This is a genomic window from Pseudomonas syringae pv. coryli str. NCPPB 4273 (assembly GCF_000972175.1).
In the GTDB taxonomy this organism is placed as follows: domain Bacteria; phylum Pseudomonadota; class Gammaproteobacteria; order Pseudomonadales; family Pseudomonadaceae; genus Aquipseudomonas; species Aquipseudomonas syringae.
In genome coordinates this window covers 1-57257 of sequence record NZ_AWQP01000003.1, presented here as the reverse complement: position 1 = coordinate 57257, position 57257 = coordinate 1, and the positions used below count along the sequence as shown (strand labels likewise).

Annotated in this window: 61 protein-coding genes and 4 tRNA genes (1 of these 65 running past the window's edge); 10 read left to right on the top strand and 55 right to left on the bottom strand. The window is 55.7% G+C overall.

Annotated elements, in window-relative coordinates; translation table 11 throughout:
• Together P406_RS01545 and P406_RS01540 are read right to left on the bottom strand one after the other, a co-directional pair.
• Positions 1–1677 carry the 5' portion of a putative bifunctional diguanylate cyclase/phosphodiesterase gene (locus tag P406_RS01545; RefSeq protein WP_046235113.1) on the bottom strand. Its footprint begins 1242 nt before the window's first position, so only the first 1677 of its 2919 coding nucleotides appear in the window; it begins with the start codon at positions 1675–1677; the stop codon falls past the left edge of the window.
• Between the two features lie 31 nt (positions 1678–1708).
• Complete coding sequence (locus P406_RS01540; RefSeq protein ID WP_046235112.1) at positions 1709–2530, bottom strand: phosphate/phosphite/phosphonate ABC transporter substrate-binding protein; 822 nt, start codon at positions 2528–2530, stop codon at positions 1709–1711.
• 313 nt (positions 2531–2843) lie between these two features.
• Between P406_RS01540 and P406_RS01535 the strand changes: the two genes are divergently transcribed.
• Positions 2844–3731, top strand: a complete 888-nt coding sequence (locus tag P406_RS01535) for a serine hydrolase domain-containing protein (RefSeq protein WP_046235111.1) — start codon at positions 2844–2846, stop codon at positions 3729–3731.
• 73 nt (positions 3732–3804) lie between these two features.
• Here P406_RS01535 and P406_RS01530 read toward each other — a convergent pair whose 3' ends face one another.
• The gene (locus P406_RS01530) at positions 3805–4935 is read right to left on the bottom strand and encodes an ROK family transcriptional regulator (RefSeq protein WP_004412128.1); all 1131 of its coding nucleotides are present in this window, start codon (positions 4933–4935) and stop codon (positions 3805–3807) included.
• Between the two features lie 165 nt (positions 4936–5100).
• Between P406_RS01530 and P406_RS01525 the strand changes: the two genes are divergently transcribed.
• The 7 genes from P406_RS01525 to P406_RS01495 are packed head-to-tail and all read left to right on the top strand — an operon-like array spanning position 5101 to position 11926.
• Positions 5101–6423 carry an extracellular solute-binding protein gene (locus tag P406_RS01525; RefSeq protein WP_046235110.1) on the top strand — a complete coding sequence of 441 codons (1323 nt, stop codon included), beginning with the start codon at positions 5101–5103 and terminating at the stop codon, positions 6421–6423.
• Complete coding sequence (locus tag P406_RS01520) at positions 6420–7313, top strand: carbohydrate ABC transporter permease (RefSeq protein WP_003419592.1); 894 nt, start codon at positions 6420–6422, stop codon at positions 7311–7313. Before P406_RS01525 ends, P406_RS01520 begins: the two co-directional genes overlap by 4 nt.
• A complete protein-coding gene (locus tag P406_RS01515) occupies positions 7310–8203 on the top strand; it encodes an ABC transporter permease subunit (protein ID WP_046235109.1) in 894 nt (297 codons plus the stop codon). The genes P406_RS01520 and P406_RS01515 overlap by 4 nt, the downstream gene beginning before the upstream one ends.
• Positions 8200–9306, top strand: coding sequence for an ABC transporter ATP-binding protein (locus tag P406_RS01510; RefSeq protein WP_046235108.1), 1107 nt, complete (start codon positions 8200–8202; stop codon positions 9304–9306). Before P406_RS01515 ends, P406_RS01510 begins: the two co-directional genes overlap by 4 nt.
• A gap of 6 nt (positions 9307–9312) precedes the next feature.
• On the top strand, positions 9313–10074 hold the full coding sequence (locus P406_RS01505; protein ID WP_046235107.1) for a glycerophosphoryl diester phosphodiesterase: 762 nt from the start codon (positions 9313–9315) through the stop codon (positions 10072–10074).
• Positions 10071–10814: an inositol monophosphatase family protein gene (locus P406_RS01500; RefSeq protein WP_046235106.1), complete on the top strand. Its 744-nt coding sequence runs from the start codon at positions 10071–10073 to the stop codon at positions 10812–10814. The genes P406_RS01505 and P406_RS01500 overlap by 4 nt, the downstream gene beginning before the upstream one ends.
• Positions 10814–11926 carry an endo-1,4-beta-xylanase gene (locus P406_RS01495; protein WP_046235105.1) on the top strand — a complete coding sequence of 371 codons (1113 nt, stop codon included), beginning with the start codon at positions 10814–10816 and terminating at the stop codon, positions 11924–11926. Before P406_RS01500 ends, P406_RS01495 begins: the two co-directional genes overlap by 1 nt.
• Before the next feature lie 761 nt (positions 11927–12687).
• On the opposite strand, the gene P406_RS26740 is transcribed toward P406_RS01495, so the two are convergent.
• On the bottom strand, positions 12688–15654 hold the full coding sequence (locus P406_RS26740) for an NACHT domain-containing protein (protein ID WP_235810277.1): 2967 nt from the start codon (positions 15652–15654) through the stop codon (positions 12688–12690).
• A 44-nt stretch (positions 15655–15698) separates the two neighbouring features.
• On the bottom strand, positions 15699–16820 hold the full coding sequence (locus tag P406_RS29635) for a hypothetical protein (protein ID WP_046235104.1): 1122 nt from the start codon (positions 16818–16820) through the stop codon (positions 15699–15701).
• Between the two features lie 141 nt (positions 16821–16961).
• Between P406_RS29635 and P406_RS01475 the strand changes: the two genes are divergently transcribed.
• Positions 16962–18121, top strand: a protein-coding gene (locus P406_RS01475) for an IS3 family transposase (RefSeq protein ID WP_156174817.1) whose coding sequence is annotated in 2 segments (ribosomal slippage) — positions 16962–17217 and positions 17217–18121 — 1161 coding nt in all. Because the reading frame shifts where the segments join, the coding sequence is not laid out codon by codon here.
• A 170-nt stretch (positions 18122–18291) separates the two neighbouring features.
• Here P406_RS01475 and P406_RS01470 read toward each other — a convergent pair.
• A complete protein-coding gene (locus P406_RS01470; protein ID WP_003426596.1) occupies positions 18292–18861 on the bottom strand; it encodes a single-stranded DNA-binding protein in 570 nt (189 codons plus the stop codon).
• A 9-nt stretch (positions 18862–18870) separates the two neighbouring features.
• A complete protein-coding gene (locus P406_RS01465) occupies positions 18871–20265 on the bottom strand; it encodes an MFS transporter (protein WP_003419605.1) in 1395 nt (464 codons plus the stop codon).
• A gap of 129 nt (positions 20266–20394) precedes the next feature.
• Here P406_RS01465 and uvrA point away from each other — a divergent pair, with 129 nt between their 5' ends.
• Positions 20395–23229 carry an excinuclease ABC subunit UvrA gene (gene uvrA / locus P406_RS01460; protein ID WP_003317094.1) on the top strand — a complete coding sequence of 945 codons (2835 nt, stop codon included), beginning with the start codon at positions 20395–20397 and terminating at the stop codon, positions 23227–23229.
• Between the two features lie 94 nt (positions 23230–23323).
• Here the strand turns inward: uvrA and bfr are convergent, their stop codons facing one another.
• The 48 genes from bfr to birA form a co-directional block, all read right to left on the bottom strand.
• On the bottom strand, positions 23324–23788 hold the full coding sequence (gene bfr, locus P406_RS01455) for a bacterioferritin (protein ID WP_003317095.1): 465 nt from the start codon (positions 23786–23788) through the stop codon (positions 23324–23326).
• Positions 23789–24051: 263 nt separating this feature from the next.
• The gene (gene rplQ, locus P406_RS01450; RefSeq protein WP_003317096.1) at positions 24052–24438 is read right to left on the bottom strand and encodes a 50S ribosomal protein L17; all 387 of its coding nucleotides are present in this window, start codon (positions 24436–24438) and stop codon (positions 24052–24054) included.
• 41 nt (positions 24439–24479) lie between these two features.
• Positions 24480–25481: a DNA-directed RNA polymerase subunit alpha gene (locus P406_RS01445; protein WP_002555464.1), complete on the bottom strand. Its 1002-nt coding sequence runs from the start codon at positions 25479–25481 to the stop codon at positions 24480–24482.
• A 22-nt stretch (positions 25482–25503) separates the two neighbouring features.
• Positions 25504–26124 (bottom strand): 30S ribosomal protein S4, encoded by a 621-nt coding sequence (gene rpsD, locus P406_RS01440; protein WP_002555465.1) that lies wholly within the window; start codon positions 26122–26124, stop codon positions 25504–25506.
• A gap of 18 nt (positions 26125–26142) precedes the next feature.
• Entirely contained in the window at positions 26143–26532 is a 390-nt protein-coding gene (gene rpsK / locus P406_RS01435) for a 30S ribosomal protein S11 (RefSeq protein ID WP_002555466.1), read from the bottom strand.
• A gap of 30 nt (positions 26533–26562) precedes the next feature.
• Complete coding sequence (rpsM, locus tag P406_RS01430) at positions 26563–26919, bottom strand: 30S ribosomal protein S13 (RefSeq protein ID WP_002555467.1); 357 nt, start codon at positions 26917–26919, stop codon at positions 26563–26565.
• Positions 26920–27049: 130 nt separating this feature from the next.
• Entirely contained in the window at positions 27050–27166 is a 117-nt protein-coding gene (gene rpmJ, locus P406_RS26990) for a 50S ribosomal protein L36 (RefSeq protein WP_002555468.1), read from the bottom strand.
• Positions 27167–27194: 28 nt separating this feature from the next.
• Positions 27195–28529 (bottom strand): preprotein translocase subunit SecY, encoded by a 1335-nt coding sequence (secY, locus tag P406_RS01425; protein WP_002555469.1) that lies wholly within the window; start codon positions 28527–28529, stop codon positions 27195–27197.
• Positions 28530–28964, bottom strand: coding sequence for a 50S ribosomal protein L15 (gene rplO / locus P406_RS01420; protein WP_002555470.1), 435 nt, complete (start codon positions 28962–28964; stop codon positions 28530–28532).
• 3 nt (positions 28965–28967) lie between these two features.
• On the bottom strand, positions 28968–29144 hold the full coding sequence (gene rpmD / locus P406_RS01415; protein WP_002555471.1) for a 50S ribosomal protein L30: 177 nt from the start codon (positions 29142–29144) through the stop codon (positions 28968–28970).
• A 2-nt stretch (positions 29145–29146) separates the two neighbouring features.
• Complete coding sequence (gene rpsE / locus P406_RS01410) at positions 29147–29647, bottom strand: 30S ribosomal protein S5 (RefSeq protein WP_003317099.1); 501 nt, start codon at positions 29645–29647, stop codon at positions 29147–29149.
• Between the two features lie 3 nt (positions 29648–29650).
• Positions 29651–30001, bottom strand: a complete 351-nt coding sequence (gene rplR / locus P406_RS01405; protein WP_002555473.1) for a 50S ribosomal protein L18 — start codon at positions 29999–30001, stop codon at positions 29651–29653.
• A gap of 10 nt (positions 30002–30011) precedes the next feature.
• On the bottom strand, positions 30012–30545 hold the full coding sequence (gene rplF, locus P406_RS01400; RefSeq protein ID WP_002555474.1) for a 50S ribosomal protein L6: 534 nt from the start codon (positions 30543–30545) through the stop codon (positions 30012–30014).
• A 12-nt stretch (positions 30546–30557) separates the two neighbouring features.
• The gene (rpsH, locus tag P406_RS01395; RefSeq protein ID WP_002555475.1) at positions 30558–30950 is read right to left on the bottom strand and encodes a 30S ribosomal protein S8; all 393 of its coding nucleotides are present in this window, start codon (positions 30948–30950) and stop codon (positions 30558–30560) included.
• Positions 30951–31164: 214 nt separating this feature from the next.
• Positions 31165–31470, bottom strand: a complete 306-nt coding sequence (rpsN, locus tag P406_RS01390) for a 30S ribosomal protein S14 (protein ID WP_002555476.1) — start codon at positions 31468–31470, stop codon at positions 31165–31167.
• A gap of 13 nt (positions 31471–31483) precedes the next feature.
• A complete protein-coding gene (gene rplE, locus P406_RS01385) occupies positions 31484–32023 on the bottom strand; it encodes a 50S ribosomal protein L5 (RefSeq protein ID WP_002555477.1) in 540 nt (179 codons plus the stop codon).
• A 20-nt stretch (positions 32024–32043) separates the two neighbouring features.
• Positions 32044–32358, bottom strand: coding sequence for a 50S ribosomal protein L24 (gene rplX, locus P406_RS01380; RefSeq protein ID WP_003317102.1), 315 nt, complete (start codon positions 32356–32358; stop codon positions 32044–32046).
• Between the two features lie 11 nt (positions 32359–32369).
• Positions 32370–32738 carry a 50S ribosomal protein L14 gene (rplN, locus tag P406_RS01375; protein WP_002555479.1) on the bottom strand — a complete coding sequence of 123 codons (369 nt, stop codon included), beginning with the start codon at positions 32736–32738 and terminating at the stop codon, positions 32370–32372.
• Positions 32739–32761: 23 nt separating this feature from the next.
• Positions 32762–33028, bottom strand: coding sequence for a 30S ribosomal protein S17 (rpsQ, locus tag P406_RS01370; protein ID WP_002555480.1), 267 nt, complete (start codon positions 33026–33028; stop codon positions 32762–32764).
• A gap of 2 nt (positions 33029–33030) precedes the next feature.
• Positions 33031–33222: a 50S ribosomal protein L29 gene (gene rpmC / locus P406_RS01365; protein WP_002555481.1), complete on the bottom strand. Its 192-nt coding sequence runs from the start codon at positions 33220–33222 to the stop codon at positions 33031–33033.
• Positions 33222–33635 (bottom strand): 50S ribosomal protein L16, encoded by a 414-nt coding sequence (gene rplP, locus P406_RS01360; protein WP_002555482.1) that lies wholly within the window; start codon positions 33633–33635, stop codon positions 33222–33224. The genes rpmC and rplP overlap by 1 nt, the downstream gene beginning before the upstream one ends.
• Before the next feature lie 12 nt (positions 33636–33647).
• The gene (gene rpsC / locus P406_RS01355) at positions 33648–34334 is read right to left on the bottom strand and encodes a 30S ribosomal protein S3 (RefSeq protein WP_003176422.1); all 687 of its coding nucleotides are present in this window, start codon (positions 34332–34334) and stop codon (positions 33648–33650) included.
• A gap of 13 nt (positions 34335–34347) precedes the next feature.
• On the bottom strand, positions 34348–34680 hold the full coding sequence (rplV, locus tag P406_RS01350) for a 50S ribosomal protein L22 (RefSeq protein ID WP_002555485.1): 333 nt from the start codon (positions 34678–34680) through the stop codon (positions 34348–34350).
• 13 nt (positions 34681–34693) lie between these two features.
• On the bottom strand, positions 34694–34969 hold the full coding sequence (gene rpsS, locus P406_RS01345) for a 30S ribosomal protein S19 (protein ID WP_002555486.1): 276 nt from the start codon (positions 34967–34969) through the stop codon (positions 34694–34696).
• A gap of 16 nt (positions 34970–34985) precedes the next feature.
• Positions 34986–35810: a 50S ribosomal protein L2 gene (rplB, locus tag P406_RS01340; protein ID WP_003317104.1), complete on the bottom strand. Its 825-nt coding sequence runs from the start codon at positions 35808–35810 to the stop codon at positions 34986–34988.
• Between the two features lie 14 nt (positions 35811–35824).
• Positions 35825–36124 (bottom strand): 50S ribosomal protein L23, encoded by a 300-nt coding sequence (gene rplW, locus P406_RS01335; protein WP_002555488.1) that lies wholly within the window; start codon positions 36122–36124, stop codon positions 35825–35827.
• The gene (rplD, locus tag P406_RS01330) at positions 36121–36723 is read right to left on the bottom strand and encodes a 50S ribosomal protein L4 (protein WP_002555489.1); all 603 of its coding nucleotides are present in this window, start codon (positions 36721–36723) and stop codon (positions 36121–36123) included. Before rplD ends, rplW begins: the two co-directional genes overlap by 4 nt.
• Positions 36724–36735: 12 nt before the next feature.
• Positions 36736–37371: a 50S ribosomal protein L3 gene (rplC, locus tag P406_RS01325; RefSeq protein ID WP_002555490.1), complete on the bottom strand. Its 636-nt coding sequence runs from the start codon at positions 37369–37371 to the stop codon at positions 36736–36738.
• Between the two features lie 81 nt (positions 37372–37452).
• Positions 37453–37764, bottom strand: coding sequence for a 30S ribosomal protein S10 (gene rpsJ, locus P406_RS01320; RefSeq protein ID WP_002555491.1), 312 nt, complete (start codon positions 37762–37764; stop codon positions 37453–37455).
• 141 nt (positions 37765–37905) lie between these two features.
• Complete coding sequence (gene tuf, locus P406_RS01315) at positions 37906–39099, bottom strand: elongation factor Tu (RefSeq protein ID WP_003344210.1); 1194 nt, start codon at positions 39097–39099, stop codon at positions 37906–37908.
• A gap of 31 nt (positions 39100–39130) precedes the next feature.
• Positions 39131–41236, bottom strand: coding sequence for an elongation factor G (gene fusA / locus P406_RS01310; RefSeq protein WP_003317109.1), 2106 nt, complete (start codon positions 41234–41236; stop codon positions 39131–39133).
• A 30-nt stretch (positions 41237–41266) separates the two neighbouring features.
• A complete protein-coding gene (rpsG, locus tag P406_RS01305) occupies positions 41267–41737 on the bottom strand; it encodes a 30S ribosomal protein S7 (protein ID WP_002555493.1) in 471 nt (156 codons plus the stop codon).
• 122 nt (positions 41738–41859) lie between these two features.
• Positions 41860–42231: a 30S ribosomal protein S12 gene (gene rpsL / locus P406_RS01300; protein WP_002555494.1), complete on the bottom strand. Its 372-nt coding sequence runs from the start codon at positions 42229–42231 to the stop codon at positions 41860–41862.
• A gap of 199 nt (positions 42232–42430) precedes the next feature.
• Entirely contained in the window at positions 42431–46630 is a 4200-nt protein-coding gene (gene rpoC, locus P406_RS01295) for a DNA-directed RNA polymerase subunit beta' (protein WP_003391781.1), read from the bottom strand.
• A gap of 64 nt (positions 46631–46694) precedes the next feature.
• Positions 46695–50768: a DNA-directed RNA polymerase subunit beta gene (gene rpoB, locus P406_RS01290; RefSeq protein ID WP_003317110.1), complete on the bottom strand. Its 4074-nt coding sequence runs from the start codon at positions 50766–50768 to the stop codon at positions 46695–46697.
• Between the two features lie 221 nt (positions 50769–50989).
• A complete protein-coding gene (gene rplL, locus P406_RS01285; protein ID WP_003317111.1) occupies positions 50990–51355 on the bottom strand; it encodes a 50S ribosomal protein L7/L12 in 366 nt (121 codons plus the stop codon).
• A gap of 79 nt (positions 51356–51434) precedes the next feature.
• The gene (gene rplJ, locus P406_RS01280) at positions 51435–51935 is read right to left on the bottom strand and encodes a 50S ribosomal protein L10 (RefSeq protein ID WP_002555498.1); all 501 of its coding nucleotides are present in this window, start codon (positions 51933–51935) and stop codon (positions 51435–51437) included.
• A gap of 202 nt (positions 51936–52137) precedes the next feature.
• Positions 52138–52833: a 50S ribosomal protein L1 gene (gene rplA, locus P406_RS01275; protein ID WP_003317112.1), complete on the bottom strand. Its 696-nt coding sequence runs from the start codon at positions 52831–52833 to the stop codon at positions 52138–52140.
• Positions 52833–53264, bottom strand: coding sequence for a 50S ribosomal protein L11 (rplK, locus tag P406_RS01270; RefSeq protein ID WP_002555500.1), 432 nt, complete (start codon positions 53262–53264; stop codon positions 52833–52835). Before rplK ends, rplA begins: the two co-directional genes overlap by 1 nt.
• Positions 53265–53382: 118 nt before the next feature.
• Positions 53383–53916 carry a transcription termination/antitermination protein NusG gene (gene nusG, locus P406_RS01265; protein ID WP_003317113.1) on the bottom strand — a complete coding sequence of 178 codons (534 nt, stop codon included), beginning with the start codon at positions 53914–53916 and terminating at the stop codon, positions 53383–53385.
• 9 nt (positions 53917–53925) lie between these two features.
• Positions 53926–54294 (bottom strand): preprotein translocase subunit SecE, encoded by a 369-nt coding sequence (gene secE / locus P406_RS01260; protein WP_002555502.1) that lies wholly within the window; start codon positions 54292–54294, stop codon positions 53926–53928.
• A 46-nt stretch (positions 54295–54340) separates the two neighbouring features.
• Positions 54341–54416 (bottom strand) — tRNA-Trp (locus tag P406_RS01255).
• Between the two features lie 165 nt (positions 54417–54581).
• Positions 54582–54657 (bottom strand) — tRNA-Thr (locus tag P406_RS01250).
• A gap of 26 nt (positions 54658–54683) precedes the next feature.
• Positions 54684–54757: transfer RNA gene (locus P406_RS01245), tRNA-Gly, on the bottom strand.
• 24 nt (positions 54758–54781) lie between these two features.
• A tRNA-Tyr gene (locus P406_RS01240) sits at positions 54782–54866 on the bottom strand.
• Positions 54867–55008: 142 nt separating this feature from the next.
• Complete coding sequence (locus P406_RS01235) at positions 55009–55437, bottom strand: hypothetical protein (protein WP_046235101.1); 429 nt, start codon at positions 55435–55437, stop codon at positions 55009–55011.
• A 7-nt stretch (positions 55438–55444) separates the two neighbouring features.
• A complete protein-coding gene (locus P406_RS01230; protein ID WP_003419632.1) occupies positions 55445–56194 on the bottom strand; it encodes a pantothenate kinase in 750 nt (249 codons plus the stop codon).
• A complete protein-coding gene (gene birA, locus P406_RS01225) occupies positions 56184–57143 on the bottom strand; it encodes a bifunctional biotin--[acetyl-CoA-carboxylase] ligase/biotin operon repressor BirA (protein ID WP_046235100.1) in 960 nt (319 codons plus the stop codon). Before birA ends, P406_RS01230 begins: the two co-directional genes overlap by 11 nt.
• Positions 57144–57257 lie beyond the last annotated feature (114 nt).

The window sequence follows — 57257 nt, the reverse complement described above, 5'->3', positions numbered from 1 at the left end:
CGTGGTCCGACTGATTATCTCGCGCAGATAATTGCTGAGAAACCAGCGATTAGGCAGACGGGTAAGCGAATCATTTTCGGCCAGGTAGGTTAGCTTGTTCTTTGCGTCATACCTTTCGAGCGCGGCTGCCAAGAGGTTGGCAAGTGTCTGAAGGTAGCTGACATCTTCACGCGTAAAGCGGTAATCCCTGCTGGCATACACCCCAAGAACGCCCTTGAAGACTTCTCTGCAAGAGATATCAACCTCCAGGCCGCTCCTGATACTGCACGCCTCCACTGCTTCATCAGGAAGCAGCGTGTACCTGTTATCAGGCGCATCAGCATTAATGACAAACCCGGCGGAAGAAGCAGTGCCGTTCAAAAAATCATTGTGATAACCACTGCGGATTTCAACGTCGGTGAAGCCAACCTCTGCGGTGAGGATGAGCTCATGACTCACTCGATCAACGACCCGTAAAGCGGCCTTGCGCAATTTCAGTCCTTGCGCCGCAGTCAGTGCTGCCAGTTCACCCAGAGCACTGACGTTTTCTTCCGTCAACGCCTGCTGACCAAACAAGGCGATCAGGTTTTGCCTTCTGGAGTTATCCAGAATCGCCACCTCAAACTCTTTTCGATCGGTGATATCGATATCGATGCAGATATATTTTTCAACGCCGCCCAGGTCATCGAGAATAGGTATGACAGTGCGTCGATGCCATGCAACCTTGCCGGTACGACCTGAGAGCCTGACCTCACCGTTCCACACCTCATTTTCAGGTGCCCATTGCCAAGGTTCATTGGCTGAAGACATGCCGGTCCAGACTTCATCGATCGTCAACTCTAAAAGCTCGGCTCGCGAGTGCTGTGAGCTTGTTACGAATCGTTCGTTAACGTAGGTAATACGTCCAGAGGCCGACACTTCGCAAACGATCGACACCTCATCCAGGGCATTTTTATGCTGCACCAAGGTGTTCATCAACGATTCGATACGCAGGCCAAAGTGATTGCGCATACTCGCGGCGGTACGGTTTACCGCTTTTATAGCCTCCTGTATTTCCATGGGAGCATCAGCGACCAACATCGCTTCTGCTGCCACTGCGCCTGAAGCGATTTCTGCCTCATAAGAGTGGAGCTTGCCCAGGTGGGCAAGCGAACGCTTGATCATGAACCCCATCAACATCAAACTTATCAGCAGGAAAAATACTGCAAAGAGTGTCGCCTGGATCACCAGACTGTAGAGCTCAGCAGCAATTCTCTCGGCATTAAAAGACAGACGCATCACGCCATAATCTTTCCCGCCAATAGTGATCGGACGATTGACATCGAATAATCGTGCAGCGACTTCAGACTCTATCCACGCAGGCGCTCTTCCAAGCGGCGCACTGGCGGCCTCAAGGCGAATGACGCCACCCGACAGATCAATAAACATGGCCGACTTGAACGGCGAGCGAGCCAGGGTTTTTTCGAGGGTTCTTTTGATGGTGTCGTAATCGCCGATGACGACACTCTCCTCTACCGCTTGCGCGGCAACCTCGATCAGCATGTTAGCGGTGTCTTGAATCTCTTCAATATGCTGAAGCAGCTGATTTTTATAAAACAGGCCCAGGCCCGTCGTCAAAAAAGTCAGAATCAGAACAGATAACATCGCCAGTATTCGCGACGTCAGTGATTTGGGCAGCAGGCTTTTAAAGAAATTCATTAACAGCCTCTCCAGCTAAAGTTGAAATTATTTACTTGAGGTTTGCTGGCAAACTATTATAAAAATCACGATAGGACGCATAATCCGCTTCCGCCGCAGGAATGAAGGTAATCGGTGCCGGTGCATGGACCAGCTCGGTCGCCTCACGAAGAACCCTTCTACCGTCGGGATCGTTTTGCATATTAAAAAATGCGTTGGCGACCGCATCACGTTCTTTTTTGGAAACCCGAGGGGATGCCATGAGGGCCAAATCGTTGAACGAGGCCGAACTCCACAGGACGCGGAACGACTTCCCTTCTCTCTCCGTGTAGCCGCTTACCAGCTGTGAGTTGGCCCCCATCGCTTGTGCCTTGCCGCTAAGGAGTTGGCTGAAAGCACCGTCCATGTTTCCTGCGAACACAGTAGACGTATTGATCTTGTTCTTGACCAATTCCGAACTTGTCACTTTATAAGCAATGAACGCTTCCGGTCCCGGATACACGACTTCCTTGCCCTCCAGCTCCGAAAGGCTTTGAATTGGCGAGTCGGCAGGCACCACGATTTGCCCCTCAAGCGCAGGCGCGTCACGGCGACCAAACACCTTCCAGCCCATCTTGTCGCGTTCCGGACTAAAAAGATGATTGGTAAAAGCGAAATCAACTTCTTGTGCGAGCACATAACTCGTTGTATCAGAGGACGTTCGCCCTAATTTCAGCGTGAGATTCACGCCGCTTTTTTCAGACACATACTTTATGATTGGATTCCAAAAACTGGCCGAAAGATTAAGATTGTACTGATTGACAGGCGAAAAGTTGTACACTTTAAGCTCTTCAGAAACCGCCACATTCGACAAGGCAAACGACAGGGCGATCATGATAGCTTTGCAGCTTAGGCGTAACTTCACTTGTCAACTCCGACTGTACAATAACGGCTTATTCAACGATGATTAGAGCCAACTTAATCTCAGCAATATCGTATAATCGGCCGCGCCCCTTGAATCTTAAGCACCGATTGCATGAATAAATGTTAATGGCCAGCCCACACACCCGCCTGTCACCGCCACAGGCAGCTCTCTGTCAAAAACAGTCGCTCAGCACAGCACAAACGTGCTGACGTCACCCCGGCGAAGAAGAGTAATTGAGATATCTTGTCGGGCTGTCGATCCGCTCAACATTCCAGGGAAGCCAATGCGCATTTCACTCTTGTCAAATGGTCAGCCACAAACGCCAGACCGATTGGAGCTGATGGCCCCCTGGTGGAGCTTTACGAAAACGGTCCTGGCTGCGACAGCCCTCTCGTTGGTACAGGATGGACTGATCGGGTTGGACGACCCCATTCCTGATCAACCTTTCACGTTACGCCAGTTGCTGCGGCATGAAGCAGGCCTGGCTGATTACGGAGAACTTGTGGAGTATCACACCGCCGTTGCTAACGGTGAGCCCGCTTGGCCGGCAGATGAAATGATGCGACGTCTTGACGGTACCCGACTTCGATACAGCCCCGGAACCGGCTGGCGTTACTCGAACGTCGGCTACTTATTCATCGGCAGGCTCATTGAACGGCTGACCGATCTGACGCTTGATGATGCAGTGATTCAACGTGCGCTTGCCCCTCTGGGCATCTCGAACGTTCGCTTTGCTAGAACGCGGGCAGACTTACAAACGACCCATTTGGGAAGTACCTCGAATTATGACCCCGCCTGGGTTTACCACGGCTTGTTGATCGGTCCGATTTCACAAGCAGCGCTGTTTCTGGATCGACTTCTCAGTGCAGAGCTCCTCTGCGCGGGCTTGCTCAAGGAAATGCAGACCGCACGAACACTAGGCGGCACGATTCCAGGGCGCCCATGGATCACGCCGGGATATGGCCTCGGCTTGATGCAAGGTTCGATTGACGGTGGGTATTCTCTGTCCGGGCACACAGGCTGCGGGCTAGGCAGCGTCATTGCTGTCTACCGCATCGGCGACGGTCAAGCATCGGCTTGCTGCGCTGTTTTTAAGGCGGACTCCACTGAAGGTGCCGTTGAAGCCATCGTCGTTGAGCAACTGATGCAAGCTCTACGACAGAATGGCTGAAGGCGTCAAAATGCTTTTGGCGTAGATGTCATCATGCGTTGAATGCCCGCTTCGACTCGATACTGACGACAGATCAAACAAAAAACCGCTCTTTCAACGGCACCAACGCCGCCCCCAGAGCCGCCGCATCACCATTCGTCTCGCTCAGCAATAACTGCGGCCGAGGCGGTGGGGAGTTGTAGCGATGGGTGCCCCAGAAGGTCGTCGCGTCGATCAGGCGTTTTCCCAATTCGGGCGGTAATTGCCCGCCAAACACCACGGCCTGCGGATCGAACAACCCGGCCAGTGCGTTGACCAGGCGATCCAGTGTGGGCTTGACGCGTGTCAGCCAGGTATCCACACCGGGCCAGTCGGGGTCGAAGCGCAGGCGCAGGTCTTCGATGGAGTCGACCTGCACGCCGCTCTGATGCAGGTCTTCGAGCAAGTAACGCAAAGCCGGACGGTTTATCGATTCTTCGTCGTTGTAGAGGGTGATCTCGCCTGCGTTGCCGTGGCTGCCGAAATACGGTTTGCCGTTGATGACGACGCCCGCGCCGAAACCGAAGTTGAACGACAGGTAGATGAAGTTGCTGGCCCAGGCGCCCACGCCGACCAGGCTTTCGCCGATGGCTGCGGTGGTGGCGTTGTTTTCCAGCCAGACCGGCATGCCGAAGCGTTCCTCCAGCACCGGTTGCAGGTCCATCAATGACCAGTCGCGCAGCGGTTCAGGCGCATTGATCTGGCGGTTTTCAAGAAAAAAGCCGGCAATCGCGAAGCCCATGCCGACGACGCGTTGCACTTCGATGCCGTTGCGCTGAAGCATGCGTTCGATGGTCTTTTCCAGCGAATCCAGGGTGCTGTTGCGGCTTAACGGCGGCGTGCGCAGGGTGACTTGTTCCAGCACATTGCAGCCCAGATCGGCGACACAAACTACTGCCGAGTCGGTGTTGATCGATACACCAATGGCATACACCGCTTCGTTGACCAGTTCGATGCGCGGGCTGGGTTGGCCGCGACCATTTTTGACGCGCTCGCCACTGCGCAGCAGGCCACGACTGATCAGTTCTTCGATGAGCCGGTGCACCGACTGCTGAGCCAGGTCCATCTCGGTCGAAACCGTGGCACGGGTGATCGCGCCTCGACGACGAAGGATGTCCAGCAACTTGCGTTCATTGAGGCTCAACGGTTGGTGCGAATGAAGTGGCGTGTCGAGGTCGAGAGGCATGGAATCTTCAAATCATAGGAGGATTAAAACAGTCGGCGTGTGAAGCAGTGTATCGCCCACCATCCATTGCACACTTCAATCATGAAAATTTAATAAAAGTGGCGCAGGTCACAAATACTACACACAACCTGTATTAAATGGCATTGAGTTCTTGTGAGTGTCCTCATGCCTTTCATCCGTAAGACGTTTTCCGTGCTGGCCCTGCTGTCGCTCGCTGCACACGCCTTCGCTGCACCGGCCGAGTTCTGGTACAGCCACAGTGGCGCGGCCGGGAGTGCCATCGCGGATTTGTGCAGAAGCTTCAATGCACAACGCGAGGAAAGTGATCGCCTGCACTGTATTCGCCAGGGCAGCTATGAGCAGACGCTGCAGAAAACCGTCGCTGCTTACCGGGCGGGCATAGGCCCGGCACTGGTGGAGATTTACGACGTCGCCACGCCTGACATGCTCTTGGGCGGTGCCACCCGACCTGTCGAGGCGATCATGGCCGATCATCACAGGGCCTATCCCGACGACACCTTTCTGCCAGCCTTGCGGCGCTACTACGCCGACGAACACGGCACCCTCGCGGCGCAGCCTTTTGCGGCGTCAACAGCCGTGCTTTACACGCACCGGAATGCGTTGGCCGCTGCCGGGATCAGCGAGCCACCCGCCACGTGGGAAGCCTTCGCGGATACCTTGCGGGCCCTGAAGAAAAACGGTCAGAAATGCCCCGTCGTCAGCGCGTTTGCGCCCTGGATCTGGCTGGAGCAGACCAGCGCAGCGCAAGGCACCGCCGTTGCTGTTCGCTCCGCAGGCAGTGACCGTTATCAATTCGACGAAGGCCTCCATCTGCATCTTATGAAAGACCTCGCGCAATGGACTCATGAAGGTCTGGTGGTCCATGAGGATGCAACCCGCAGCGGACAGCAGGCACTGGCGTTTGCCACCGACGACTGCGCCATGCTGATCGACTCCACCGGGGCGTGGAATGTTGTGCACAGCACGCCCGAATCCGATATCCAGGTCACGGCACTGCCAATTTACGCGGGTACCCAGCGACGCGCCAACGTCCCCGGAGGTTCCTCGCTGTGGGTGATGCGCGGGCATTCCGTGAGAGATTATCGGCTGGTCTCGGAATTCCTGGCGTTCGTGCTGCAACCGGACAACCAGTTGATGTTCAGCGCACGGACGGGCTATCTGCCCGTCACTCAGGCTGGCGCTGCACGTTTGCAATCTGCTGCCAGCGAGCCATCGGCGATCATGGTCGGACTGACAGTGCTGAACGATATCGACGGTCAGCCCTCCGCGCCTTTGCGCTGCGGTTTTATCACGCTGATGCGTCTGATCTGGTCACAGGAAATGGAGAACGCGCTCGCGGGTCGCCAGAGCATCGATCTGGCCCTGCGCCAGACGACGCTGCGCGCCAACCAGCTGCTGGGTCTGTTTCAGCAGATGCACCAGGCCCAGGCCCAGGCCAGCAATGAGTCAAACGAGGCAACGCCATGAAACCGCGTGCACATTTCCCTCAGCCACGTCTGGCGCTGCTGTTCGCCCTGCCGCAACTGCTGGCGCTCGGCCTGTTCTTCTATTGGCCTGCGGTCCAGGCCATCTGGTGGTCGTTTCATCTGGTGCCGCCCTTCGGCGGTAATGAAATCTTCGTTGGCCTGAGCAACTATTGGCGTGTGCTGAAAGACCCCGGCGTGCTGGCGTCGCTGGGCTCGACGCTGGTGTTCAGCTTATCGAGCGTCGTGCTTTCGATCCTCATCGCGCTGGTGCTTGCGCTGTGCCTGGAACTGAAACTGCGCGGCAACGCCGTGTTTCGCAACCTGCTGATCTGGCCCTACGCGGTATCGGGCGCGACCATCGGTATCGTCTTTCATGTGCTGGCCAATCCGGTGATGGGCATCTTCGCATGGCTCAACGCGATTGCACCCGGCACCTGGGCGCCCTACTCCAGCCCGATACAGAGCATGCTGTTGCTGATCGTGGCGTATGCCTGGTGCCTGGTGCCGTTCAACTTCGTGATGCTGGTCGCCAGCCTGAAATCGGTGCCCGACGACTACCTCGCCGCTGCTGCACTGGATGGCGCAGGTCCCTTGCGGCGCATGCTCGACATACAACTGCCCCTGATCGCGCCCTATCTGCTGTTCGTGTTTGTCATCGACCTACTGGAAAGCCTGTCGAACAGTTTCGGGCTGGTCGACACCCTCACCCAAGGCGGACCTGGCGACACCACCAATGTGCTGGCCTACAAGATTTACACCGACGGTTTCATGGGCCTGGATCTGGCAGGCTCATCAACCCTGTCAGTGCTCATGCTGCTGGCGGTGGTGGCGCTGAGCGTCGCTCAATTCAAACTCCTGTCGCGCTTCCAGCGTCGCGGGGTGAAAGCATGATCGAGCATAACCGGCTGTTCAACGCAGGCGCTTATCTGTTGCTGATCCTGGGGCTGGTGTTCGCGCTGGGCCCGCTGTACATGGCGGTCTGCTCGGCGACCGTCGGCAATCCACAACTGTTCGCCCACGGTCTGGCGGTCATTCCCGGCGACCAACTGCTGGAGAATCTGCAGCAGGTCACCCGGCGTCTCGATCTGTTACGCCTGCTGGGCAACAGCCTGCTGGTCGCCACGCTGGTGGTGATCGGCAAGCTGACGCTCTCGGCGCTGACGGCCTTTGCCGTGGTGTACTTTCGCAGCCGCTACAGTTCGGTGATTTTCTTCGCTGTGCTGGGGGCGCTGCTGCTGCCGCTGGAAGTAAGGATCATCCCCACGTATTCGGTGGCCAGCGATCTGCTCGCCCCCGTACGCAGCCTGTTGCACTGGCTGGGCATTCAATGGCTGCCGCTGCCGACCATCAATTTGCTCGACAGTTACCCCGGCCTCGCCCTGCCGCTGATTGCTTCGGCCACCGGCACCTTCCTGTTCCGGCAGTTCTACCAGACGCTGCCTGCCGAGCTGGTAGAGGCCGCACGCATGGACGGTGCCGGACCCTGGCGGTTCTTCATCGACATCCTGCTACCACTGTCGAAGACCAACTTTGCAGCGCTCGGCACGCTGGTGTTCATCGGCGCCTGGAAGGACTACCTGTGGCCGCTGGTCGCAACCAATCGCGAGGACATGCGCACGCTGGTGCTGGGCGTCGCCAGCTTCCTGCCAACCGATGCGACCCAGGTCCCCGAGTGGAACCTGCTGATGGCCGCTGCTGTGGTCAGCATGCTGCCGCCCATCCTCGTCATTGCGCTCATGCAGCGATGGTTTGTCAAAGGCCTGATTGGAGTCGGTAAATGAACGCGCTCACCCCTATTACCTGCGCGCCGGATATTGTCCTCAAGGGCCTGCACAAAACCTATGGCGCAGAACCCATCCTTCACGGGCTCGATCTGGTTTTCAAGGCGGGCGAACTCAACGTCATCCTCGGTCCGTCCGGGTGTGGCAAGTCCACGTTGCTGCGCATGGTGGCCGGGCTGGAAGAGGCAAGCCAAGGGCAGATTCTCATGGGCGGCCGCGACGTTACGCGCCTGCAGCCCAAGGAGCGCGGTTGCGCCATGGTGTTTCAGAACTACGCGCTCTACCCGCACATGAGCGTGGCTGACAACATCGGCTACGCGCTCAAACTGGCGCGGGTTGCACGCAAGGAGCGCGAGCAGCGCATCCGCGAGTACGCAGCGTCACTGGGCCTGGAGGACCTGCTGCAACGCAAGCCCGGAGAGCTTTCCGGCGGCCAGCGCCAGCGCGTCGCCATCGGTCGGGCGTTGATCCGCAAACCGCCGGTGCTGCTGTTCGATGAGCCGCTGTGCAATCTGGACAGCGCGCTGCGTCATGAAATGCGTCTGTTGATTCGCAGCCTGCACCGGCAGACCGGCGCGACGATCCTGTATGTCACCCATGATCAGACCGAAGCCATGACCCTCGCCGAGCGTGTGGTGATTCTCGACAAAGGCCGTGTCGAGCAGATCGGCACGCCCGCCGAGATCTACGATCAACCCGCCAGCACCTTCGTCGCCAGCTTCATCGGCACGCCGCCCATGAACCTGCTGCCGGTTCACTGCCTCGACGACCGGTTTTTGATGCTGGCCGACGGTCAACGCCTGCCCATCGAGCTCGGCATTGCCAGCAACCTGACCGGCAAATGGCTGATGGGCCTGCGCCCCGAGACCTTCATGCTCGACCAGGAAGGCGTGACTGCCACAGTGGAGTCTTCGGAAAATCTGGGCAGCCACACGCTGCTGTATTGCCAACTGGCTGGAACGCGCTGCGTTGTCAGCCTGGCCGGACGGCAACATCAGATACCCGGCACCCAGGTTCGACTCGCGATCAACTCCACGCCCTTGCTGTTCGATATCGAGACCGGCCAACGCCAGCTCGTGACTTTCTCCCACACCACCAAGTGACCCGCCATGCTCAAACCTGCTCCCCTCGTCCGCTCGTCCCTGATTGCCCATCGCGGTGCCAAGGCTTACGTGCCGGAAAACACTCTGCTGGCCCTGGAAAAAGCTGCCGCATGCGGCGCCGAGTGGGTCGAAATCGACGTGAAGCTGACCCGTGATGGCCAGCCGGTCGTGATTCATGACGACTTGCTGGACCGCACCACCAACGGGCGCGGCGCCGTGGTGCTGCATGAGCTGCAAGCTATCCGCATGCTGGACGCGGGCAGTTGGTTCGCGCCTGAGTTCGCCGGCCTGCAGGTCCCGACTTTTGAAGAGATCGTGGCCTGTGCGCTGCGCCTGAACCTGGGTTTGCAGGTCGAACTCAAGCCGACCATTGGCGACGATGTCGAGACGGCGGAAGTGGTGATGCCGATCCTCAAAAATCTGTGGCCCGCCGACAACGATCGGTTGTTCGTCTCCAGCTTTTCGGTGCGCTCGCTAACGGCCGCCCGCCGCTTGTGGAACGACGTACCACTGGCTATCGCCTCCGTGGTGGCGCCTGCCGACCCGGTCGCGCTGTTGGCCGAATATGACTGCCGGATACTCCACGTACTTGACGATATGCTCGATGACCATCACCTTGTTCGCCTGAAAAGCAGCGGCGTCGAATTCGCCGTGGCTACCATCAACAGCCCGAAGCGTGCGCACTACCTGCTGGAACATGGCGCACAGTCGATTCTCAGTGATTACCCGGACTTGTTGAACCTGCCGAACGGAGGCTGTCTGCAATGAACAACCGACTCAGCGTCGCGATGCAAGCCGTAGAAAAGGCCACTGGCCTGGCCATGGCGTATTTTAACGACCGCCACACCCTCGACATCACCACCAAAAGCGCGCAAGACCTCGTCTCCCGCGCCGACTTTGAAGTGGAACAACTGCTGCGTGCAGAACTGAGCAAACACTTCCCCGACGATACAATCCTCGGCGAAGAAATGGGCGGCGAATTCATCACCGACGGCTGGGTCATCGACCCCATCGACGGCACCGGCAACTACCTGCGGGGCACCCCATTGTGGGGAATCGCGGTGGCGTACATGTCGGCAGGCGAGCCCGAAATCGGCGTCGTCGCCTACCCGGCACTGGGCTACACCCTGGCAGCCCGCACGGGCGATGGCTTGCTGCGCAACGGCGTCCCCTTTTTCCGCCCTCAACCACCCGAGCACCTGCGCATCGCTGGCGTCGGTGAAAACACCCGCTGGGATGCCGAAGAGATGGGCAAACTGCACCTGAGCCTGCGCCGACAGGGCTGGGGCCTTGCTGGTTATCGCTGCGCCACCATCGGCCTGGCGTTCGCCGCTTTGGGGCAGACAGACGGCTACATGGAGAAATTCACCAGTCTGTGGGACATCGCAGCGGGCGCAGTGATCTGCCGGGAGGCCGGGTTGTTGTGCACGATTGAAGGCGAGCAGAAGCAAGGCTCGATGACGGTGATGGTAGGCCGTGAGGAGTTGATGGGGATTTTTGGTGCGTGATGCGCCGGGCTAGTCGACGCAGTTTTCTGACTGCGTTTGTCCGCCTGCTGGCGTGCCTGCCCTTCGTCAGCAGCAGGCTGCTGGCGGCAGAAACCTTTACCGCATTGCGCCAGCCTGCAGCCGAGAAAGGCATACGGTTCGGCTTTGCAGTTGATCCGACAAAGCTGAATGACGACGCGGCCTATCGGCAACTGGTCGCCCTACAGGCCAGCATCGTTGTGCCAGAAAATGCCTTGAAGTGGCAGACCGTCCACCCCGAACCAGAGCGTTACAACTTCGCGCCCGCCGACGCAATCGCGGCGTTTGCCAAAGCGCATGACCAGCGTATGCGCGGGCACACCTTCTGCTGGCATCGCTCTTTACCCGACTGGGTTCACCACACCGTCACCCCGATGAACGCCGAAGCAGTGCTGACGGCGCACATCAGTACCGTCGCCAGCCATTATCGCGGCCTCATCAGCGCATGGGACGTCGTCAACGAAGCCATCCAGTTGGAGGACGGCCAGCCTGACGGGCTGCGCAATTCATTCTGGTATCAGATGCTCGGGCCTCGCTATCTGGAAATAGCCTTAAAGGCTGCGCACAAGGCTGACCCGGACGCCCTGCTCTGCTACAACGATTACGGCCTGGAAAAGGATACCCATTACGGCGAAAGCCGACGCACTGCCGTGCTCGCGCTGCTGCGTGGGCTCAAGCAGCGGGGCATTCCGATACACGGCCTCGGCATTCAGTCCCACCTGCGTGCAGGCGACACATTTGGTCCGGGCCTGTCTCGCTTTATTCTGGCAGTGCGTGATATGGGATTGTCGATCCACATCACGGAACTCGACGTCGACGACAGCCACTTGACGGGGTCCATCGCAGATCGTGATGGATCAGTTGCAGCGACTTATAAGCGGTATCTCGACGTGGTGCTTGCCACGCGCTCGGTGTCGACGGTTATCACCTGGGGTGTTTGGGACAGCCCGCATGTTGCTGGGGCTAAGTCTAACCATGGGCCGCTGGCGCAACGTGCATTGGTTTTCGGGCCGCGGGGTGAGGTGAAGCCTGCGAGTTGGGTGGTTGAGCATTGTTTCGAAAACGCGCGAATGCAGAAGGATGCGCGGATTTAGGTGCTCAGCGGCTTCACGGCAGCAGTACAGCCGGAGTGGTTCAGCGCTTTCTGACGCCTGAAAACGACGAAGCCCCCGATAAACGGGGGCTCCGGTTCTGGAACTGAATGGCAGGTTCCAGCTATATCCTAGAACGGTAGTTCACATAAGCAGGAAAACAGATAAAAACAATTCTTCCCACCCCCTAATTCTTCGAGGATATCCCGACTGAAAGCGTGATCTCTACGATAAACGTAGAGAACACTCGCACTGGACTCACTGCGACTGCTTGCCTCCGCCTTCCCCCTAACTCTTGCGTAAAGCATATTGTTGACGCTGACGCCGATTTGACCCATATGCCGAGATGTCACTGACCCAGTCCGATTCCTCGAAAAACATTACCTGGGCAGGGGTTGTGCCGATGTGGAGGTGGGGCAGTCCCGCGTCGGCAAGTGGGTCAAATCGGCATCAGCCTCAACACGTTGGTTTCACGGCGGGCATATCGAGTTTGAAGGGAGCCCTAGCCGACGGTCTTCGTCACGGTTCACCTGAATGCGGACGGGCACTGGAAAGTCTCAAACGGCTGGGCCTAGAGGATTAAACATGCAGCGGCCAAGGGACTGGCCATAACCGTCCGGGCAACACACCTTCCTGATACCGTTGCTTAAAGCGATGGTGCCCACCTAAATTTAAGTGGACACCATTCTAGCCTTTTTAAGCATGCGCCCATGCCACAAGAACGCCGTTCCTTTGCCGTAGGGACAACGCCAACAAATGAGACGTCACTCGAACAGTTCCGACTCCTCATGCATAACCACGAAGCCATACTGTGGGACGTATTTAAGGTAGGTTCGAAAGTCGACTTGTGAACCAGCGCGCCCTCGCTGATCAATAAAACCGCGATTCGCGAATCTCCTATAAAGTAGGCTTTTCCCTGTTTTTTTCAAGAATGAATCCAGTGCCGCTTTGCGTATAAACAACGCATTGTTGCGGTAGGGACCGGAGGTGAAAGCGATGAGAGAACCTGACTCATCCAGCCATCCACGTTGCTGATCCCAAATGAGATCCAGTGTCCTAACAATATCTTGGCACGGCACATCTAGGTTTGGTCGATCAGTCTCAGATGTAAACTCATACTCCCATTCGCCGCCCCGGCTCAATGTCACCATTGTGCGTGCCATTTCGTCACAATGGGTATTGGTCGTGCCTTCCTCTACGAATTGATTGAAAGCAGCGCCGTCCGGGTACTCTCCTAAAAAGCTTCGGTAACAGCTCGCCTGATCAGAAAAAGCACGGTCGATGCCATCGTAGGATCTCGTACCAAAAACCTCTTCGTCGGCTAGTACCGACGTGTAGAAAACATCAAATGAAAGATACGGCGTTGTCCACGCTTCATCCTCACCCAAATCGTTGGCGGCTTCATTACGCTGTAGAGCAATCCACACGACACCATTGGCATCTGTGCAAGATAAGCGAGTCTCGTGCGTCGCGAAATCATCGCTCTTAACCCACGTTTTGACATCGCTTTCATGGGAAGGAAAAGCGTAGTCGCGCAGGCGTAATATGCTGTCTGGATAGGATCTCTGAGAAATTACATCTCTCATATCGGTTAAATCACGCTTTCGTACATCCACTGACCAGTAATGCTCTGGCCCAGGCACAGTGCCTTGATATGACGAACACGGAGGGACGTGATCTGAAAGGACCCCTAGGAGTCGATGGAGTGAGATCCAGTAGTATTTTTTGCCAAGCCGTTCGGCGTAGCCCGCTCGCGCCCGGCCGGAGCCAAACTCACTATTCAAGGCTCGGTCGTAATTCAGTGCTCCTTTCTTGTAGCCAGGAAAACCGAGCCCCAAGGTCTCGACCATAATCCAGCAGGCAATGTTTTCCTTCGTTACCGAAGCAGCCTTCAGATCAAACCCTGAGACCTTCCCCTCCACCTGATACCGCCAAAAATCAGGCCCAATGTTTGAGCCCCAAAGCTTCATATCCGAGGAAAGATGCTCCAGATCGAGAAGTGGCTTGGCATCCACGAGCGTCGGCCATGCTTGTATGACTGGACTTTTACTCGGAAAGCGCCCCAACCGCTCTCTTAGCGGCTCATCGATACCGTAATCTTTGAGTAACTCCGCGAGCATCCGAATCGAATCCCGAATGATCACATTGGCTCGGTCGTATCCGTGAGAGACCAGTACCCGAAGGGCTGGAATGAATGCGGGACGGTGCGCGCGTGCGATCAGACAAGCGCTATATATGGCCTCCGCCACACTCTCAAGAATGTAATCATCATCGGACGCCAAAAAGTTTCTTGCAAATCCAGCTGCGAGCTGTGAATCAGCCACCATCAAACGCACCAGTCCTTTCGATGCTTGATCGCGAACGCGACGGTCCGCGCAAGACGTCAGCCACCCAAGAACAATGGTAGCTAATCGTCGGCTTTCACTTGGCCATCGCATGATGTCAGCGGTCAGAGAGGCATTCAGCAGGGACTTGACCGCGTAATTATTGTCATATGACTTGAACGCTGCACGTGATAGGTAAACATCCCTATTTACCAAAGGCTGACGAGTCAAAAAGTTGTCCAGCCATAGCTCTGCGTTAAGACGGTGGTTAGGCACCAAACTGACTTTTACAAAGACTTCGTATAAGTCCTCCCAAAGTCCCGGCACCTTCAATGCAGCAAAGATTTCATCTTCCAGGCCGTTATTTTCGAAGCTTTTGCTGGAGCGCCACGCTAATCCGTGAACGAACAATCGGTTGGCAAGCTCCGCCTCCAATCCAATATCGGGATTTACGATTTCAGTTCCCGTTTTCTCGGGAAGTACCGCCGCAAGTACTTCCAACAAGCCTCTGTCCTCAGACGGAAGCGAGACCAAGCTGGCGCCTAATTTTTTTACATCGAGTTCACCAGACTCATGCGTGTGACCATCCACCAGTGCAATAGCTCGAAGTACGTCGCCATATCGCTCGTATCCAAGCCTAACCGTCCAAGCGTCATCGGTTCCTTCAGTGAGTATGACTAGGCCTTCACGCTGAAGCTCCCGAATGAATACTTCAGGCGTCAGTTCTGCCCCCACCACGTCACGAAGGCCAGCAGCGCAGGACTCCCAAAGCCGATCACTTGCTGATGCACTCGTGAGCCTTTGCGCTAGACTCAGCATCGATTGGCGGACCAAGTTTTTCGGACTTGAATAGCCTAGTCGCTCTTTGACCACGACGTTGCTATGTTTGAGGTGCCGTTCGAGCAAAGCAGAAAAACCTGGCAAGGATACATCGAGGGTTTTACTCCCCTCCTCCTGCAAAGTTTTGCATGCCAAATGGAGGAATAACGGATTGCTCAACTCCTCCGAAAAAAGAGGAGTGATTTCTGAATCAAGCCCATAAAAATCAGCGAACGCTTGGAGTGCTTCGACTCCTTGTCCGTTAAAACCTCGGTGTTCAAATGCATAGCCTGGAAATCTGGAATCAGTAACCAAGTCTCTATAAGTATCACGAGCAGATACGCAAATTTTTACTCCAGGGTATGGCTTACACTGCTGGATCAGTTCGGGAAGCTTTGCCTTCCAACGGGCAGCAGCCCGACTTTCATTCAATGCATCAATGAATATTACAAACGGTAGGCCAGCGTGCTCGGCGGAAGTGCTCAAACACTGGAACAGATCATCACGCCCAATCTGAGCACCAAAGCCAAGCTTGCTTCGAATGGTTTCCCAAGGCTCGCCACCATCAAAATCGTCTCCAAACACCACAAGAGACAGACCACCTTCTGCGAAACGCCGATAGGAGGCGCTGACTATTGCGTGGGTTTTTCCGACACCCGCAGGTCCGACGAGTTGCCCTCTGAAACGCTCATTTGGGGACAGGTCAGAATCTTTTCCATGGATTGATTAAGCTGGAAAAGCTCTCTTGCCGCATCCATAGCCCCGGCGGGAAAAGCGCACATGTATTCGGCATTGAATTGCCGAAAACTCGGGGTGTCACTTTCAAGACCATGCTGCTGAGCAAACGCCGCCTCTTGACCCTCCTTTGCTGTGAGCAAAATGGGTTGTAGCTGAATAACAGTTTTCAACGCTTGGATGACTGACTGCTCCGGTTTCTCGACCTGCCAAACCTCAGCTAGCTGTGACGACAAATGTTCAAGCAAGCGTTCTGCTTCTGCTTTTTTGTCCTTGTTGATCAGATCGAAAACGTCGTTCGTGCGTCTGCGCAGTGATCTCAGCTCGCTTAGGATTGGGGAAAATATCTGGCGTCGCCAGTTTGAAAAATCAGCAGTACCACCGAAGAAATCCAGGATGTCATGGGCATCGGTCACCACGTCTAATTGACCCATATAACGCGGACCAGCAAACTCACGAGCATGGTCAAGGCATTGCTGAACCTGAACCGGTGTAAGTACAGAATCGTCAAACCAGTACCGACGGATGCCTCCATGCGTATCCAAACGCTGGAGCTGTTCACGCATTACTGTAGCGCTACACAAAGTGATTTTGACGCGCTGACCTTCAGCGTAGGCAAGCTGTTCTAGCTCCTTTTTCCAACTCTCAAATCGCTCGACCTCACCCTGCCCGCGCGCGCCTCCCGCGACTCGGCCGGTTAGATCGAACGGGATGTAGATCCAGTACTCAGAAAGGGCTGGATGGTTCAGGCGGGCAGCTGCGACCGATTTTGTTATTTGTCCTAGCTCTTTGGCGCCAAGCTGGAAAAAATACTTTGCCTGTACTCCCAACACGTCCCCGTTTGGTGCACGGAAATACGCCTCAACACCACCGTCTCCGCCATCACCTCGGAGGCTGTAGAAGCTTGAGCCATCAGGAGAATCGCAACTGAAGCGAAAGAGCTGCACAGATAAGGCTTCAAAACTATCATTTTTGCTCTTTGGAGCGCTGCGAATATTGGTGAAGTCGATCGTTGGCATACGTGCTGCTCCATCTGATAATTTCGAATCCTAAAAATATTGTACTGGTATCTGACGAAATGGCTTCAGGCGATTGTGTAGTGGTCTCATGATTCCGGACACTCATTTAGGCGAGAATATCGCCAGATATAGAGGTGTCTGATGACCAAGCAACGCCGTACCTTCTCCGCTGCATTCAAACGTGAGGCCGCAGGTCTCGTGCTCGATCAAGGTTATAGCCATATCGAAGCTTCCCGCTCGCTTGGAGTGGTCGAGTCTGCGCTGCGTCGCTGGGTGAGCCAGCTCCAGCAGGAACGCAATGGCGTAACGCCCCAGAGCAAAGCCATTACACCCGAGCAGCAGAAAATTCAGGAGCTCGAAGCCCGGATTGTCTGTCTTGAGCGGGAGAAATCCATTTTAAAAAAGGCTACCGCGCTCTTGATGTCGGAATAACACGAGCGCATGCGCTGATCGATCAGCTCAGTGTCCAAGAGCCGATCGAGTTGCTGTGCGAAGCGTTCGAGATACCCCGCTCGTGCTACTACGACCATTGCCAGCGGCGTCGGTCTCCAGACGACGAGCGGGTTCGTTTACTCAGCCGAGTCAATGAGCTGTTCGGGCAACGTCGAAGCGCTGCCGGCAGCCGCAGTATCGTGTCGATATTGCAGGAAGATGGCGAGCAAATCGGTCGGTTCAAGGTGCGTGGCTTGATGCGGGAGCTGGGATTAATCAGCAAGCAACCGGGCTCTCATGCTTATAAAAAAGCAACAGTGGAGAGGCCTGACATTCCGAACATTTTGAATCGGGAGTTCGATGTACCCGCGCCCAATCAGGTTTGGTGTGGCGACATCACCTACATCTGGGCGCAAGGAAAATGTTACCTGGCGGTGGTCATGGATCTTTATGCGCGTCGGGTGGTGGGCTGGGCGTTTTCAAACAAACCGGACACGGACTTGGTCATCAAGGCGCTGGACATGGCTTATGAGCAACGCGGCAAGCCTCAGGGCCTGCTGTTTCACTCAGATCAGGGCTCCCAATATGGGAGCCGACAGTTTCGCCAGCGGCTTTGGCGATACCGCATGCGCCAGAGCATGAGTCGCCGAGGTAATTGCTACGACAACTCGCCGATGGAACGTGTATTGCGCAGTTTGAAAACTGAGTGGATACCGCCCGTGGGCTACATGACGGCCCAAGAGGCTCAGCGGGATATCAGCCATTATCTGATGCATCGTTACAACTGGATTCGGCCACACCAGTTCAATGATGTAATGGCGCCCGCTCAGTACGAGAAAAACCTTAACGTCGTGTCCGGGATCAGTTGACCACTACAGGTGTGTGCTTTTTTAGCGAAATTCTTTACAAACATCCCCAACTATCCTCCTAGCAACGCCGGCTATTCTATTCTTACTTTTTTTAGACAAAGAAAAAGCCCCAAGAGCAGAGATCTTGGGGCTTTAGGAGAAAAACTTTACAAACTGATCTCAGCTATGCGCTAGAACGGAATATCATCATCAAAGCTGTCGAAATCAGCAGCTGGCTGCGGCGCTTGTTGTTGCGGCGCTGGGCGCGAGTCGCGCTGTTGTGGCGGCTGCTGGTTGTAGTTCTGCTGAGGTGCAGATTGCTGCGGCGCCGACTGTTGTGGGCGCGACTGCTGTGGACGAGGTGCGGACTGGTTGTAGTTGCCGCCACCGCCCTGACCTTGTTGAGCGTCGCCCTGTGGACGGCCGCCCAGCAGTTGCATGGTGCCCTGCATGTCGACGACGATTTCAGTGGTGTAGCGCTTGATGCCGTCTTTTTCCCACTCGCGGGTCTGCAGCTTACCTTCGATGTACACCTGCGAACCCTTGCGCAGGTATTCACCAGCGATTTCGGCGACTTTGCCGAACATCGATACACGGTGCCATTCGGTCTTTTCGACTTTCTGACCGGACTGCTTGTCAGTCCACTGTTCGCTGGTTGCCAGACTCAGGTTGGTCACGGCGTTACCGTTAGGCAAGTAGCGAACTTCGGGATCCTGGCCGCATGTACCGACCAATATGACTTTGTTAACCCCACGGGCCATAACGTTCTCCTAGGCTTCGCACGCTTCTGACGCTGGATTGACCAGCTTTTCAAGAGAGGCACGATCCAATAATTTTGTGTCGAGTTTTATGTAGATGGCTGCCTCTTCCGCAACCACCACTGCATCTGTCACGCCTGTTACGGACATCAAACGCTCTGCCAGGCCTGCTTCACGCTGCGCCTGCGGCGACAACGGCAGACGTAGGCTGGTCACGTAAGGCGGTTCTCGCATGGTCACTGCGAAGGCGAGCCAGACGGCGGCCATGGCTGCACCACCCAGGAACACCACATCGAGCCCACCGTGCTGGAACAACCAGCCGCCCAGTATCCCACCTGCGGCCGATCCAAGAAACTGGCTGGTGGAATAAACTCCCATTGCCGTGCCTTTTCCGCCGGCCGGTGAAACCTTGCTGATCAGCGACGGCAACGACGCTTCCAGCAGGTTGAACGCGGTGAAGAATACCACTGTCCCGATGACCAGTGCCCGCAACGTGTCCCCGTATGCCCAGAAGAATAGCTCAGCCAGCATCAAAACTGTGACGGCGCCCAGCAGAACGCGCTTCATTTGACGTTTCTTCTCGCCATAGATGATGAACGGGATCATCGCGAAGAAGGAAACCAGCAAAGCGGTCAGGTACACCCACCAGTGCTGTTCCTTGGGCAAACCGGCTTTTTCGACCAGCGCCAGCGGCAAGGCCACGAAGCTGGACATGAGCATCGCATGCAACACGAAGATACCCAAATCCAGGCGCAGCAGGTCCGGATGACGCAACGTCGCCCCCAGTGCCTGTTTGGCGACGCCGGACTCGCGGTGCATTAACGCCCCGCTGGCCTTGGGCACCACGTAGGCGACGATGAGAACGCCTATCAAGGCCATGCCGCCGGTGGCCAGGAACAATCCGGAAAGACCGAACATGCCGGTGATGACCGGGCCGACGACCATGGCGATGGCGAACGACAGGCCGATGGTCATGCCGATCATGGCCATGGCCTTGGTGCGGTGCTGTTCGCGGGTCAGGTCAGAGAGCAGCGCCATGACTGCCGCGGAAATAGCGCCAGCCCCCTGCAGGATGCGTCCGGCAATGATTCCCCAGATCGAATCCGCGTTCGCCGCCACCACGCTGCCGATCGCAAAGATGATCAGGCCGAAATAAATGACCGGTCGCCGGCCGATACGGTCGGAAATGATCCCGAACGGTATCTGCAACACCGCCTGGGTCAGGCCGTAGGCGCCAATCGCCAGACCGATCAGTGCAGGGCTCGCGCCTGCCAGGTCCATGCCGTAGGTTGCCAGAACCGGCAAGACCATGAACATGCCAAGCATGCGGAACGCGAACACCAGGGCCAGACCGCCTGCTGCGCGGGTCTCGCCGCTACTCATACGCTCGCTGTGGGTATCGTGCATGGAATAACCTCGTGTGAACCGGCGGCGATTCTACCAGTCCCATCGTTGTACAGCACATACGCGACGCTTTGCCGCGTGATGGCTCGGAGCCGTATACTCCGTCGTTTATGCCCGCCAAGCGAGGCCGCAGTGGACAAGATCCTGATACGTGGGGCACGAACCCACAACCTGAAAAATATTGACCTGACACTTCCCCGCGACAAACTGATCGTTATCACCGGGCTCTCCGGCTCAGGCAAGTCTTCACTGGCTTTCGATACGCTGTACGCCGAAGGGCAACGCCGCTATGTCGAATCGCTGTCGGCCTATGCCCGCCAGTTTCTGTCGATGATGGAAAAACCGGACGTCGACACGATCGAAGGTCTGTCGCCGGCGATTTCCATCGAGCAGAAGTCTACTTCACATAACCCGCGCTCGACCGTGGGTACGATCACCGAAATCTACGATTACCTGCGTCTTTTGTATGCGCGCGTCGGCCAGCCTCGCTGCCCGGACCACGATATCCCGCTGGAGGCCCAGACGGTCAGCCAGATGGTCGACCTGGTGCTGACACAGCCGGAAGGCAGCAAATTGATGCTGCTTGCGCCGGTTATCCGCGAGCGCAAGGGTGAGCATCTTTCGGTTTTTGAAGAGCTGCGCGCGCAGGGCTTTGTCCGGGCGCGAGTCAACGGCAAGCTGTGCGAGCTGGATGAGCTGCCGAAGCTGGACAAGCAAAAGAAGCACTCGATCGATGTGGTCGTGGACCGTTTCAAGGTCCGTGCCGACCTGCAGCAGCGCCTGGCCGAGTCCTTTGAGACCGCCCTGAAGCTGGCCGACGGTATCGCCCTGGTTGCGCCCATGGACGACGAGCCGGGCGAGGAAGTGATTTTCTCCGCCCGATTCGCCTGCCCTATCTGTGGCCATGCGATCAGCGAGCTGGAACCGAAGCTGTTCTCCTTCAACAACCCGGCTGGCGCCTGCCCGACCTGTGACGGCCTGGGCGTGAAGCAGTTCTTCGATATCAAGCGGCTGGTGAATGCCGAACTGACGCTTGCCGAAGGCGCGATACGAGGCTGGGACAGGCGTAACGTCTATTACTTCCAGATGCTCGGCTCGCTCTCCAAGCACTATGGCTTCAGCCTGGAAATGCCGTTCAAGCAGATCCCGGCCGACATGCAGAAGATCCTGCTAAACGGCAGTGGCTCGCAGAGTGTCGACTTCCGCTACCTGAATGACCGCGGCGATATCGTCAAGCGCGCGCACCCGTTCGAAGGCATCGTGCCGAATCTGGAGCGTCGCTATCGGGAAACCGAATCGGCCACAGTCCGCGAAGAGCTCGCCAAGTTCCTGGGCACGCAGCCCTGCCCTGACTGTCGAGGCACTCGTCTGCGTCGTGAAGCGCGCCATGTGTGGGTGGGTGAAAAGACTCTGCCCGCAGTCACCAATCTGCCGATTGGCGACGCGACGCATTACTTCGAAACACTCAAGCTGACCGGACGACGTGGCGAGATCGCCGACAAGATCCTCAAGGAAATTCGCGAGCGTCTGCAGTTTCTGGTCAACGTGGGCCTGGACTACCTGACCCTGGACCGTAGCGCGGACACCCTTTCCGGCGGCGAAGCACAGCGTATTCGTCTGGCCAGCCAGATCGGTGCGGGCCTGGTCGGGGTGATGTACATCCTCGATGAGCCGTCCATCGGTCTGCACCAGCGCGACAACGATCGTTTGCTGGGCACCCTCAAGCACCTGCGCGACATTGGCAATACGGTGATTGTGGTCGAGCACGATGAAGATGCGATTCGCCTGGCCGACTACGTGGTCGACATTGGCCCGGGTGCCGGCGTGCATGGTGGTCATATCGTTGCCGAAGGTACGCCGGACGAAGTGATGTCGCACCCCGACTCGCTGACCGGCAAATACCTGTCTGGGCGCGTAAAGATTGCCGTTCCTGCCAAGCGCACCCCGCGTAACAAAAAGCTCTCGCTGACCCTCAAGGGCGCGCGTGGCAACAACCTGCAAAACGTCAACCTGGAAATCCCGATCGGTCTGCTGACCTGCGTGACGGGTGTGTCCGGATCGGGCAAGTCGACGCTGATCAACAACACGCTATTCCCGCTGAGCGCTACGGCGCTGAACGGCGCCACGACGCTGGAAGCGGCTACGCACGACAGCATCAATGGCCTGCAGCACCTGGACAAGGTGGTGGACATCGACCAGAGCCCTATCGGTCGTACGCCGCGCTCCAACCCGGCGACCTATACCGGGCTGTTCACGCCGATTCGCGAGCTGTTCGCCGGGGTTCCGGAGTCACGCTCGCGGGGCTACGGTCCGGGGCGGTTCTCGTTCAACGTCAAAGGCGGCCGCTGCGAGGCGTGCCAGGGTGACGGGCTGATCAAGGTCGAGATGCACTTTTTGCCAGACATCTACGTACCCTGCGATGTGTGCAAGAGCAAGCGTTACAACCGTGAAACGCTTGAGGTCAAGTACAAGGGCAAGAACATCCACGAAGTACTGGAAATGACCATCGAGGAAGCGCGTGAGTTCTTCGACGCCGTTCCGGCACTGGCGCGCAAGCTGCAAACCCTGATGGATGTAGGGCTTTCCTATATCAAGCTGGGGCAATCGGCGACGACTTTGTCAGGCGGTGAAGCGCAGCGGGTCAAGCTGTCGCGTGAGCTGTCCAAGCGCGACACTGGCAAAACGCTGTACATCCTCGATGAGCCGACTACCGGTCTGCACTTCGCGGATATTCAGCAGTTGCTAGACGTATTGCATCGCCTACGCGACCACGGCAATACCGTGGTGGTGATCGAGCACAACCTGGATGTGATCAAGACAGCCGACTGGCTGGTGGATCTGGGTCCGGAAGGCGGTTCGCGAGGTGGGCAGATCATAGCGACGGGCACACCTGAACAGGTCGCCGAGATGGAACAGTCCTACACCGGTCATTACCTGAAACCTCTGTTGACCAGAGACAAAGCCTGACACGTGTGATGAAAACGGGTTCGGCATCAGTCGAACCCGGATACAAAAAAGCTCCTGTCACGCAAGTGCAGGAGCTTTTTTATGAGCGGCTGAATCAGAACTGCGATTGCAGGTAGTTCTGCAAGCCGATGGACTTGATCAGCCCCATCTGCTGTTCGAGCCAGTAGGTATGGTCTTCTTCCGTATCAGCCAACTGTACGCGCAGGATTTCGCGGGTCACGTAGTCGCTGTGCAGCTCACAGAGCTCGATACCCTTGCACAGGGCAGCACGTACCTTGTATTCGAGACGCAGGTCGCTGGCGAGCATCTCAGGCACTGTGGTGCCGACATCGAGGTCGTCCGGGCGCATGCGCGGCGTGCCTTCGAGCATTAGGATACGGCGCATCAGCGCATCAGCGTGTTGCGCCTCTTCTTCCATCTCATGATTGATACGTTCATAGAGCTTCGAAAAGCCCCAGTCTTCGTACATGCGTGAGTGAACGAAATATTGGTCACGAGCTGCCAGTTCGCCCGTGAGCAACGTGTTGAGATAATCGATTACTTCCGGGTGGCCTTGCATCGCACCAGACTCCTGCTTCAAAGCCGATAGTTTGAACCAAGCGCCGCGCGAGGTCACTGAGAAAAACGCAATAAACCGACGAAAAGTGGCGAAATTACGCCGTTAAGAAGCGAAAAACCGCCCAAATGAGGGCGGTTCTGTTTCGCACTTCGAGTCAGCCCCACAATTCAACGTATGCTGATTAACACCCTGGTTTAGCCTGCCTGAATCGCGAGCAACAAAAAACCGGGCACTAGGCCCGGTTTCATGTTCAAACTGATGTCTTATTCAGCAGCTTCTACAGAGCCACCGATAGGACGATCAACCAGCTCGACGTACGCCATTGGCGCGTTGTCGCCAGCGCGGAAACCGCACTTGAGGATGCGCAGGTAGCCGCCCTGACGGGTTGCATAGCGCTTGCCCAGATCGTTGAACAGTTTGCCGACGATTTCTTTCGAACGAGTACGGTCGAAAGCCAGACGACGGTTGGCAACGCTGTCTTCCTTGGCCAGGGTGATCAGCGGCTCGGCAACGCGGCGCAGTTCCTTGGCTTTCGGCAGGGTAGTTTTGATCAGCTCGTGCTCGAACAGCGACACCGCCATGTTTTGAAACATGGCTTTGCGGTGAGAGCTGGTACGGCTCAGGTGACGTCCACTTTTACGATGACGCATGGTTCATTCCTTACCAAACTCGCGTTCGGTGATTACGACGATCAGGCCGTAGCCTTGTCGTCCTTCTTAAGACTTGCCGGCGGCCAGTTGTCGAGGCGCATGCCGAGGGAGAGACCACGAGAAGCCAGAACGTCCTTGATCTCGGTCAAGGATTTCTTGCCCAGGTTCGGAGTCTTCAACAGCTCTACTTCGGTGCGCTGAATCAGATCGCCGATGTAGTAGATGTTCTCCGCCTTAAGGCAGTTGGCCGAACGCACAGTCAGTTCCAAATCGTCAACCGGACGAAGCAGGATCGGATCGATCTCGTCTTCCTGTTCGATTACCACTGGTTCGCTGTCGCCTTTGAGGTCCACGAACGCAGCCAACTGCTGTTGCAGGATGGTTGCAGCGCGACGGATAGCCTCTTCAGGGTCCAGAGTACCGTTGGTTTCCAGATCAATAACCAGCTTGTCCAGGTTAGTACGCTGTTCGACACGGGCGTTTTCCACCACGTATGCGATACGGCGAACCGGGCTGAACGAAGAGTCAAGCTGCAAGCGACCAATGCTGCGGCTTTCGTCTTCATCGCTTTGACGCGAGTCTGCCGGCTCATAACCACGACCACGAGCTACGGTGAGCTTCATGTTCAAGACGCCGTTAGACGCCAGGTTAGCGATTACGTGATCGGGGTTAACGATCTCGACATCATGATCCAGCTGAATATCGGCAGCGGTAACCACCCCCGAACCCTTCTTCGACAAGGTCAGCGTAACTTCGTCTCGACCGTGCAGCTTGATAGCCAGACCTTTAAGGTTCAACAGGATTTCAATGACGTCTTCCTGTACACCTTCGATGGCGCTGTACTCATGGAGTACACCGTCAATCTCGGCCTCGACTACTGCACAGCCGGGCATGGAGGACAACAAAATGCGGCGAAGCGCGTTGCCCAGGGTATGGCCGAAACCACGCTCGAGAGGCTCGAGAGTGATTTTGGCGCGGGTTGGACTGACAACCTGCACATCAATGTGGCGGGGTGTCAGGAACTCATTTACCGAAATCTGCATGGATGCACCTATTTTCTAGCCCTTACTTGGAGTAGAGCTCGACAATCAGGCTTTCGTTGATGTCGGCGGATAGATCACTGCGAGCTGGAACGTTCTTGAAAACGCCCGATTTCTTCTCAGTGTCTACTTCTACCCATTCTACGCGGCCACGTTGGGCACACAGATCGAGAGCCTGGACAATACGCAGCTGATTCTTAGCTTTTTCGCGGATAGCAACGACGTCGCCAGCACGAACCTGATAAGAAGGAACGTTAACGGTTTTGCCGTTTACGCTGACCGACTTGTGCGAAACCAATTGACGGGATTCGGCACGCGTCGAGCCGAAGCCCATGCGGTATACAACGTTGTCCAGACGGCATTCGAGCAGTTGCAGCAGGTTCTCGCCTGTTGCACCTTTCTTGCCGGCGGCTTCTTTGTAGTAGCCGCTGAACTGACGCTCGAGAACGCCGTAGATACGACGGACTTTTTGCTTTTCACGCAGCTGAGTACCGTAATCGGACTGGCGACCACGACGTTGGCCGTGGATACCTGGAGCTGCTTCGATGTTGCACTTGGATTCGATAGCGCGAACGCCGCTCTTCAGAAAGAGATCGGTGCCTTCACGACGAGCAAGTTTGCATTTTGGACCAATGTAACGAGCCATTTCTTACAGTCTCCTGGATTACACGCGGCGCTTCTTCGGCGGACGGCACCCGTTGTGCGGGATTGGCGTCACGTCGGTGATGCTGGCGATCTTATAGCCACAGCCGTTCAATGCACGGACAGCGGATTCACGACCTGGGCCTGGACCCTTGACATTGACGTCGAGGTTCTTCAGACCGTACTCCAGCGCAGCTTGACCAGCACGCTCAGCAGCTACTTGAGCAGCGAACGGAGTGGACTTGCGCGAACCACGGAAACCCGAACCGCCGGAGGTAGCCCACGAAAGAGCGTTACCTTGACGATCGGTAATGGTGACGATTGTGTTGTTAAACGACGCGTGGATGTGGGCGATGCCATCAACCACTGTCTTTTTAACTTTTTTACGAGGACGAGCAGCAGGTTTTGCCATGACTAAATTCCTGTCGTTGCGCTGGTGCGATTACTTGCGGATCGGCTTACGCGGACCTTTGCGAGTACGCGCGTTGGTCTTGGTACGCTGACCGCGCACTGGAAGACCACGACGATGACGCAGACCGCGGTAGCAGCCCAGGTCCATCAAGCGCTTGATTTTCATGTTGATTTCGCGACGCAGGTCACCTTCAGTGGTGAACTTCGCCACTTCGCCACGCAGCTGTTCAATCTGCTCGTCGCTCAGATCTTTGATTTTCACCGCCGGGTTTACGCCGGTGGTTGCACAAATTTTCTGTGCGGTGGTGCGACCAACACCATAGATGTAGGTCAACGAGATAACAGTATGCTTGTTATCTGGAATGTTAACGCCTGCAATACGGGCCATTCAGTGGGACTCCAATTGACAGCTACCTACGCCCCGGAAGCCAAGAAATAGGGCGCGAGATAATATCGCTGTAGTAACAAATAATCAACCCAGCAGCGCACTAGCTGCTGGGCTTAAGCACAAATCACAATCAGCCTTGGCGCTGCTTATGACGTGGTTCCGCGCTGCAAATTACTCGAACCACACCTTCGCGGCGGATAATCTTGCAGTTACGGCACAGCTTTTTCACCGATGCACGAACTTTCATCACCAACTCCTCGAACCTTAGGGGTGCTTCAGCGCAGCATACCGCCGCTGCCACCGTAGCCCTTCAGGTTGGCTTTCTTCATCAGGGATTCATACTGGTGCGAAACGAGGTGAGATTGCACTTGCGACATAAAGTCCATCACAACCACGACCACGATCAGCAACGAGGTCCCGCCAAGGTAGAACGGTACGTTTGCCGCGACCACCAGGAACTGGGGAAGCAGACACACGGCCGTCATATATAGAGCACCGAACATGGTCAAGCGAGTCAAAACGCCATCAATATAGCGTGCCGACTGCTCGCCTGGACGAATACCCGGAATAAAGGCACCGGACTTCTTCAGGTTTTCCGCTACGTCTTTCGGATTGAACATCAACGCCGTATAGAAGAAGCAGAAGAAAATAATCCCTGCACTAAACAGCAGAATATTCAACGGCTGACCAGGAGCGATCGACTGCGAGATGTCCTGCAACCAGCCCAGACCTTCAGACTGACCGAACCAGGACCCCAACGAAGCCGGGAACAGCAAAATGCTGCTCGCGAAAATGGCCGGTATGACACCAGCCATGTTCACTTTCAGCGGCAAGTGGCTGGTCTGCGCAGCGAAGACCTTGCGGCCCTGCTGACGCTTGGCGTAGTGAACAGCGATACGACGCTGACCACGCTCAATGAACACCACAAAACCGATGATCGCTACCGCCAGCAAACCGATTGCAACCAGAGCGAAGATATTGATATCACCCTGACGTGCAGACTCGAAAGACTGCCCGATTGCTCTCGGAAGACCGGCGACGATACCTGCGAAAATCAACATCGAGATACCGTTGCCGACACCGCGCTCGGTGATCTGCTCGCCCAGCCACATCATGAACATCGCACCTGCCACGAAGGTAGTTACGGCCACAAAGTGGAAACCCAGGTCCCCAGAAAACGCGACGCCCTGACTCGCCAGGCCAACGGACATGCCGATAGCTTGGACCAGAGCCAGGACAACGGTGCCATAGCGGGTGTACTGGCTTATCTTGCGACGGCCAGCTTCACCTTCCTTCTTCAACTGCTCCAACTGCGGGCTGACGGCGGTCATCAGCTGCATGATGATCGATGCCGAAATATACGGCATGATCCCCAGTGCAAAGATGCTCATCCGTTCCAGCGCGCCGCCGGAAAACATGTTGAACAAGCTAAGAATGGTCCCCTCATTCTGTCGAAACAGTTCTGCGAGTCGGTCCGGGTTGATACCTGGAACCGGGATGTGTGCGCCTATTCGGTAGACGATAATCGCCAGGAACAGAAAACGCAGACGAGCCCAGAGTTCAGACATACCGCCTTTGCCGAGCGCTGAGAGAGCACCTTGCTTAGCCATTTATTCCTCGAACTTGCCGCCAGCTGCTTCGATAGCCGCACGCGCACCTTTGGTGGCGGCGATACCCTTGATAGTGACAGCGCGAGTAACTTCGCCCGACAGCATGATTTTCACACGCTGAACGTTCTGGTTAATCACGTTGGCATCTTTCAGGGACTGCACAGTTACGATGTCGCCTTCCACTTTAGCCAGCTCGGAGAGACGCACTTCTGCGCGGTCCATGGCCTTCAGGGAAACGAAACCGAATTTTGGCAGGCGACGATGCAGCGGCTGTTGGCCGCCCTCAAAGCCCGGAGCAATAGTGCCACCGGAGCGGGAGCTTTGACCTTTGTGGCCACGGCCACCGGTCTTGCCCAAACCACTACCGATACCACGGCCCGGACGATGCTTTTCGCGACGGGAACCCGGCGCTGGACTCAGATCATTGAGTTTCATCGATTAACCCTCGACTCGCAGCATGTAGTAAGCCTTGTTGATCATCCCGCGATTTTCGGGAGTATCCAGGACTTCTACAGTGTGACCGATGCGACGCAGACCCAAACCCTTAATGCACAATCTGTGATTAGGGATGCGGCCGGTCATGCTTTTGATCAGCGTTACTTTAACGGTAGCCATGATCAGATGATCTCCTCAACACGCTTGCCACGTTTGGCAGCGATCGACTCAGGAGACTGCATGCCCTTCAAACCCTTGAACGTAGCGTGAACCACGTTTACCGGGTTAGTCGAACCGTAGCACTTGGCCAATACGTTCTGGACACCAGCAACTTCCAGCACTGCGCGCATTGCGCCGCCAGCGATGATACCGGTACCTTCAGAAGCAGGCTGCATGTACACCTTGGAGGCGCCATGAGCAGACTTCATTGCGTACTGCAGGGTAGTGCCGTTCAGATCAACCTGAATCATGTTGCGGCGAGCAGCTTCCATCGCTTTCTGGATCGCAGCAGGCACTTCACGTGACTTGCCACGGCCGAAGCCAACGCGCCCTTTACCATCACCCACTACGGTCAACGCAGTGAAAGTGAAGATACGGCCGCCTTTTACGGTTTTGGCCACGCGGTTAACTTGAACCAGCTTCTCGATGTAGCCTTCGTCGCGTTTTTGGTCGTGATTTGACATAACTTAGAACTCCAGCCCGCCTTCACGAGCAGCATCAGCCAGCGCTTTGACACGGCCGTGGTACTTGAAGCCAGAACGGTCGAAAGCGACTTGCGATACACCCGCGGCTTTCGCGCGCTCGGCGACCAGCTTGCCAACCTTAGTGGCCGCGTCGATGTTGCCAGTGGCGCCATCACGCAGTTCTTTGTCCAAAGTCGAGGCGCTTGCCAGGACTTTGCTGCCGTCGGCCGAGATGACCTGGGCATAAATGTGCTGCGAAGAGCGGTGCACGCAGAGACGCACGACTTCTAGCTCGTGCATTTTCAGGCGTGCTTTGCGAGCGCGACGCAGTCGGGTAACTTTTTTGACGGTCATTTGCTATGCCCTACTTCTTCTTGGCTTCTTTACGGCGGACGACTTCGTCTGCGTAACGCACACCTTTGCCTTTGTAAGGCTCAGGACGGCGGAAGTCGCGGATCTCAGCGGCCACTTGACCAACCAACTGCTTATCGATACCGCGAATCAGGATATCGGTCTGGCTGGGGGTCTCAGCGGTGATGCCATTCGGCAATTCGTAGTCCACTGGGTGCGAGAAGCCAAGTGCAAGGTTCAGTACCGTGCCTTTTGCTTGCGCCTTGTAACCAACACCGACCAGCTGGAGCTTGCGCTCGAAGCCTTGGCTTACGCCTTGGACCATGTTGTTTACCAGTGCACGAGTGGTGCCTGCCATTGCGCGGGTTTGTTGATCGCCATTGCGAGCAGCGAAACGCAGCTCACCAGCTTCTTCAACAATCTCAACGGACGAATGGATGTTCAGTTCTAGAGTGCCCTTGGCACCCTTCACCGAAAGCAGCTGGCCGACGAGTTTGACTTCGACGCCGGATGGCAGCTTAACGGGGTTCTTAGCGACGCGTGACATGCTTATCCCCCCTTAGAACACAGTGCAAAGCACTTCGCCACCGACACCGGCAGCGCGCGCAGCACGATCCGTCATCACACCTTTACTGGTGGAGACGATAGACACACCAAGACCGCCACGAACTTTCGGCAGATCATCGGAGGACTTGTACTGACGCAAGCCTGGGCGGCTGACGCGCTTAACCTCTTCGATGACCGGACGGCCTTCGAAGTACTTAAGCTCGATGGACAGCGAGGATTTAACTTCGCTGCTGATCTGATAACCCGCAATGTAGCCTTCGTCCTTCAGGACTTTTGCTACAGCAACCTTCAACGTGGAAGATGGCATGCTTACGACGGGCTTTTCAGCCATCTGGGCATTACGGATACGAGTTAGCATGTCCGCTAACGGGTCCTGCATACTCATGGGCTAGACGCTCCTAAAACAAAATAATTAGCCTTGCGGCTACAGCTTGATCGCCGAGAACTTCCGGGCAAGTAAAAACACGGGCTCAGGCGAGCCGGCAATTCTAGTCCTACCCCAGAAATGAATCAAGCCCCAAAAGGGGCTTGATTCAAATTCAGGCGCCATCCCGACCGGTGACTTGCGTAACCGGCGGGAGGGCGCAAGAGGTGTCGCCTTACCAGCTGGCTTTGACCAGACCTGGAACGTCGCCACGCATAGCTGCTTCACGCAGCTTGTTACGGCCAAGGCCGAACTTGCGGTAAACGCCGTGTGGACGACCAGTGATGCGGCAACGGTTACGCATGCGCGCAGCGCTTGCGTCACGTGGTTGCTTCTGCAGGGCTACGGTAGCTTCCCAACGCGCTTCTGGACTTGCGTTCAGATCAACGATGATTGCTTTCAGCTCTGCACGCTTCTTGGCGTACTTGGCAACGGTGAGCTGACGCTTCAGCTCACGGTTTTTCATGCTCTTCTTGGCCATTTTCCTACTCCAATCAGTTGCGGAACGGGAATTTGAAAGCACGCAGCAATGCGCGACCTTCATCATCGTTCTTGGCAGTGGTGGTCAGGGTAATGTCCAGACCGCGGAGAGCATCGATCTTGTCGTAGTCGATTTCCGGGAAGATGATCTGCTCTTTTACGCCCATGCTGTAGTTACCACGACCATCGAAGGACTTGGCATTCAGGCCGCGGAAGTCGCGAACCCGAGGCAGGGAGATCGACAGCAGACGATCCAGGAATTCGTACATACGATCGCGGCGCAGGGTCACTTTGACGCCGATCGGCCAACCTTCACGGACTTTAAAGCCAGCGATGGATTTCCGAGCGTAAGTCACAACGACCTTTTGACCGGTGATCTTTTCCAGGTCAGCAACAGCGTGCTCGATGACTTTTTTGTCGCCGATCGCTTCGCCCAGACCCATGTTCAGGGTGATTTTGGTAACGCGCGGAACTTCCATCACGTTCGAAAGCTTAAGTTCTTCCTTAAGTTTCGGAGCGATTTCCTTCCGGTAAATCTCTTTTAGTCGTGCCATGGTCTTCTACCTAGCAGTGTTCAAGCATCAACCGCTTTTTGGGTCGACTTGAAGACACGAATTTTCTTGCCGTCTTCAACTTTGAAACCAACGCGGTCAGCCTTGTTGGTTGCGCCGTTGAAAATGGCGACGTTAGAAGCGTGCATTGGCGCTTCTTTCTCGACGATACCGCCCTGTACGCCCGACATCGGGTTTGGCTTGGTATGACGCTTCACCAGGTTGATCCCACCAACGACCAAACGGTCGTCAGCGAGAACCTTGAGCACCTTACCGCGCTTACCTTTGTCTTTGCCGGCGATCACGATGATCTCGTCGTCACGACGAATCTTTTGCATGTCGGATCTCCTTAGAGCACTTCTGGGGCGAGCGAGACGATCTTCATGAACTTCTCAGTACGAAGTTCACGGGTCACTGGCCCAAAGATACGGGTACCGATCGGCTCTTGCTTGTTGTTCAACAGAACAGCAGCGTTGCCATCGAAGCGGATGATGGAGCCGTCTGCACGACGAACACCGTGGCGAGTGCGGACTACAACTGCAGTCATCACCTGGCCTTTCTTCACCTTGCCGCGAGGAATTGCTTCCTTGACGGTTACTTTGATGATGTCACCGATACCAGCGTAACGACGATGGGAGCCACCCAGCACCTTGATGCACATAACGCGGCGTGCGCCGCTGTTATCGGCCACATCGAGCATGGATTGAGTCTGAATCATATAATTTCTCCGACCCCTAGCCCTTAGACTTCCACAGCGCGTTCGAGGATATCAACCAACGCCCAAGACTTGGTCTTGGCTACCGGACGAGTTTCACGAATAGTGACCTTGTCGCCGATATGGCATTGATTGGTTTCGTCGTGTGCGTGCAGCTTAGTCGAACGCTTAACGTATTTACCGTAGATCGGGTGCTTTACGCGACGCTCGATCAGAACGGTGATGGTCTTGTCCATCTTGTCGCTGACAACACGGCCAGTCAGCGTACGGACAGTTTTTTCGGCTTCAGCCATGATTACTTACCTGCCTGCTGGTTGAGCACAGTTTTCACGCGAGCGATGTCACGCTTAACTTGCGAGAGCAGATGAGACTGCCCCAACTGGCCAGTTGCTTTCTGCATACGCAGATTGAACTGGTCGCGCAGCAGGCCGAGCAGTTGCTCGTTCAGCTGCTGTGCTGATTTTTCACGAAGTTCATTCGCTTTCATCACATCACCGTCCGCTTAACAAAGGAGGTGGCGAGCGGCAGCTTTGCAGCAGCCAGGGCGAAAGCCTCACGCGCCAGCTCTTCAGTAACACCCTCGATTTCATACAGGACTTTGCCTGGCTGAATCTGGGCAACCCAGTACTCCACGTTACCCTTACCTTTACCCATCCGAACTTCGAGTGGCTTTTTGGTTACAGGCTTGTCCGGGAACACACGGATCCAGATCTTGCCGCCACGTTTAACGTGACGGGTCAGAGCACGACGCGCTGACTCGATCTGACGAGCGGTGAGACGACCACGAGCAACAGACTTCAGCGCGAACTCGCCGAAGCTGACTTTGCTACCGCGCAGTGCCAGACCACGGTTGTGGCCGGTCATCTGCTTGCGGAACTTCGTACGCTTTGGTTGCAACATTTGGCGTACCCCTTACTTAGCAGCTTTTTTACGAGGCGCTGGTGCTTGTGGTTTCAGTTCTTCTTGGCGACCACCAATTACTTCGCCTTTGAAGATCCAAACCTTTACACCGATCACACCGTAAGTGGTGTGAGCTTCGTAGTTGGCATAGTCGATGTCGGCACGCAGGGTGTGCAGTGGCACACGACCTTCGCGATACCATTCAGTACGTGCGATTTCAGCACCGCCGAGACGACCGCTCACTTGGATTTTGATGCCTTTGGCACCAATGCGCATGGCGTTCTGAACAGCGCGCTTCATAGCGCGACGGAACATTACGCGACGCTCCAGCTGCTGAGCTACGCTCTGCGCAACCAGCATACCGTCGAGCTCCGGCTTACGGATCTCTTCGATATTGATGTGCACAGGCACACCCATTTGCTTGGTCAGGTCCTGACGCAGTTTCTCAACATCTTCACCTTTCTTCCCGATAACGATACCTGGACGAGCGGTGTGGATGGTGATACGTGCTGTCTGAGCCGGACGATGGATATCGATACGGCTGACGGACGCGCTTTTTAATTTGTCTTGGAGGTACTCACGCACTTTCAGATCAGCGAACAAATAGTCCGCATAAGTCCGACCGTCTGCGTACCAGACGGAGGTGTGCTCCTTGACGATTCCCAGGCGAATGCCAATGGGATGTACTTTCTGACCCATCTCTTCGACTCCGTTACTTGTCAGCAACCTTGACAGTGATATGGCAAGACCGCTTGACGATGCGATCAGCACGGCCTTTAGCACGTGGCATGATGCGCTTCAGCGAACGCCCTTCGTTGACGAAAACGGTGGAGACCTTGAGGTCATCAACGTCTGCGCCTTCGTTATGCTCGGCGTTGGCTACAGCCGACTCCAGCACTTTCTTCAGGATCTCGGCGGCTTTCTTACTGCTGAAAGCCAACAGGTTGAGCGCTTCGCCCACCTTCTTCCCGCGGATCTGGTCGGCGACCAAGCGGGCTTTCTGGGCGGAGATTCGAGCGCCCGACAACTTAGCGGCTACTTCCATCGTTCCTTACCCCTTAACGCTTGGCTTTCTTGTCTGCCACGTGCCCACGATATGTGCGGGTACCGGCAAACTCGCCTAGTTTATGGCCGACCATGTCTTCGTTCACGAGAACTGGAACATGCTGGCGACCGTTATGCACTGCAATGGTCAAACCGACCATTTGTGGCAGGATCATCGAACGACGCGACCAGGTCTTAACTGGTTTGCGATCGTTCTTTTCCGCCGCCACTTCGATCTTCTTCAGTAGGTGAAGATCAATAAAAGGACCTTTTTTCAGAGAACGTGGCACTGTCGTATCCCTCTATTTACTTGCGACGACGGACGATCATTTTGTCGGTACGCTTATTACCACGAGTCTTCGCGCCCTTAGTCGGGAAGCCCCACGGCGATACCGGATGACGACCACCAGAGGTACGACCTTCACCACCACCATGTGGGTGGTCAACCGGGTTCATGGCAACACCACGAACGGTTGGGCGAACGCCACGCCAGCGTTTGGCACCCGCTTTACCCAGCGAACGAAGGCTGTGCTCGGAGTTCGAGACTTCGCCCAGCGTTGCCCGGCACTCAGACAGTACTTTACGCATTTCACCGGAGCGAAGACGCAGGGTTACGTACACACCTTCACGAGCGATCAGCTGTGCCGAGGCACCAGCGGAACGAGCGATCTGTGCGCCTTTACCTGGCTTCAGTTCGATGCCGTGTACGGTGCTACCAACTGGAATGTTGCGCAGTTGAAGAGCGTTGCCCGGCTTGATTGGTGCCAGAGCACCTGCAATCAGCTGGTCGCCAGCACTCACGCCTTTAGGGGCGATGATGTAGCGGCGCTCGCCGTCTGCGTAAAGCAGCAGAGCAATGTGAGCAGTACGGTTTGGATCGTATTCGATACGCTCGACGGTGGCAGCGATGCCATCCTTGTCGTTGCGACGGAAGTCGACCAGACGATAATGCTGTTTATGGCCACCACCGATATGACGGGTAGTAATACGACCATTGTTGTTACGACCACCAGACTTCGATTTTTTCTCGAGCAGCGGTGCGTGAGGAGCGCCTTTATGCAGCTCCTGGTTGACCACCTTGACCACAAAACGGCGGCCAGGGGAAGTCGGTTTGCATTTAACGATTGCCATGATGCACCCCTTCCTTACTCAGCACTGCTGCTGAAATCGAGATCTTGGCCTGGCTGAAGGGAGATAACTGCCTTCTTCCAGTCATTACGCTTGCCCAGACCGCGAGCAGTGCGCTTGCTCTTACCCAGAACATTCAGGGTAGTAACACGCTCTACTTTCACGCTGAACAGGCTTTCGACGGCCTTCTTGATTTCCAGCTTGGTTGCGTCAGTAGCAACCTTGAAAACGAACTGACCTTTTTTGTCTGCAAGAACCGTAGCCTTCTCGGAAACGTGCGGGCCAAGCAGAACTTTAAATACGCGTTCCTGGTTCATCCCAGCAGCTCCTCGAATTTCTTCACGGCCGACACAGTGATCAACACTTTGTCGTATGCGATCAGACTAACTGGATCGGAACCTTGAACGTCACGTACATCAACGTGCGGCAGGTTACGAGCAGCCAGGTACAGATTCTGGTCAACAGCGTCAGACACGATCAGGACGTCAGTCAGGCCCATGCCAGTCAGCTTATTCAGCAAATCTTTGGTTTTCGGTGCTTCAACAGCGAAGTCCTGAACCACGACCAAACGATCAGTACGAACCAGTTCAGCAAGGATGGAGCGCAGAGCAGCGCGATACATCTTCTTGTTGAGCTTCTGAGTGTGATCCTGAGGACGAGCTGCGAAAGTGGTACCGCCGCCACGCCAGATTGGGCTACGGATAGTACCGGCACGAGCACGGCCAGTACCTTTCTGACGCCAAGGGCGCTTACCGCCACCACGAACGTCGGAACGGGTCTTTTGCTGCTTGCTACCCTGACGACCGCCAGCCATGTAGGCCACGACTGCCTGGTGAACCAGCGTCTCATTGAATTCGCCGCCAAATGTCAGTTCGGAAACTTCGATTGCCTGAGCGTCATTTACATTTAATTGCATGTCAGCTTCCCCTTAACCGCGAGCCTTGGCTGCCGGACGTACAACCAGGTTGCCGCCAGTAGCGCCAGGAACAGCACCCTTGACCAACAACAGATTGCGTTCAGCGTCCACGCGCACTACTTCCAGGGACTGCACGGTCACGCGCTCAGCGCCCATATGACCGGACATTTTTTTGCCCTTGAATACACGACCAGGAGTCTGGCACTGGCCGATAGAGCCTGGGACGCGGTGGGAGACGGAGTTACCGTGGGTATTGTCTTGACCACGGAAATTCCAACGCTTGATCGTACCCTGGAAGCCTTTACCCTTGGACTGACCGGTTACATCAACCAGTTGGCCAGCGGCGAAGATTTCAGCGTTGATCTGATCGCCAGCCTGGTAGTCGCCTTCTTCAAGACGGAATTCCATGACGGTACGACCGGCGGCAACGTTCGCTTTAGCGAAGTGGCCAGCCTGAGCGGCTGTGACACGCGAAGCGCGACGCTCGCCGACAGTGACTTGCACTGCACGATAGCCATCGGTTTCTTCGGTTTTGAACTGAGTGACGCGATTCGGCTCGATCTCAATGACCGTGACCGGAATGGAGACACCTTCTTCGGTGAAAATACGGGTCATACCGCATTTACGACCGACTACACCAATAGTCATGTTGTAAACCTCATGAGTGTACGGGGCTTTCACCCGCTATGGCCGCCCATTTCAGAGCGTTACACGACTAAGACCCAAGTCTTAGCCGAGGCTGATCTGAACTTCCACACCGGCCGCAAGATCAAGCTTCATAAGCGCATCAACGGTTTTTTCCGTTGGCTGGACAATGTCCAGAACACGCTTGTGAGTACGGATCTCATACTGGTCGCGCGCGTCTTTGTTGACGTGCGGAGAAACCAGAACGGTGAACCGCTCTTTACGAGTCGGCAGTGGAATCGGACCACGCACCTGTGCACCAGTACGTTTCGCGGTTTCCACGATTTCCTGGGTTGATTGGTCGATCAGGCGATGGTCAAAAGCCTTCAACCTGATACGGATTTGCTGGTTTTGCATTGGATTCAGACTCCAGATTGCTGTTCCCACCGAGCGCAATACGCCCGTTAAAAGGAGGCGCAATTCTATAGACGACCTAACAAGGTGTCAACCCAATAAAAAAGCCCCCGCAGTGCGGGGGCTCTTTTTGGGACTCAACGCTTAAGCGATGATTTTGGCTACGACGCCAGCGCCGACGGTACGACCGCCTTCACGGATTGCGAAACGCAGACCATCTTCCATTGCGATTGGCTTGATCAGGGTAACGGAAACTTTAACGTTATCACCTGGCATAACCATTTCTACGCCTTCCGGCAGTTCGCAGCTACCAGTTACGTCGGTAGTACGGAAGTAGAACTGTGGACGGTAGCCTTTGAAGAACGGAGTGTGACGACCGCCTTCTTCCTTGCTCAGAACGTAGATTTCAGCTTCGAACTGAGTGTGCGGCTTGACGCTGCCTGGCTTGACCAGAACCTGGCCACGCTCAACGTCGTCACGCTTGGTGCCGCGCAGCAGCACGCCGCAGTTCTCGCCAGCACGACCTTCGTCGAGCAGTTTGCGGAACATTTCAACACCGGTGCAGGTGGTGACAGTAGTGTCACGCAGACCAACGATTTCCAGTGGATCCTGAACCTTGACGATACCGCGCTCAATACGACCAGTCACAACAGTACCGCGACCGGAGATCGAGAACACGTCTTCGATTGGCATCAGGAACGGCTTGTCGGTAACACGAACTGGTTCTGGAATGTACGAGTCCAGTGTTTCAACCAGTTTACGAACGGCAGTGGTGCCCATTTCGTTGTCGTCTTTACCTTCCAGAGCCATACGAGCAGAACCGATGATGATCGGAGTGTCGTCACCTGGGAAGTCGTAAGTGCTCAGCAGATCGCGCACTTCCATCTCAACCAGTTCCAGCAGCTCAGCGTCGTCTACCAGGTCAGCCTTGTTCAGGAAGACCACGATGTACGGAACGCCAACCTGACGGGACAGCAGGATGTGCTCACGGGTTTGTGGCATCGGACCATCAGCGGCCGAACAAACCAGAATCGCGCCGTCCATCTGGGCAGCACCGGTGATCATGTTCTTCACGTAGTCAGCGTGACCTGGGCAGTCAACGTGAGCGTAGTGACGGATCAACGATTTGTATTCGACGTGCGCGGTATTGATGGTAATACCACGAGCTTTTTCTTCCGGTGCGCTGTCGATCTTGTCGAATTCAACAGCAGCCGAACCGAAAACTTCGGAGCAGACGCGAGTCAGAGCAGCGGTCAGCGTGGTTTTACCGTGGTCAACGTGACCAATGGTGCCAACGTTGACGTGCGGGAGGGAACGATCAAATTTTTCTTTAGCCACGACAAATAACTCCTAGCCTAAAGGCGCTGAATCAGCCTTGTTTTTTGGTTACAGTTTCGACGATGTGCGACGGAGCTGTATTGTATTTTTTGAATTCCATAGAGTAGCTTGCGCGACCCTGAGACATGGAGCGAACGTCGGTCGCATAACCGAACATCTCACCCAACGGAACCTCGGCACGAATTACTTTGCCGGAAACCGTATCTTCCATACCCAGAATCATGCCGCGACGGCGGTTAAGGTCGCCCATCACGTCACCCATATAGTCTTCAGGCGTAACAACCTCTACCGCCATGATCGGCTCAAGCAGCTCACCACCGCCCTTCTGGGCCAGTTGCTTGGTCGCCATGGAAGCAGCCACCTTAAACGCCATCTCGTTCGAGTCGACGTCATGGTAGGAACCATCAAACACGGTAGCCTTCAGGCCGATCAGCGGATAACCGGCAACAACGCCGTTCTTCATCTGCTCTTCGATACCCTTCTGGATAGCCGGGATGTATTCCTTGGGAACAACACCACCTACCACTTCGTTTACGAATTGCAGACCTTCCTGACCTTCGTCAGCAGGTGCAAAACGGATCCAGCAGTGACCGAACTGGCCACGACCGCCGGATTGACGAACGAACTTGCCTTCGATTTCACAGTTCTTCGTGATGCGCTCACGATAGGAAACCTGAGGCTTGCCGATGTTGGCTTCGACGTTGAACTCACGGCGCATCCGGTCAACCAGGATGTCCAGGTGCAGCTCGCCCATGCCAGAGATGATCGTTTGACCAGTCTCTTCATCAGTCTTGACGCGGAAAGACGGGTCTTCCTGAGCAAGTTTGCCCAGTGCGATACCCATTTTTTCCTGGTCATCCTTGGTTTTAGGCTCAACGGCAACCGAAATAACCGGCTCCGGGAAGTCCATACGAACCAGGATGATTGGCTTGTCAGCGTTGCACAAGGTCTCACCAGTGGTGACGTCCTTCATGCCGATCAAGGCCGCGATGTCACCAGCGCGCACTTCCTTGATCTCTTCGCGGGCGTTTGCGTGCATCTGCACCATACGACCCACACGCTCTTTCTTGCCCTTGACCGAGTTGATCACGCCGTCGCCGGATGCCAACACGCCCGAGTAAACGCGGACGAAAGTCAAGGTACCCACGAATGGGTCGGTAGCGATCTTGAACGCCAGAGCCGAGAACGGCTCGTTGTCGTCTGCATGACGCTCCATCAGGATTTCTTCGTTATCAGGATCGGAACCCTTGATAGCTGGAATATCGATTGGAGCCGGCAGGTAGTCGATCACGGCGTCGAGAACCAGGGGAACACCCTTGTTCTTGAAGGAAGAACCGCAAACAGCAAGAACGATCTCACCAGCGATAGTACGCTGACGCAGAGCGGCCTTGATTTCCTCGTTGGTGAGTTCTTCACCCTCAAGGTACTTGTTCATCAGCTCTTCGCTGGCTTCGGCCGCAGCCTCGACCATGTTGCTGCGCCACTCGTCAGCCAGTTCCTGCAGTTCAGCAGGGATAGGCTCACGACGTGGAACCATACCCTTGTCGGCATCGTTCCAGTAAACAGCTTCCATGGACATCAGATCGATCTGACCCTGGAAGTTGTCTTCGGCACCAATGGCCAGCTGGATCGGCACCGGGGTGTGACCCAGACGCTGCTTGATCTGAGCGATTACGCGCAGAAAGTTCGCACCAGCACGGTCCATCTTGTTCACGTAAACGATACGCGGAACACCGTACTTGTTGGCTTGACGCCATACGGTTTCGGACTGCGGCTCTACGCCAGAAGTACCGCAGAACACAACGACCGCGCCGTCGAGTACACGCAGGGAACGCTCAACTTCAATGGTGAAGTCAACGTGGCCCGGGGTGTCAATAACGTTGAAACGGTATTGATCTTTGTGTTGCTTCTCGGAACCCTGCCAGAAGGCAGTAATAGCAGCAGAAGTAATGGTAATACCACGCTCCTGCTCCTGAACCATCCAGTCCGTGGTCGCGGCGCCGTCATGCACCTCGCCCATTTTGTGGCTTTTGCCGGTGTAAAAAAGGACGCGCTCGGTGGTGGTGGTTTTACCAGCATCCACGTGAGCGACGATACCAATGTTACGGTAGCGGCCAATCGGAGTAGTACGAGCCATAAAGCCCTCGCAAAATTAGTGACGCTGAAATTAGAAGCGGTAGTGCGAGAAAGCCTTGTTGGCCTCAGCCATACGGTGCACGTCTTCACGCTTCTTGACCGCAGCACCTTTACCTTCGGCGGCGTCCAGCAGTTCGCCAGCCAAACGCAGTGCCATTGACTTCTCACCGCGCTTGCGCGCGAAGTCTACCAGCCAACGCATTGCCAGAGCATTACGACGGGACGGACGAACTTCGACAGGAACCTGGTAAGTAGCACCGCCTACACGGCGCGACTTTACTTCGACCAGCGGAGCGATGGCGTCGAGAGCTTTCTCGAAGATTTCCAGGGGGTCGCTGTTCTTACGTTCTTTAACCTTTTCCAGCGCGCCATAAACGATACGCTCGGCAACGGCTTTCTTGCCGCTTTCCATTACGTGGTTCATGAACTTGGCCAGAATCTGGCTGCCGTATTTTGGATCGTCAAGCACTTCGCGCTTGGCTGCTACGCGTCTTCTTGGCATGGATAAGCCCTCAAACGGTCTTCAGGTTAGCTCGGGACCACCATCCTGCGAGGGATGCGCCCGACCTTACTCTTATCGACTCAGAAAAATAGAAATCTGCAATTTCAAACAGAAGCCAAAAACTACTTAGGCTTCTTGGTACCGTATTTCGAGCGACCCTGGTTACGACCTTTAACGCCGGAAGTATCCAAAGAACCACGAACGGTGTGATAACGAACACCTGGCAAGTCTTTTACACGACCGCCACGGATCAGTACCACGCTGTGTTCTTGCAGGTTGTGACCTTCACCACCGATGTACGAGGAAACCTCGAAACCGTTGGTCAGGCGCACACGGCAGACTTTACGCAATGCCGAGTTAGGTTTTTTCGGCGTGGTGGTATACACACGAGTGCACACACCGCGACGTTGCGGGCAGTTCTGCAGCGCAGGTACGTCGGATTTCTCGACGATACGCTTACGCGGCTGACGTACCAGCTGGTTGATAGTTGCCATCTACTAGCTCCACTGTTGTCTTGCGACGCTATTGTCTTACAAGAAAAGCAAATGACAGGGCACAGGCCCCGCCAAATTTAGGGGTACAAGAGTCTAAAGAGGATCCCGCCCCCAGTCAAGACAAAGCCCCGACGTCCTCACCGGGCAAACAACACGATAACGTGCTGCCTGCCAGATGAAAAATGCCGAGGCTCTGGTCTCAATTACCGCTGGAGTTCAACGCTTCCGTCAGAGCCGCTTCTACTTCGCTCGCGCTGACACGGGTCGGTTTGTCCATTTCACGACGACGCTTGCGCTCGCTGTGATAAGCCAGACCGGTACCGGCCGGGATCAGACGACCCACGACCACGTTTTCCTTCAGGCCGCGCAGGTAATCGCGCTTGCCGGTCACAGCCGCTTCGGTCAGTACGCGGGTTGTCTCCTGGAAGGAGGCCGCGGAGATGAACGACTCGGTGGACAGCGATGCCTTGGTGATACCCAGCAACACGCGAGTGAACTTGGAAACAAACTTGTCTTCCGTGCTCAAACGCTCGTTTTCTACCAGTACGTGAGTCAATTCCATCTGGTCGCCCTTGATGAAACTGGAATCGCCAGACTCGGCAATCTCAACCTTACGCAGCATCTGACGCAGAATCGTCTCGATGTGCTTGTCGTTGATCTTCACGCCTTGCAGACGGTATACGTCCTGAATCTCGTTGACGATGTACTTGGCCAGCGCACTCACACCCAGCAGACGCAGGATGTCGTGTGGATCGCTCGGGCCGTCGGAGATAACTTCGCCGCGGTTCACTTGCTCGCCTTCGAAGACGTTCAGGTGACGCCACTTCGGAATCAGCTCCTCGTACGGATCGCTACCGTCGTTCGGGGTAATGACCAGACGGCGCTTGCCTTTGGTCTCTTTACCGAATGCGATGGTACCGCTGACTTCTGCAAGGATCGACGCCTCTTTCGGACGACGCGCTTCGAACAGGTCGGCAACACGCGGCAGACCACCGGTGATGTCACGAGTCTTCGAAGTTTCCTGCGGAATACGAGCGATAACATCACCGATCGCGATCTGCGCACCGTCAGCAACACCAACAAGTGCGTTGGCCGGCAGGAAGTACTGAGCCGGTACGTCAGTACCTGGCAGCAGCAGATCCTTGCCATCCAGACCGACCATCTTCACAGCAGGACGAATGTCCTTGCCGGCAGCCGGGCGGTCTTTGGCGTCGAGCACTTCAATGTTGGTCATACCGGTCAATTCGTCTGTCTGACGCTTGATCGTGATGCCTTCTTCCATGCCTACGTAGGTAACAGTACCTTTCATCTCGGTGACGATTGGGTGAGTGTGCGGATCCCACTTGGCCACGATAGAGCCAGCGTCGACCTTGTCGCCTTCCTTCACCGAAATCACTGCACCGTATGGCAGCTTGTAACGCTCACGCTCGCGACCGAAGTCATCTGCGATTGCCAGCTCACCGGAGCGGGATACCGCAACCAGGTGACCGTCAACACGCTCGACGTGCTTCAGGTTGTGCAGACGGACAGTACCGCCATTTTTCACCTGAACGCTGTCGGCTGCCGAGGTCCGGCTTGCCGCACCACCGATGTGGAACGTACGCATTGTCAGCTGGGTACCCGGCTCACCGATCGACTGTGCAGCGATTACGCCGACAGCTTCACCGATGTTGACCTGGTGACCGCGTGCCAGGTCGCGACCGTAGCACTTGGCGCAGATGCCGTAGCGGGTTTCGCAGCTGATCGGCGAACGCACGATGACTTCGTCGATGCTGTTCAGCTCGATGAACTCGACCCACTTCTCATCTACCAGCGTGCCAGCAGGCACGATGACTTCTTCTGTGCCCGGCTTGAACACGTCACGGGCAATGACTCGACCCAGTACGCGCTCACCCAGCGGCTCTACAACGTCACCGCCTTCAATGTGCGGAGTCATCAGCAGACCGTGCTCGGTACCGCAATCAACCTCGGTAACCACCAGATCCTGCGCGACGTCTACCAGACGACGAGTCAGATAACCGGAGTTAGCGGTTTTCAACGCGGTATCCGCAAGACCCTTACGAGCACCGTGAGTAGAGATGAAGTACTGAAGTACGCTCAAACCTTCACGGAAGTTCGCAGTGATCGGCGTTTCGATGATGGAGCCGTCAGGCTTGGCCATCAGACCACGCATACCGGCCAGCTGACGAATCTGGGCAGCAGAACCACGCGCCCCGGAGTCAGCCATCATGTACATCGAGTTGAAGGATTCCTGATCAACTTCGACGCCGTGACGGTCGATAACGCGCTCTTTGGACAGGTTCGACATCATCGCTTTCGAGACTTCGTCGTTCGCCTTGGACCAAAGGTCGATTACCTTGTTGTACTTCTCGCCCTGGGTTACCAGGCCGGAGGCGTACTGACTTTCGATCTCTTTAACTTCTTCGGTGGCCGCGTCGATGATGCGAGCTTTTTCATCAGGGATAACGAAGTCGTTAACGCCGATGGAAACACCCGAAATGGTCGAGTAGGCAAAACCGGTGTACATCAACTGGTCAGCGAAGATAACGGTCTCTTTCAGGCCAACCACGCGATAGCACTGGTTGATCAGCTTGGAGATGGCCTTCTTCTTCATCGGCTGGTTGACGACGTCGTATGACAGGCCGGCCGGAACCACCTGGAACAGCAGCGCACGGCCGACAGTGGTGTCGACGATACGGGTGTTCTTGACGCTGCCACCATCACGGTCGTTGACCGTTTCGTGGATACGAACCTTGACCTTGGCGTGCAGGGCCGCTTCGCCGGCGCGGAATACGCGGTCGACTTCCTGCAGATCCGCAAATACACGACCTTCGCCCTTGGCGTTGATCGCTTCGCGAGTCATGTAGTACAGACCCAGTACAACGTCCTGCGAAGGAACGATGATTGGCTCACCGTTGGCTGGCGACAGAATGTTGTTGGTCGACATCATCAGCGCGCGCGCTTCGAGCTGAGCTTCCAGCGTCAGAGGCACGTGAACGGCCATCTGGTCACCGTCGAAGTCGGCGTTGTACGCAGCACAGACCAGCGGGTGCAGCTGAATAGCTTTACCTTCGATCAGTACCGGTTCAAACGCCTGGATGCCCAGACGGTGAAGTGTAGGCGCACGGTTCAGAAGCACCGGGTGTTCGCGAATCACTTCAGCGAGAACGTCCCAGACCTCTGGCAGCTCGCGCTCGACCATCTTCTTGGCAGCTTTGATGGTCGTAGCCAGGCCACGCATTTCCAGCTTGCCGAAAATGAACGGTTTGAACAGCTCGAGAGCCATCTTCTTCGGCAGACCGCACTGGTGCAGACGCAGGGTCGGACCTACGGTAATTACCGAACGACCCGAATAGTCAACACGCTTACCGAGCAAGTTCTGACGGAAACGACCCTGCTTACCCTTGATCATGTCAGCCAGGGATTTCAGAGGACGCTTGTTCGAACCAGTGATCGCACGACCGCGACGGCCGTTGTCGAGCAGTGCATCGACCGCTTCCTGCAGCATGCGTTTTTCGTTACGCACGATGATATCGGGAGCGGACAGATCCAGCAGGCGCTTCAGACGGTTGTTACGGTTGATCACTCGACGATACAGATCGTTGAGGTCGGACGTCGCGAAACGGCCACCGTCAAGCGGAACCAGAGGACGCAGATCTGGCGGCAGAACCGGCAGAACGGTCAGCACCATCCACTCAGGAAGGTTGCCGGAACCCTGGAAGGCTTCCATCAATTTCAGACGCTTGGACAGCTTCTTGATTTTGGTCTCGGAATTGGTTTGCGGAATTTCTTCGCGCAGGCGGCCAATTTCGTGTTCCAGATCAATAGCGTGCAGCAGCTCGCGGACAGCCTCGGCACCCATGCGGGCATCGAAGTCGTCACCGAACTCTTCGAGGGCTTCGAAGTACTGCTCGTCGTTCAGCAGCTGACCTTTTTCAAGGGTGGTCATGCCTGGATCGATAACGACGTAGCTCTCGAAGTAGAGAACACGCTCGATATCACGCAGGGTCATGTCCATCAGCAAACCGATACGGGACGGCAGCGATTTCAGGAACCAGATGTGGGCAACCGGCGAAGCCAGCTCGATGTGAGCCATGCGCTCGCGACGAACCTTGGCCAGTGCTACTTCAACACCGCACTTTTCGCAGATGACACCACGGTGCTTCAGGCGCTTGTACTTACCGCACAGGCACTCGTAATCTTTTACCGGGCCAAAGATCTTGGCGCAGAACAGACCGTCACGCTCAGGCTTGAACGTACGGTAGTTGATGGTTTCCGGCTTTTTAACTTCACCGAACGACCAAGAGCGGATCATCTCAGGCGATGCAAGTCCGATACGGATTGCGTCGAACTCTTCGACTTGACCCTGGTTTTTCAGCAAATTCAGTAGGTCTTTCAAGGCTTTTCCTCCTGGCGGAGCAGGGAGCAGGCAGTACCGCCCTGCCCCCGATTCGCGTCACGTGTTATTCGGTTTCCAGATCGATATCGATACCGAGCGAACGGATTTCTTTGATCAACACGTTGAAAGACTCGGGCATGCCCGGCTCCATACGGTGATCGCCGTCCACGATGTTTTTGTACATCTTGGTACGACCGTTCACATCGTCCGACTTCACTGTGAGCATTTCCTGCAGAGTGTACGCCGCGCCGTATGCTTCCAGCGCCCACACTTCCATCTCCCCGAAACGCTGACCACCGAACTGTGCCTTACCACCCAGCGGCTGCTGGGTAACCAGGCTGTACGAACCAGTGGAACGCGCGTGCATCTTGTCGTCCACCAAGTGGTTCAGCTTCAGCATGTACATGTAGCCAACCGTTACAGCACGTTCAAACTTGTTGCCGGTACGACCGTCGAACAGCTGCATCTGGCCGCTTTCCGGCATATCTGCCAGCTTGAGCATTGCCTTGATTTCGCTTTCCTTGGCACCGTCGAAAACCGGGGTAGCCATCGGTACGCCGTTACGCAGGTTCTTCGCGAGGTCCAGAATCTCGTTGTCGGTGAGGTCTTCCAGAGACTCCTGACGACCGCCGATTTCGTTATAGATCTCGTTGAGGAACTTGCGCAGCTCAGCAACTTTACGCTGCTCTTCGAGCATGCGGTTGATCTTCTCGCCCAGACCTTTGGCCGCGAGGCCCAGGTGGGTTTCGAGAATCTGACCAACGTTCATACGCGAAGGTACGCCCAGCGGGTTGAGGACGATATCGACCGGCGTGCCATTGGCATCGTGCGGCATATCTTCAACCGGCATGATCACAGAGACCACACCCTTGTTACCGTGACGACCGGCCATCTTGTCGCCCGGCTGGATGCGGCGACGGATTGCCAGGTAGACCTTGACGATTTTCAGAACGCCTGGAGCCAGGTCATCGCCCTGCTGCAGTTTGCGTTTCTTGTCTTCGAACTTGTCATCCAGAAGACGGCGGCGATCGACGATGTAAGCCTGAGCCTTTTCGAGCTGCTCGTTGAGAGCGTCTTCAGCCATGCGCAGCTTGAACCACTGACCATGCTCAAGACCATCGAGCACTTCGTTGGTGATTTCCTGGCCCTTCTTGAGGCCAGCGCCGCCTTCAGCTACACGACCCACCAGCGCAGAGCGCAGACGTTCGAAAGTAGCGCCTTCGACAATACGGAACTCTTCGTTCAGATCCTTGCGGATCTCGTCGAGTTGCGACTTCTCGATGGACAGGGCACGCGCATCACGCTCGACACCATCACGGGTGAAGACCTGAACGTCAATGACAGTACCTTTCGTACCGGTTGGTACGCGCAGGGAGGTGTCTTTAACGTCGCTGGCCTTCTCGCCGAAGATCGCGCGCAACAGTTTTTCTTCCGGAGTCAGCTGGGTCTCGCCTTTCGGAGTGACCTTACCGACCAGGATGTCGCCGGCGCCGACTTCGGCACCTACATAAACGATACCCGCTTCGTCCAGCTTGTTCAGAGCAGCTTCACCCACGTTAGGGATGTCCGCTGTGATTTCCTCTGGCCCAAGCTTGGTGTCACGCGCCACACAGGTCAGTTCCTGAATGTGGATCGTGGTGAAGCGGTCTTCCTGAACGACACGCTCAGAAAGACAGATGGAGTCTTCGAAGTTGAAACCGTTCCAGGCCATGAACGCGATGCGCATGTTCTGACCCAGCGCCAGTTCACCCATATCGGTGGACGGGCCGTCGGCCATGATGTCGCTACGCTGAACACGGTCACCCTTGCTGACCAGCGGACGCTGGTTGATGCAGGTGTTCTGGTTCGAACGGGTGTATTTGGTCAGGTTGTAGATGTCTACACCCGCCTCACCTGTTTCAACTTCATCATCGGCAACGCGAACAACGATACGGCTGGCGTCAACCGAGTCGATCACACCACCACGACGAGCCACGACACAAACGCCGGAGTCGCGAGCAACGTTGCGCTCCATGCCAGTACCTACCAGCGGCTTGTCGGCACGCAGAGTAGGAACAGCCTGACGCTGCATGTTCGAACCCATCAACGCACGGTTGGCGTCATCGTGCTCGAGGAACGGAATCAGCGATGCGGCTACCGAGACAACCTGCTTGGGCGAAACGTCCATCAGGGTGACATCGGCTGGCGCCTTGACGGTGAATTCGTTCAAGTGACGCACAGCAACCAGCTCGTCGATCAGCTCTTGCTTGTCGTTCATTGCGGCCGAAGCCTGGGCAATGACGTGGTCCGCTTCTTCGATCGCCGAAAGGAAGACGATCTCTTCGGTGACCAGACCTTCCTTGACCACACGGTACGGGCTCTCGAGGAAGCCGTACTGGTTGGTGCGCGCATAGGCCGCCAAGGAGTTGATCAGACCGATGTTCGGACCTTCAGGCGTCTCGATCGGGCACACACGGCCGTAGTGAGTCGGGTGAACGTCTCGAACTTCAAAGCCAGCGCGCTCACGCGTCAGACCGCCAGGGCCGAGTGCGGAAACACGACGCTTGTGCGTGATCTCGGACAGCGGGTTGTTCTGGTCCATGAACTGGGAAAGCTGGCTGGAACCGAAGAACTCTTTGACCGCCGCCGCAACAGGTTTGGCGTTGATCAGGTCCTGAGGCATCAGGCCTTCGCTTTCTGCCATCGACAGACGTTCTTTAACAGCGCGCTCGACACGGACCAGACCAACACGGAACTGGTTCTCGGCCATCTCGCCAACGCAACGAACGCGACGGTTACCGAGGTGGTCGATGTCATCGACGATGCCTTTGCCGTTACGGATATCAACGAGGGTCTTGAGGACCGCTACGATGTCTTCCTTGCACAGCACGCCCGAGCCTTCGATTTCGGTACGACCGATGCGACGGTTGAACTTCATACGGCCTACAGCAGACAGGTCGTAGCGCTCAGGGCTGAAGAACAGGTTGTTGAACAGTGTTTCAGCGGCATCCTTGGTTGGCGGCTCGCCAGGACGCATCATGCGATAGATCTCGACCAGCGCTTCCAGTTGGTTGCTGGTGGAGTCGATCTTCAGTGTGTCGGAGACGAACGGACCGCAATCGATGTCGTTGGTGTACAACGTTTCGATACGAACAACCTGAGCCTTGGCGATCTTGGCCAGGATTTCGGTGTTCAGCTCGGTGTTGCACTCGGCAATGATCTCACCGGTTGCCGGATGCACGATGACCTTGGCTGTAGTACGACCCAGGACGTAGTCCAGAGGCACTTCCAGCTCTTTGATCCCGGCCTTTTCCAGCTGGTTGATGTGACGGGCAGTGATACGACGACCCTGCTCGACAATGACCTTGCCCTTGTCGTCCAGGATGTCCAGAACGGCAATTTCACCACGCAGGCGCTGAGGCACCAGCTCCAGGCTCAGGTTTTCACCGCGCACATGGAATACGTTGGTGGTGTAGAAAGCATCAAGCACTTGCTCGGTGGTGTAACCCAGAGCGCGCAGAAGTACGGACGCAGGCAGCTTGCGACGACGGTCGATACGGACGAATACGCAGTCTTTCGGATCGAACTCGAAGTCCAGCCACGAACCGCGGTAAGGAATGATACGAGCGGAGTACAGCAGCTTGCCGGAGCTGTGCGTCTTGCCACGGTCGTGGTCGAAGAATACGCCAGGCGAACGGTGAAGCTGAGACACGATAACGCGCTCGGTGCCATTGATTACAAAGGTACCGTTCTCAGTCATCAGGGGGATTTCACCCATGTAGACTTCTTGCTCTTTGATGTCCTTGATCGCTTTGTTCGACGATTCTTTGTCGAAAATGATCAGACGGACCTTGACTCGCAGAGGTACTGCGTAAGTCACACCGCGCAGCACGCATTCCTTGACATCAAATGCCGGTTCGCCCAAGCGATAACCTACATACTCCAGCGCAGCATTGCCGGAGTAGCTGATGATCGGGAAAACGGATTTGAAGGCTGCATGCAGACCGACGTCGCGGAACTGATCTTTGGTCGCTCCCGCCTGCAGGAATTCGCGATACGAATCCAGCTGGATGGCCAAGAGATACGGCACATCCATTACGTCCGGCAACTTGCTAAAGTCCTTGCGGATACGTTTTTTCTCAGTATATGAGTAAGCCATCAGCGTTCCCCAGCTTGGTCACCTGCTTGTTTGGCTCCCTCCCGACGGAAGCAGCCAGAAAATCTTGCAAACCCCTTGGTTTGCGCCACCGCCATCGGTGGATGCCACACGTTACAGACGTTGACAGCGCCAATCGTCTATAACGGAAAAAGGCCGGTGGCAAAAGCCACCAGCCATCAGCCTTTCGCTAAACGCGTGGGCTGGACACTCAAAATCGATGCTTATTTCAGCTCGACTTTAGCGCCTGCTTCTTCCAGGGTAGCTTTTGCTTTGTCAGCTGCGTCTTTCGACACTGCTTCCAGAACCTGGGCAGGAGCGCCGTCAACTACAGCCTTGGCTTCTTTCAGGCCCAGACCGGTCAGTTCACGAACTGCCTTGATCACGTTTACTTTCTTCTCGCCAGCTTCCAGCAGCATGACGTTGAATTCAGTTTGTTCTTCAACAACAGCAGCTGCAGCAGCTGGACCAGCAGAGCCGGCAGCAGCAGTAACGCCGAACTTCTCTTCGAAAGCCTTGATCAGCTCTACAACCTGCAGAACGGACATTTCAGCTACGGCGTTAAGGATATCGTCTTGAGAGATGGACATGACTCAATTTCCTGAATTGGGGGACGGCCTACGCGACCATCAAAATAAACAAAAATACGCGAAAAGATCTGACTCAGCCTTAGGCTGCAGCTGCTTCTTTTTGGTCGCGAACAGCCGCCAGAGTACGAGCCAACTTGCTGGTAGCGCCTTGAATCACGCTCATCAGCTGAGAAATTGCTTCGTTACGGGTCGGCAGGCTTGCCAGTACATCGATCTGATTAGCTGCGAGGAACTTGCCCTCGAACGCAGCTGCCTTGATCTCGAACTTGTCCTGACCTTTAGCGAATTCCTTGAACAAACGGGCAGCAGCGCCAGGATGTTCGTTGGAGAACGCGATCAAGGTCGGGCCAGTGAACACGTCGTTGAGGACACTGAATTCAGTGTCAGCAACAGCGCGCTTGAGCAGGGTGTTACGTACAACACGTACGTAAACGCCAGCTTCACGAGCCTCTTTACGGAGTCCGGTCATTGCGCCAACCGTCACGCCACGGGCATCAGCCACGACAGCGGACAGACCAGCTTTGGCAGCCTCGTTGACTTCAGCGACGATGGCCTTCTTGTCTTCGAGTTTAATTGCCACGGGTTTAACTCCTGCTTGTTACCGTTTCATCCGACCGAAGCCAGATGTCGTTTTGGTGTCTGATTCGGTAAGGAACCGGGAGCACCATCTGCGTAGGCTTGAGGTTTAAGACTTGCGTCGCCTACGGTCTTGGATAGCCCCCGCCAGGCAGGGACCCCAATCTTTCAAACGGTACGGCAATCGATCACCGTACCATTTTGTCTTACGCTTCCAACGAACCCTGGTCGATGACCAGGCCTGGACCCATAGTGGTGCTCAGGGTGATGCGCTTGACGTAAATACCTTTCGAAGAAGCAGGCTTGATACGCTTCAGATCAGCGATCAGGGCTTCAACGTTTTCCTTCAGCTTGACAGCGTCGAAACCGACCTTGCCAACGGAAGTGTGGATGATGCCGTTTTTGTCGGTACGATAACGAACCTGACCAGCCTTGGCGTTCTTGACGGCGGTAGCGACGTCAGGAGTAACGGTGCCGACTTTCGGGTTAGGCATCAGACCGCGAGGACCGAGAACCTGGCCCAGCTGACCCACAACGCGCATTGCGTCAGGGGAAGCGATAACGACGTCGTAGTTCAGATCGCCAGCTTTCATTTCAGCGGCCAGATCGTCCATACCAACGCGATCAGCACCGGCAGCCAGAGCTGCCTCAGCAGCAGGACCCTGGGTGAACACTGCAACGCGTACAGTCTTGCCAGTACCGTGCGGCAGTACAGTAGCGCTACGTACGACCTGGTCGGATTTACGAGGATCAACACCCAGGTTGACAGCGACGTCGATCGACTCGCTGAACTTGACAGTCGACAGCTCGGTGAGCAACGCAGCGGCGTCTACAAAATTGTAAGACTTGCCAGCTTCGATTTTCTCGGCGATTGCCTTTTGACGCTTGGTCAGCTTAGCCATTACACACCCTCCACGTTAAGGCCCATGCTACGAGCGGAACCGGCGATGGTACGCACGGCCGCTTCCATGTCAGCTGCAGTCAGATCCGCATTTTTTGCTTTAGCGATATCTTCCAGCTGAGCACGAGTCACGGTGCCAACTTTAACGGTGTTCGGGCGAGCCGAGCCGCTGGTCAAGCCTGCAGCTTTCTTCAGCAGAACCGATGCAGGGGTACTTTTTGTTTCGAAAGTGAAGCTACGGTCGCTGTATACAGTGATGATCACTGGAGTCGGCAAGCCTGGCTCAATACCCTGAGTACGGGCGTTGAACGCTTTGCAGAATTCCATGATGTTCACACCGTGCTGACCCAGAGCAGGACCAACTGGCGGGCTTGGGTTAGCCTGAGCGGCTTTCACTTGCAGCTTGATGTATGCGGTTATCTTCTTGGCCATGAGGCACTCCAATTACGGGTTCAAGCGCCAATACAGGCTCCCCGGTTACTTACGCGTATATCCCAGTGACGAAAAAACCCCACAGCCTTGGGCTGCGGGGTATGGGATTCCAGCTCAGTTATGCCTTTTCGACCTGACTGAACTCTAGCTCTACCGGAGTAGAACGTCCGAAAATGAGCACCGCCACTTGAATCCGGCTCTTTTCGTAGTTAACTTCTTCGACCGTGCCATTGAAATCGGCGAACGGACCGTCGGTGACGCGAACAACCTCACCTGGTTCGAACAGCGTTTTCGGCTTCGGCTTGTCGCTACCGTCAGCGACACGACGCAGAATCGCTTCTGCCTCTTTATCAGTGATGGGAGCAGGCTTGTCAGCGGTACCGCCGATGAAGCCCATGACACGCGGGGTGTCCTTGACCAAGTGCCAAGTACCCTCATTCATGTCCATCTGAACAAGCACATAACCTGGGAAGAACTTGCGCTCGCTCTTGCGCTTCTGGCCATTACGCATTTCAACCACTTCTTCAGTGGGAACCAGAATTTCGCCGAAGCCATCTTCCATGCCTGCCAGCTTCACACGCTCGACCAACGAGCGCATGACATGCTTCTCGTAACCCGAGTAAGCATGCACTACGTACCAACGCTTAGCCACGGGACACCCTTAGCCAACTATCAAGGAAACAAGCCAGCCGAGCAGGGAATCAAGCCCCCACAACAGCAACGCCATAACCAGCACAACAGCCACAACGATCAACGTGGTTTGAGTGGTTTCTTGGCGAGTAGGCCATACGACTTTACGGATCTCGGCACGGGCTTCTTTTGCCAAAACAAAGAAGGCCTTACCTTTGCCTGTCTGCAGCGCTACAAATGCAGCAGCTGCGGCAATCACAAGGAGAGCGAGAACGCGATACAGGATCGGCTCAGCAGAATAATACTGATTGCCGACAACACCCACGACAACCAAAACGACTACCAGGAGCCACTTCAGCATATCAAAGCGAGAGTCTGATGCTTCAGCCTTGGGATTCATCTACGGAGATCCTGTGAAAAGAAAGCCAGATTACATCTAGGGAATCTGGCAGGTCAGGAGGGAATCGAACCCCCAACCTACGGTTTTGGAGACCGTCGCTCTGCCAATTGAGCTACTGACCTAAAAGCAAAATCAGGCCGACCATTATGCGGACCTGACGAGAGTTTTTCAACACCTTATTCGAAGAGCACTTAACAGGCAGCACGCCCCGAACAAGATTTAGACGGCGCACGCAGCGCGGAACCGCCTAAAACAAAGGCAGATATTTTCATATCTGCCTTTATCAATGGAGCTCTTGAGCGGATTTGAACCGCTGACCTCACCCTTACCAAGGGTGTGCTCTACCAACTGAGCTACAAGAGCAAAACACTGTGCATGAACCACAAGCCTGGAGCGGGTAGCGGGAATCGAACCCGCATCATCAGCTTGGAAGGCTGAGGTTCTACCACTAAACTATACCCGCACAACTTGCAGCTCGCGCTAAATCTGGTGGAGGGGGAAGGATTCGAACCTTCGAAGTCGTAGACGTCAGATTTACAGTCTGATCCCTTTGGCCGCTCGGGAACCCCTCCTAAGCAAGGCAGCATTCTCAACTCATGCTACCCTTCTGTCAACCTTTTTCTCAGTAAAAACCTGAGGTTACATGCGTTGACTACTACCACTCCGTTCGTGAGACTTTCACCTCACTGCGAAGCGGGCGCCATTCTATGTAAACTAATCAGCAGTTGCAATGCCCTCGCACGACATTATTTGATTTTTTAATTGCGGAAAATCCTGACCCAGCTGACTGATCAGGCCAGCTTCGACAAGGCGTCGACTTTCCGGGGCAATTTTCAGCCAGTAGGCGGTCGCCCCGCTCGTTTGCAAGGGCTGAAATTGAGACTGGATATCCAGACTGTTCAATCGCTGCTCTACCAGGCGCGCATCCTCTTGCCTGACAAAGCCACCGACGTACAGACATTTGGTATCAGGATCGTGAGACACCCGCCCGGCATCCGACTCGCTGAGCAGACGAATATCCTGCTGGGAGGCACGGTGCAACGACAAGGGCATCACCTCTTTGGCCCTGAGCGGAGCCTCCTGCTGATGCCAGATGTAATAAAAGGCATTAAGCATCAACAGCAGAAGAAATAACCAACGCATAAAGACCTCAACGCAAAGGGCAGGCGAGAGCCAGCCCCACGAAGACCAGATCAGGAACGATACGGGCTCCTGGCAGCACATCCGCAATCAGGGCAGCATCGCCGCCAGTCACAAAAATAGCAAAGTCGTCACCCCAATACCCTCGGGCTATCTCGACCTGAGTCACTGCGAACCCCCGAAGCATCAGCGAACAGCCGCGCTCTACCGCTTCTGCGGTTGCGCGCCCAGGAACAAGACGAACCAAAGCCCTTTCCGCCTCTGTATCGTCATATCTGATGCGACGGGTATGGGTGCGCAGCTGATTGCGCATCAATGGCATCCCTGGACAGATGAAACCACCAAGATGCGCGCCGTCGGCGTCGACGAAATCAGAGGTCACTGCGGTGCCCAGATCAATCACCAGGCATGCACGCTTGACAAGGTGGTAAGCACCCACGAAAGCCAGCCAGCGATCCAGGCCGAGGCGCTCGAAATCGTCATAGCCGTTAATCACGCCTCCCAGCTCACGGGCAGGCACTGCGCAGACAGGGGCAACGGAGAACGCGTCAGCCAGCACGGAAACCAGACGCGCTGTTTCTTCAGCACTGCGGACACTTACCAGACGGCAGTCGCTGAACGTTGTATCCGGCAGATTACGCAGGTGCTCCAACAAGGCTGCGTCAGAGTCAACGACACCAACGCTGACCACTGCTGCATCGCTTTTAGCGGTAATGCGCCACTTGATGAAGCTGTTGCCACAATCGAGCTCAAGAATCATCTCGCAACCTCAGGCTCAGCTCACCACCACTAAAGCTTTTTTCGACACCATTGACTTCCAAACGCAGCGCTCCAAGCGAGTCGACCCCCAACACTACGCCCTCCACGACCTCTACCCCCGAGAGCAACTTGACCGCAGCCCCCTGCCACAAATGCCCGCGCTCCCAATCCTTCTGAAATGCGGCAAAGCCTTCCTTGCGATGGACCGCCATGAGAGCCTCAAGCTGGTTGCTTATACGAGCAGCGACCTGATTGCGATCAACAAGGCCGCCTGTTTCGAGTCTGACCGACGTCCACAGCTGATCGACCTCACTGGTGGAGCGCATGTTTACGTTCACCCCTATCCCGATGATCACATGACACACGTCCGCCGGATCGCCAATCAGTTCGAGCAAAATGCCCGCGATCTTCTGCCTGCCAACGAGCACGTCGTTTGGCCATTTAAGGCCTGCGCCCTGCACGCCCATATCACGCAGCACATTCATTACCCCGAGCCCCACCAGCAAGCTGAGACCTTCCAGCTGACGCATCCCGCCATCGATACGCAGGACCAGGCTGTAATACAGGTTTTCAGCAAATGGACTGACCCACTTTCGACCACGCCGCCCCCTTCCGGAGGTCTGCTGCTCGGCCACCACCAGTACAGGCATGGCAACGCCTTGAGTGATCAGACGTGCGGCCTCAGCGTTGGTCGAGTCGATGGAATCGTAAGTGCGTACAGACCAGTTGGCAGGAAAGCCTGACTGCTCGATACCGGCAGGACTTAGAAGAGAAATAGGCGTTGCGAGTCTATAACCACGGCCACGCACCTTGTGGACATCTATGCCCAGATCCGCCTCAAGCTGCTGAAGCTGCTTCCAGACAGCACTGCGACTTATGCCGAGGGCATCGCCCAATACCTGCCCAGAATGAAACGCACCATCGGCAAGAAGCTTTAACAAGGTCAGCATTTGGAATCGCCTGGCAATAAGGCACGCATCATAGCCACGCAGAAGCATGATGCATAGAAACGAAAACGTGTTTTCCGCTGGTTTTTGCAGGCACCAGACAAACAAAAACCCTCA

Coding starts and splice junctions, on each gene's coding strand:
- rplR (WP_002555473.1), bottom strand. CDS start 30,001: ATGACCGTCAAAAAAGTTACCCGACTGCGTCGCGCTCGCAAAGCACGC.
- birA (WP_046235100.1), bottom strand. CDS start 57,143: ATGCTGACCTTGTTAAAGCTTCTTGCCGATGGTGCGTTTCATTCTGGG.
- P406_RS01515 (WP_046235109.1), top strand. CDS start 7,310: ATGATCGAGCATAACCGGCTGTTCAACGCAGGCGCTTATCTGTTGCTG.
- P406_RS01530 (WP_004412128.1), bottom strand. CDS start 4,935: ATGCCTCTCGACCTCGACACGCCACTTCATTCGCACCAACCGTTGAGC.
- rplO (WP_002555470.1), bottom strand. CDS start 28,964: ATGAAACTCAATGATCTGAGTCCAGCGCCGGGTTCCCGTCGCGAAAAG.
- rplL (WP_003317111.1), bottom strand. CDS start 51,355: ATGTCCATCTCTCAAGACGATATCCTTAACGCCGTAGCTGAAATGTCC.
- rpmD (WP_002555471.1), bottom strand. CDS start 29,144: ATGGCTACCGTTAAAGTAACGCTGATCAAAAGCATGACCGGCCGCATC.
- rpsE (WP_003317099.1), bottom strand. CDS start 29,647: ATGTCAAATCACGACCAAAAACGCGACGAAGGCTACATCGAGAAGCTG.
- P406_RS29635 (WP_046235104.1), bottom strand. CDS start 16,820: ATGCCAACGATCGACTTCACCAATATTCGCAGCGCTCCAAAGAGCAAA.
- P406_RS01525 (WP_046235110.1), top strand. CDS start 5,101: ATGCCTTTCATCCGTAAGACGTTTTCCGTGCTGGCCCTGCTGTCGCTC.
- P406_RS01235 (WP_046235101.1), bottom strand. CDS start 55,437: ATGCGTTGGTTATTTCTTCTGCTGTTGATGCTTAATGCCTTTTATTAC.
- rplN (WP_002555479.1), bottom strand. CDS start 32,738: ATGATTCAGACTCAATCCATGCTCGATGTGGCCGATAACAGCGGCGCA.
- rplD (WP_002555489.1), bottom strand. CDS start 36,723: ATGCAATTAAATGTAAATGACGCTCAGGCAATCGAAGTTTCCGAACTG.
- rplC (WP_002555490.1), bottom strand. CDS start 37,371: ATGACTATTGGTGTAGTCGGTCGTAAATGCGGTATGACCCGTATTTTC.
- P406_RS01520 (WP_003419592.1), top strand. CDS start 6,420: ATGAAACCGCGTGCACATTTCCCTCAGCCACGTCTGGCGCTGCTGTTC.
- P406_RS01540 (WP_046235112.1), bottom strand. CDS start 2,530: ATGATCGCCCTGTCGTTTGCCTTGTCGAATGTGGCGGTTTCTGAAGAG.
- P406_RS01445 (WP_002555464.1), bottom strand. CDS start 25,481: ATGCAGATTTCGGTAAATGAGTTCCTGACACCCCGCCACATTGATGTG.
- rplQ (WP_003317096.1), bottom strand. CDS start 24,438: ATGCGTCATCGTAAAAGTGGACGTCACCTGAGCCGTACCAGCTCTCAC.
- rpsM (WP_002555467.1), bottom strand. CDS start 26,919: ATGGCCCGTATTGCAGGCGTTAACATTCCAGATAACAAGCATACTGTT.
- rpsN (WP_002555476.1), bottom strand. CDS start 31,470: ATGGCCAAGAAGAGCATGAAAAACCGTGAGCTGAAGCGTCAGCTCACC.
- secY (WP_002555469.1), bottom strand. CDS start 28,529: ATGGCTAAGCAAGGTGCTCTCTCAGCGCTCGGCAAAGGCGGTATGTCT.
- P406_RS01470 (WP_003426596.1), bottom strand. CDS start 18,861: ATGGCCCGTGGGGTTAACAAAGTCATATTGGTCGGTACATGCGGCCAG.
- P406_RS01535 (WP_046235111.1), top strand. CDS start 2,844: ATGCGCATTTCACTCTTGTCAAATGGTCAGCCACAAACGCCAGACCGA.
- rplP (WP_002555482.1), bottom strand. CDS start 33,635: ATGTTGCAACCAAAGCGTACGAAGTTCCGCAAGCAGATGACCGGCCAC.
- P406_RS01465 (WP_003419605.1), bottom strand. CDS start 20,265: ATGCACGATACCCACAGCGAGCGTATGAGTAGCGGCGAGACCCGCGCA.
- P406_RS01230 (WP_003419632.1), bottom strand. CDS start 56,194: ATGATTCTTGAGCTCGATTGTGGCAACAGCTTCATCAAGTGGCGCATT.
- rplA (WP_003317112.1), bottom strand. CDS start 52,833: ATGGCTAAGCTGACCAAGCGTCAAAAGGCAATCGCCGAGAAAATCGAA.
- rpsH (WP_002555475.1), bottom strand. CDS start 30,950: ATGAGTATGCAGGACCCGTTAGCGGACATGCTAACTCGTATCCGTAAT.
- rplW (WP_002555488.1), bottom strand. CDS start 36,124: ATGAACCAGGAACGCGTATTTAAAGTTCTGCTTGGCCCGCACGTTTCC.
- P406_RS01505 (WP_046235107.1), top strand. CDS start 9,313: ATGCTCAAACCTGCTCCCCTCGTCCGCTCGTCCCTGATTGCCCATCGC.
- rplK (WP_002555500.1), bottom strand. CDS start 53,264: ATGGCCAAGAAGATAACCGCATACATCAAGCTGCAAGTGAAAGCCGCT.
- rpsL (WP_002555494.1), bottom strand. CDS start 42,231: ATGGCAACTATCAACCAGCTGGTACGTCAGCCGCGTAAGCGTATCGTC.
- rpsD (WP_002555465.1), bottom strand. CDS start 26,124: ATGGCTCGTTACATTGGTCCAAAATGCAAACTTGCTCGTCGTGAAGGC.
- rpsQ (WP_002555480.1), bottom strand. CDS start 33,028: ATGGCTGAAGCCGAAAAAACTGTCCGTACGCTGACTGGCCGTGTTGTC.
- P406_RS01500 (WP_046235106.1), top strand. CDS start 10,071: ATGAACAACCGACTCAGCGTCGCGATGCAAGCCGTAGAAAAGGCCACT.
- rplV (WP_002555485.1), bottom strand. CDS start 34,680: ATGGAAGTAGCCGCTAAGTTGTCGGGCGCTCGAATCTCCGCCCAGAAA.
- rpmC (WP_002555481.1), bottom strand. CDS start 33,222: ATGAAAGCGAATGAACTTCGTGAAAAATCAGCACAGCAGCTGAACGAG.
- rplE (WP_002555477.1), bottom strand. CDS start 32,023: ATGGCACGACTAAAAGAGATTTACCGGAAGGAAATCGCTCCGAAACTT.
- bfr (WP_003317095.1), bottom strand. CDS start 23,788: ATGCAAGGCCACCCGGAAGTAATCGATTATCTCAACACGTTGCTCACG.
- rpmJ (WP_002555468.1), bottom strand. CDS start 27,166: ATGAAAGTTCGTGCATCGGTGAAAAAGCTGTGCCGTAACTGCAAGATT.
- rplB (WP_003317104.1), bottom strand. CDS start 35,810: ATGGCAATCGTTAAATGCAAACCGACTTCCCCTGGCCGCCGTTTTGTG.
- P406_RS01510 (WP_046235108.1), top strand. CDS start 8,200: ATGAACGCGCTCACCCCTATTACCTGCGCGCCGGATATTGTCCTCAAG.
- P406_RS01495 (WP_046235105.1), top strand. CDS start 10,814: ATGCGCCGGGCTAGTCGACGCAGTTTTCTGACTGCGTTTGTCCGCCTG.
- rplF (WP_002555474.1), bottom strand. CDS start 30,545: ATGTCACGCGTCGCTAAGAACCCCGTTAAGCTGCCATCCGGCGTCGAA.
- rplX (WP_003317102.1), bottom strand. CDS start 32,358: ATGCAAAAGATTCGTCGTGACGACGAGATCATCGTGATCGCCGGCAAA.
- rpsK (WP_002555466.1), bottom strand. CDS start 26,532: ATGGCAAAACCTGCTGCTCGTCCTCGTAAAAAAGTTAAAAAGACAGTG.
- rpoB (WP_003317110.1), bottom strand. CDS start 50,768: ATGGCTTACTCATATACTGAGAAAAAACGTATCCGCAAGGACTTTAGC.
- fusA (WP_003317109.1), bottom strand. CDS start 41,236: ATGGCTCGTACTACTCCGATTGGCCGCTACCGTAACATTGGTATCGTC.
- rpsG (WP_002555493.1), bottom strand. CDS start 41,737: ATGCCAAGAAGACGCGTAGCAGCCAAGCGCGAAGTGCTTGACGATCCA.
- rpsC (WP_003176422.1), bottom strand. CDS start 34,334: ATGGGTCAGAAAGTACATCCCATTGGCATTCGCCTGGGAATCGTCAAG.
- secE (WP_002555502.1), bottom strand. CDS start 54,294: ATGAATCCCAAGGCTGAAGCATCAGACTCTCGCTTTGATATGCTGAAG.
- rpsJ (WP_002555491.1), bottom strand. CDS start 37,764: ATGCAAAACCAGCAAATCCGTATCAGGTTGAAGGCTTTTGACCATCGC.